A 55,567-nucleotide genomic window follows, 5' to 3' on the forward strand; every position below is an offset into this window, starting at 1 on the left:
CGACCACCGATTGCAGTTCCTCCAGCCCGTCCATTTCGGCAAGGATGGTGTTCACCACCCGCTCCGTCACCGCCGGTTCGCCCAGCCCGCCGCCACGCGCCGGGACGAGGCTGTCCAACTCGTCGATGAAGATGACCGTCGGCGCCACCTGGCGCGCGCGGGCGAACAGGCGGGCAATCTGCTGCTCGCTTTCGCCATACCATTTGGACAGGAGGTCGCTGGACTTGGTGGCGATGAAGTTCGCCTGCGCTTCCCGCGCCACCGCCTTTGCCAGCAGCGTCTTGCCGGTGCCGGGGGGGCCATAGAGCAGGAAGCCTTTGGCGGGACGGATGCCAATGCGGCGGAAGGCGTCGGGGTCCTTGAGCGGAAGCTCGACCCCTTCCTTGAGGCGCATCTGCGCTTCGTCCAGGCCGCCAATGTCGGACCAGCCGATATTGGGCGCCTGCACCATCACCTCGCGCATGGCGGACGGCTGAACGCGCTTGATGGCGGCCATGAAGTCATCGCGGGTGACCGACAGTTCCTCCAGCACATCCTGCGGAATGGTGCCTTCCTCAAGGTTGAGGCGCGGCATGAAGCGGCGCACCGCTTCGATCGCTGCCTCTCGGGTCAGCGCGGCAAGGTCAGCACCGACAAAGCCATAGGTCATGCGCGCCAGTTCGCCGAGATCGACTCCCTCGCCGAGCGGCATGCCACGGGTGTGGATGCCCATGATCTCGCGCCGTCCGCGCTCGTCGGGCACGCCGACGATGATCTCGCGATCGAAGCGGCCGGGACGCCGCAACGCCTCGTCGATCGCTTCGGGCCGGTTGGTGGCGGCGATCACGACCAGATTGGTGCGCGGTTCGAGACCGTCCATCAGGGTCAGCAGCTGGGCCACCAGCCGCTTCTCCGTCTCGCCAGTCACATTGCCGCGTTTGGGCGCGATCGAATCGATTTCGTCTATGAACAGGATGGATGGCGAGGACTTCGCCGCTGCCTCGAATATCTCGCGCAGCTGCTTTTCCGATTCGCCATAGGCCGATCCCATGATCTCCGGCCCATTGATCAGGAAGAACTCCGCCTCCGATTCATTGGCGACGGCGCGGGCGAGACGTGTCTTGCCCGTTCCGGGCGGGCCATGGAGCAGCACGCCCTTGGGCGGATCGACGCCCAGCCGCTCGAACAATTCGGGGTAGCGCAGCGGCAGCTCCACCATTTCGCGGAGCTGGTCGATCGCTTCGGCCATGCCGCCTACATCGTCATAGGTGACGTCGGCCCGCCGGGATTCCTTAGGCTCTTCATATTCGGCGCGCAGGTCGATCTCCGTATCGGCGTCGATCTGCACGAAGCCTTTGGGCGTGGTGGATACGACGACCAACCGGATTTCCTGCAAGGCATAGGCGGGCGCGGCCAGCATCTGGCGCAGCTGCGGCGGCATGTCGCTAGGCGGGACCTGTTGCTGTCCAGCCGTGGCGACGATGTCGCCAGCGGCAAGCGGGCGCTGGAAGAAGACGCGTTTCAGCGCCTCCGGATTGCCCTGAAGCCGCAGGTTGTTTTGTGCAGGCGCGAAGACGACACGCTGGGCGGGACGCGGCTCGATCTTGCTGATCTGGACGAAATCACCGGAGCCCACGCCTGCGTTCGCGCGCTGCAAACCGTCGAGCCGAAGGACGTCGAGCCCTTCATCCTCCTTATAGGGCCGCACGACGCGCGCGGGCGTTGAACGTTTTCCCGCGATCTCGATCACGTCACCTTCAGCAAGCTGAAGTTCCGCCATAACGGCGACCGGAATGCGCGCGAGCCCGCGCCCTGCGTCCTCAGGCCGTGCATTTGCTACCTGAATCCTGCGTTCCGGGCTTTCCTGTTCGGCCATTGCCATCCCCATTCTTGTCACTGCGTAACGAGATAGGAAACGTCGAAGCGCGAGGAAAGAGCCCCGCGATCATGATAACCCGGGATAAAAAAAGGGCCGACCCAAAGGCCAGCCCGGAAAGTTTTAGGAGAGGATGCCTGAAAGGCCTTTCCTATGTGCGTTGCAGCATGGTATTTTGCAATTGCGAAAAGGATCGAAGAGTTGCAAATTTTGCATCTTACCGGTTGACGCTTTTTCATGCTGGTGAAAAGAGGATGACTGAAACCGGGCTGCTGCCTGCCCACACCGCGACGATGACGCGTCGCAGCAGAGCGGTGGCTTGGCTATTAGATTGACTATGCGCAGACTGCCGCCCCTTACTGCCCTTGAGGCCTTTGTTCAGGTAGCCCGGCTTGGGTCGGTCAAGGCTGCGGCGGAAGAACTCGCCTTGTCCACGCCCGCGCTCAGCCGCCGCGTGCAGGCGCTGGAGCGGTTCATCGGCCGCCCCCTGTTCGATCGCAAGCATCAGGCGCTGGAGATCAACGCCGATGGGCAGAAGCTGCTCGACGACATCGCCCCCGCGCTGGATTCGCTGAGCCAGGCGCTGGAGAATATCCAGAGCGGCGGCAATCAGCTGCGCCTGCGCCTGGCCGTCATGCCGCTGTTCGCGACCCAGCGGCTGTTCCCCCATCTGGGCGCCTTGCGGCAGAAGCACCCCCAGTTGCATATCGATATCGAGACGACTCCCCATGCCGTCGCGCGTCTGGGCGAAGGGTTGGATGCGGCGATCGTGCTTGCCAAGGATATCGATCCGGCGCTTTATGCCCATGAGCTCGATCATGACGAAGTCTATCTGATCGGCCGCAAGGCGCTGCTCGACACCCCGCAAAAGATCGGATCTCCGGCGGATCTGGCGCAGCACACGATCCTGCTCCACCGTGACATGAACCTGTCCTTCGACGCATGGAAGGATGCGGTGGGCTTGCCCGACCTGCAGCCGCTGGCGATCGACAATTATGATTCGGGTCAGTTGATGCTGGAGGCCGCCGCGCAAGGGCTGGGCGTTGCCGTCATGCATGCGAGCCACTTCAAGGAAGCCGCTGACTCGCGTCTCGTGCGCCTGTTCCCGGAGACGCGGGTGGAAAGCCCCTATCGCTATTATTTCGTGTGCCGTCCGCGCGCCTTGCAGACCCGCGCCGTGCGCATTTTCCGCGATTGGCTGATCGCGGCGGATATCTGATTCCGCTCAATATCGGCGGCTGATCAGCGGCTTGGCGATTTTTGCCTGCCGCGCTCTTAACCCTGTCATGCCCGTGCCGTTATTAGCCGCATGACTGGGGCATCATCATCCGCAAATCCGCAGCACGGCCTGGCCGACCGCCTGACACGGTGGGCGCGTGGCCTGTCGGGCAAGCTTGAGGCAGAAGAGGAAGCGGACGAGGCGGAAAGCCAGCGCACCCGATCAGGCAGCACGGTGCATCGCGAGGTCAATCGTCGCCGCAAGCTGTATGACGAGATCGGCAATTTCCTCTTTGCGCATGACCTTGACCTGACGCCGCTCAATTTCGGGGTCGCGCATGATTATCTTACCGGATCGCAGATCGCCGTTGAAAAGGCGATCATGGCGGTGCTGGCGGAGCGCGGCAAGATCAGCAACAGCTGGGTCGAAGAGATCATCGCCGAACAGCGCGCCGACGAAGTGACGCCCGAAGCCCTTTCGACCATGTTGGCGAAGGTCGAAGAGAATCTCTCCGAATTTACCGGCCTGATGACCGAATCGCGCAACTCCGCCAAGGATTATGGCGCAGCGTTGCAGGAGGAGGTGAAGGGTCTGGCGGCACGGGCGGACAATGAACCGGTCCTGTCCCGCCTTGTGGCGCTCACCCGGTCGATGGTGGAAAAGACGCGGCAGGTCGAAGGGCAGCTGCGGCAGAACCAGAAGCAGAATCACGCGCTCCGCTCCAGCCTCGCCAATGCGCGGCGCGCGGCCGAACATGATCATCTGACCGGCCTTCCCAACCGGCGCGCGTTCGAAGGCAGGCTGCGCGAGGAAGTCGCCACGGCGCGGAAGGAAGGACAGCCACTCGCCGTTGCTTTCTGTGATATCGATCATTTCAAGCTGATCAACGACACCCATGGGCATGACACGGGCGACAGGGTGCTGAAATTCGTCGCCGGGCTACTGGCCAAGGCAAGCGACGACCAATGCCATGTGGCCCGTCACGGCGGCGAGGAATTCGTCATGCTGTTTCGCGGCAAGACGGCCGCGGAAGCGTGCGAGGCGGTGGACAGCGTCAGGCAGGATCTGGCGACCCGTAGCCTCGTCAACCGCACCAATGGCGAGCGGATGGAGCGGGTCAGCTTTTCGGCAGGCGTCGCCAATGTGCTCGCCCACGACGATCCGCGCACGGCGCTGAAGGCCGCTGACCGGGCGTTGTACCTGGCCAAGGAACATGGCCGCAACCGCGTTTATCTCGCGGTCGAGGGCGAGTGATTCTCCCTTAGAAGTCCGGCTTCTCATAATGGGGCGGCGGGGTGATCACCTCCATCCGCTCCGACAGCAGGGGCCGGAAGGACGGGCGCGACTTGAAGCCCGCATACCAGCGCTTGACCGTCTCATGCCCGGCCCAGTCGATGCCTCCCAGATAGTCGGCAACCGACAGGTGCGCGGCCGCCGTTATGTCGGCCAGGCTCATCGTGCCGCCCGCCATCCAACTGCGGTGATCGAGCAGATAGTCCATATAATCCATATGGACATTGGCCCGCTTCATGGCTTCGCGCAGCACCCGGGCGTCGGGCGGCGCGCGTTCGATCAGCCGCTTCTTCATCCGCTCGTGCAGTAGCGGGCCAACGACATCGCCGTAGAAATTCTGGTCGAAGAAGGCGACGAGCCGCCGCACCTCCGCCCTGCCCGCCGCCGTGCCAGAGATCAGCGGGAATTTCTCCACCGTCTCTTCGAAATATTCGCAGATCGCCTGGCTGTCGATCAGCGTCGATCCCTTTTCCTGGTCAACCATGACGGGCGTCGTGCCCGCCGGATTGAGATCAAGAAATTCGTCTCGCGCTTCCCAGGGCGATTCGCGCACCAGGTCATAGCCGATCCCCTTTTCGCCCAGCAGCAGGCGCACCTTGCGGGAGAAGGGACAAAGCGGGAATTGGAAGAGCTGCCACATGGCCTCCTGTTAAGCGGAGCCAAGCGCTGCGAAAAGCGGCAAATGGCTGACACCCGCTTAAATGGGGGACGATAGTCGCGGAAACTTTGGCGGCGGGGCCACAATCCGGGGCTTCCGATGATCGCCTCTACCCTCTAGAGGGTCAGGCAACGCATAGGAAAGGATGATCGATGTCTGACGATTTTTTCCCGGTCCCTTCGGAATGGGCCGCTTCGGCGCTGCTCGACCGGGATGGACGTGAGGCAGATTATCAGCGGTCGATCAATGAGCCGGAGGCCTATTGGCTGGAGCGTGCAAAGCGCCTCGACTGGCTGACTTTCCCCAGCAAGACGGACGAGAGCAGCTTCAACGAAGCGGATTTCGGCGTGAAATGGTTTGCCGACGGCGTGCTGAACGTCAGCGCCAACTGCATCGACCGGCATCTCGCCGAGCGTGGCGACCAGACCGCGATCATCTGGGAGCCGGACTCGCCGGACGGGGAGCCGCGCCGCTTCACCTACAAACAGGTTCATGAGGAAGTCTGCCGTTTCGCCAATGTCCTGAAAGCCGCAGGCACGAAGAAGGGCGACCGCGTCACCGTCTATCTGCCGATGATCCCGGAAGCGGCCTTCGCCCTCCTCGCCTGCGCGCGGATCGGCGCCATCCATTCGGTCGTCTTCGGCGGCTTCTCTCCCGAAGCGCTGGCGGGCCGGATCATCGACTGCGATTCCAACATCGTCATCACCGCCGACGAAGGCTGCCGCGCGGGCAAGAAGGTTCCGCTCAAGGCCAATGTCGATGCCGCGCTGAAAGACTGCCCGAGTGTCAGGAAGGTCGTCGTGGTGCAAGCGACCGGCGGCGCCATCGCCATGCAGGAGGGCCGCGACCTGTGGCTGCATGAGGAAGCGACAAAGGTCTCCGCCGACTGCGCGCCCGAGCCGATGAACGCGGAAGATCCGCTGTTCATCCTCTACACCTCCGGTTCGACGGGCAAGCCCAAGGGCGTGCTGCACACGACCGGCGGCTATCTGCTGTGGGCGAGCCTTACCCATGAGCTGTGTTTCGACTATCGCCCCGGCGATATCTACTGGTGCGCGGCGGACATCGGCTGGGTCACGGGGCACAGCTATATCGTCTATGGCCCGCTGGCGAATGGCGCTACGACGCTGATGTATGAGGGCGTTCCCAACTATCCCACCGCCAGCCGCATCTGGGAAGTGGTGGACCGGCATCAGGTGCAGACCATCTTCACCGCGCCCACGGCTCTGCGCGCGTTGATGAAGGAGGGGGACGCGTTCGTGCGCTCCACCAGCCGCAAGTCGCTGCGCCTGCTCGGCACCGTAGGCGAACCGATCAATCCCGAGGCGTGGCGCTGGTATCATCATGTCGTGGGTGAGGATCGCTGCCCGATCATCGATACCTGGTGGCAGACCGAAACGGGTGGCGCGATGATCGCGCCGATGCCGGGCGCCACTGACCTGAAGCCCGGCTCCGCGACATTGCCGATGCCGGGCGTGATCCCGCAGATCGTGGACAGCGAAGGCAAGGTGCTGGAAGGCGCGGCGGAGGGCAATCTGGTCATCGCCGGAAGCTGGCCGGGCCAGATGCGCACCGTCTGGGGCGACCATGAGCGCTTCTTCCAGACCTATTTCACGACCTTCCCCGGCAAATATACGACCGGCGATGGCGCCCGCCGCGATGCGGACGGCTATTATTGGATCACCGGCCGCGTCGATGACGTCATCAACGTGTCGGGCCACCGCATGGGCACCGCCGAGGTCGAAAGCGCGCTGGTGCTGCACGAAGCGGTCGCCGAAGCTGCCGTGGTCGGCTTCCCCCACGACATCAAGGGGCAGGGCATCTACGCCTATGTCACGCTGAACAGCGGCGAGGAACCGAGCGAGGACCTGCGCAAGACGCTGGTCGCCTGGGTCCGCACCGAGATCGGCCCGATCGCGACGCCCGACGTCATTCAGTTCGCTCCGGGCCTGCCCAAGACCCGGTCGGGCAAGATCATGCGCCGCATCCTGCGCAAGATCGCTGAAGGCGAAGTGTCGGCACAGGCGCTGGGCGACACCAGCACCCTTGCCGATCCCTCGGTGGTGGACAATCTGGTCGCCAATCGGCAAGGATGACGCCTGATCTGGATCAGGAGACGCCCTTGGAACGCTACAGCCTGGTTGCCCGTACGTTGCACTGGGTCATGGCGATCCTGATCCTCTTCAATCTATGGCTGGGATTGGGGCGCGAATCCCTACCGGGCGACTGGCAGGTGATGCCGGTGCATAAATCGGTGGGCCTGACGGTACTGGCGCTGGCGGTCCTTCGGCTGGTTTGGCGCCTGACCCATCGGCAGACGCCCCTGCCCGAGGGACTGCCCGCCTGGGAAAGGCTGGCCGCGAAGGTCACCCACTACAGCTTCTACGGCTTCATGTTGCTGGTGCCGCTGACCGGCTGGATCATGAGTTCGGCGGGCAAATATCCGCTGAACTGGTTCTTTCTGTTCGACGTGCCGAAGTTCGCGGTCACGAAGGATGATGCGATCGTCGGCTTTTCCGCCGAAGCGCATGAGATATTCGCCTTCGCCTGGATCGCCCTCCTCATCCTGCATGTCGCGGCGGCGCTGCGCCATCACTTCATCCTGAAGGATGACGTGCTGCGGCGGATGTTGGGGTAGAAACCCTCTGACCTCGTCACCCTAGTGGAAGCCGGGGTCTGTGCGAGATGCCAGCTTTCGCTGGCATGACGGAACAGCTTTAGACCATTTCCCCGATCAGCAGCTTGGGCAGTGCGCCGCTTTCACCTCTTGCCTCCGCCATGAAGCGGTTCTTGAGCATCGGCGTGCGCTGGACTGCGGCCAGGCCGAAACGGCGGATGGCCGAGGGAATGCGGCCGGGCACATCAAACAGCCGGACGAGTCCGTCCATGGCGACGCTGACCGACATCGCGTCCAGCCCCCGCCACCGCTGGTAGCGCGCCATCAACTGGGCGTCGCCGGGGTCTAGGCCAAGGCGCATGCCATCGACCAGCACCTCCACCAGCGCCGCGACGTCGCGAAACCCAAGGTTCAGGCCCTGCCCCGCGATCGGATGGATCGCATGGGCGCTGTCGCCGACCAGCGCCAGCCGCGTATCGGTGATCCGCGCGGCATGGTGGAAACCCAGCGGATAGCTGGAGCGCGGCCCGGCGAGTGAAATCTCGCCCAGGAAGCCGCCCATCCGCTTCTGCGCTTCGGCGAGCCATGCCCGCTCGGACAATTTCAGCATCACCGGCGCCTGCTCGGTCGGCACTGTCCAGACGATGGCCGATCGCGTCCCCGGCAGCATCGGCAGCAGCGCGAAGGGACCGCCGGGATAGAAAATCTCATAAGCCGTATTGGCGTGCGGCACCTCATGATCGATCGCCGTCACCATGGCGGTGTGCTTATATTGCCAGCGCGTGGTGCGGATGCCTGCAGCTTCGCGGGTTGGGCTGTTTCGCCCCTCGGCCGCCACCAGCAGAGCGCCATGCAGCATATGCCCACTGGCGAGCGTCAGGCTGACGCCATCGGCATTGCGGTCGACATGGATGGCGCGGTCCGGCTGGAAGCGGATCAGATTCTCCGCCTTCTCGGCCGCTTGGGATAAAGCGATGCGCAGGTCGCGATTGGGGAACATGATCCCCATGACACCATCGTCCGCGTCAGGCGCGAAATCGAGAGCTCCGGGCTCCAGCCCGTCGCTCACCCAAATGCGGTCGATGGGGCAGCCTTTCCCGTCCAGCAGATCAGCCACACCGATGGCGGACAGCATCGCATAGCTGGTCGAGGAAATGGCGGACACGCGCCCGTCGAACCCGACGGCGCTGGTCTCCACCGGATCGGCGGGATCGATGACGGCGCAGCGCACCCCATGACCGGAAAGCGCGATGCCCAGGGTCAGCCCGACAAGGCCCCCGCCCAAGATGACGACGTCAAAACGTTGCATATGAGCTATCTAGGCGCTCGGCCGGGGAATGGGAAGCGGCGCGAGCCGCCTATTCATCCGTGCTCCTGCGAAGGTAGGAGCCTAGGCGTTTATTTAAGCTGGGCTCCTGCCTCCGCAGGAGCACGGCAAAGAAAATTTTTCAAAGCTTGCGCACCCACCCAGCGGGGTCAGCCACCGTCCCGCGCTGAATGCCGGTCAGTTCGGAACGCAGTGCTTCGGTTACGATGCCGCCATTGCCATTGCCGATGGTGAAGTCGCCATCGACGCTCTTCACCGTGCCGATCGCAGTGACGACCGCCGCCGTGCCACAAGCGAACGCCTCGCGCAGCTTGCCGCTCGCCGCATCGTCGCGCCATTGCGCGAAGCTGTAGGGCTCCTCGCGAACCTCATGCCCCTTGGCGCGGGCCAGCGTAATGATGCTGTTGCGGGTGATGCCGGGCAGGATCGTACCCGACAGCGGCGGGGTAACGATCGACCCGTCGTCCATGACAAAGAATACGTTCATGCCGCCCAGTTCCTCGACCCACTTATGCTCTGCGGCGTCGAGGAAGACGACCTGATCGCAGCCATGCTTCGTCGCTTCCGACTGAGCCACCAGGCTCGCGGCATAATTGCCGCCGCACTTGGCAGCCCCCGTGCCGCCCTTCGCAGCGCGGGTATAATGTTCCGACACCCAGAGCGTGACCGCCTTCTTCCCACCCTTGAAATAGGCGCCAGCGGGCGAAGCGATGACGCAGAAGATATATTCCGCAGCCGGGCGCACGCCCAGAAAGCTTTCGCTCGCGAACATGAACGGGCGCAGATACAGGCTTCCTTCGCCGCTGGGGATCCAATCGGCGTCGATCTTCACCAGTTCTTCGACGGCCTCCAGGAAGATGTCTTCCGGCAGGACCGGCATGGCCATACGTTCCGCCGACTCGACGAAGCGGCGGGCATTTTCCTCCGGCCGGAACATGGCGATGCTGCCATCCTCAAGCCGATAAGCCTTCATCCCTTCGAAGATTTCCTGGGCATAATGCAGCACGGCGCAGGCAGGATCGAGCTGGAACGGCTCACGCGGGCCGATGGCATGGCTGTGCCACCCCTGCCCTTCCGTATAGCGGATCGTCACCATATGATCGGTGAACAGGCGCCCGAAGCCCGGGTCTTCCAGCGATACGGCGCGCTGGTCAGCCGATACAGCCTTGCTGCTCGGGTTGACGGTAAAGCGCGACTTCTGCTGGACGTCCATGATCTATGCTCCTTTGGTAGGACCGGCCGCCTATGTCACAAACGGCTGGCGGAAACAATGGGTCATCAATACTGACCAATTTGTTGCACTTTCGAAAGGGCCGCTGGCTGCCTGCTGGCATCTTGGCGCGGAGCGGCGGCGCGCTTATGCCGCAGCCATGCACTTTTTCTCGGACAATGCGACACCGGTTTGCCCGCAAGTGATGGCGGCCATGGCGGCGGCTGATGTCGCAGACCATGGCTATGATGGCGACGCCTGGAGCGCACGGCTGGATGGCGCATTTTCCGACCTGTTCGGCACCCCGGTTCGCGCGCTGTGGGTCGCGACCGGCACCGCGGCGAACAGCATCGGCCTTGCCTGCCTTTGCCCGCCCTATGGCGGTATCCTGGCCCATGAAGAATCGCATATCATGGTGGACGAATGTGGAGCGCCCGGCTTCTATACCCACGGCGCAAGCCTGATGAGCTTGCCCGGCGATGGCGCGAAGCTCTCCCCCGAAACGTTGATCGAGCGGCTGAAGACGATCCGCCCGGACGTGCACCAGATCCCCGCCCGCGCGATCAGCATCACTCAGGCGAGCGAATATGGCCGCATCTATACGCCGGAGGAGGTCGCGGCGATTGGCGAGGTGGCGCGGGATCACCGCCTCGGCCTGCACATGGACGGGGCGCGCTTCGCCAATGCTGTCGCGCATCTGGGTTGTCATCCCGGCGATAGCAGTTGGCGCGCCGGGGTCGATGTCCTGACCTTTGGTTGCGTCAAGAATGGCGGCATGGTGGGTGAAGCGCTGCTCTTCTTCGGCAGCCAAGCGGATGCGCGCATGGCCGAAGCGGTGCGCTGGCGCAAGCGCGGAGGACACCTGCTGTCCAAGGGGCGCTATCTTGCCGCGCAGATATTGGCGATGCTGGAGGATGACCTCTGGCTGCGCAATGCGCGGGCCGCCAATGCCGCAGCCGCCGCGTTGGCACAGGCCGTCCCGGATCGGCTGCTTCATCCCGTCGAGGCAAACGAGCTGTTCATCCGCCTCTCTTCTGCCGAAGCGGCAAGCCTGCGCGGGCAGGGCTTCGACTTTTACGACTGGGGAGAGGGGGCGGCGCGCCTCGTCACCAATTGGGCGCAGGATGCGGGCGCGGTCCAGCCGCTCGCCGACGCACTCAGGTCGCTTGCATGAGCGGATCGTCGGAGGCGAAGGGCGGCGTCATCCTGCCTTTCCTGCTTGTCACGCTGATCTGGAGTTCGACCTGGATCGTCATCCGCGATCAGCTGGGCGCGGTGCCGCCGAGCTGGTCGGTCTGCTACCGGTTCCTCCTGGGGGCGGCTGGCATGGCGCTGTTCGCGATGATCCGCCGTGTGCCGTTGCGGCTGCCGCCCGCCGGGATCGCCTTTGCGGGCGCTCTTGGCGTCGCGCAGTTCGTGCTCAACTTCAACTTCGTCTATCGGGCAGAACATTATCTGACCTCCGGCGTCGTCGCGACCGTCTACGCGCTGCTGCTGATCCCCAATAGTATCCTCGCCTGGATCGCGTTTCGCCAGCCGGTCAGCCGCGCCTTCGTCCTGGGGTCGCTGGTGGCGATCGCGGGCATCATGTTGCTGCTGCTGCGCGAATATCGCGCCGCGCCGGTGTCCGCCGAGGCAGTTCTGGTCGGCATCGCGCTCAGCGTCGCTGGCCTGCTCAGCGCGTCCAGCGCGAACGTCATGCAGGGGATGCAGATCGCCCGCCGCCTGCCGATGGCGGCTGTGCTCACCTGGGGCATGCTGATCGGCAGCGCAGTCGATGCGGCCTATGCATGGGTGACCGTGGGACCGCCTGTCATTGAGTGGCGCGCGGGCTATCTGTTCGGCATCGCCTGGCTGGGCATTGCGGGGTCAGTCGTGACCTTCCCACTCTATTTCCAGCTTATCCAGCGGGTGGGACCGGGACGGGCAGCCTATAGCAGCGTGCTTATTCCCGTGATCGCCATGCTGATTTCCACGGTTTTCGAGGATTATCGCTGGTCAACGCTAAGTGCGGCAGGCGCGGTGCTGGCGGTGGCTGGCATGGTGATCGCGCTACGGGCGAAAACGAACTAGTGGCGCAGTCCCGGCTCATAATGGCGTTTTGCCGCATTAACCCGATCGATCAGGCTGGCGAGTGACTGGGGCGCGGGGGGCGCTGCTTCGGGCATCGCCAAGCGGCTCATGCGCTGGCTGAGCGCGGCGAAGTTGCGGTCGATCCGTTCCATGGCGACAAGTCCCTGCAAAAGCTGTGGGACCTCCATGGGGCGCTTTGGTTAACGGGGCGTAAGCGATGCGACAGCCTGAGTCATTCCGCCGCGGCAAGGCAGGCGGCCAGGCCTTCGCGATAGGTGGGGTAGCGCGGTGCCCAGCCAAGAAGCCGCTTGGCCCGGCCGTTCGCCACCCGCCTGTTTTCCGCATAGAAGGACAGCGCCATGGGCGACAGTTGCGCCTCCTCCAATGACAATAGCGGCGGCAGCGGCGCGCCGAGCATGGCGCAGGCCGCCTCGATCAGCCGGTTCTGAGCGCAGGGCAGATCGTCGGAGAGGTTATAGATGCCGGGCGGGCCATCGAAGGACGCGATAATGCCGCTGACGATATCATCGACATGAGCGCGGCTGAAAATCTGATCGGGCAGGTCGATGCGATGCGCCTTGCCCTCGCGCACCCGCTCGATCGCCGACCGGCCCGGGCCGTAAATGCCGGGAAGGCGGAAACAGCGCATGTCTTCACGCAGCCCACGCCAGTCGCTGTCTGCCTGCACCCGGGCGGCACGGCGGCCGGAGCCGATGGGGCTGGCTTCGTCCACCCAGGCCCCCGCAGCATCGCCATAGACGCCGGTCGCGGAAAGATAGCCGCTCCATAGCGCCGGGGCGGCGGCGATCGCCGTGCCGTAACGGGCCAGGACCGGATCCGCCCCGCCCTCAGGCGGCACGGAGGAAAGGATGTGCGTCGCCTTGGCGATGCTGGCGCGCACGGCATCGCCGTCATCGAAAGCGATCGCCTCGGCATCGGCGGCGCGGCGGACCCCGGTAACCTCCCATCCCTCTCCGTGCAGGCGAGCGGCAAGCCGGGACGCGGTGTAGCCCATGCCGAGGATCAGCATATGAGGGATAGCAGCGACCCTCCCGAACTAGACGGTAAAGCTTTCGCCGCAGCCGCAGCTGCCCTTGGCATTGGGGTTGTTGAAGACGAACCCGGCGGTGAAGTCATCCTCCACCCAATCCATCGTCGATCCGACGAGATAGAGCACCGACGCGCCGTCGATATAGAAGACGCCGCCGGGCGTTTCGATCTTCTCGTCGAACTTCGCTTCCTCGGTCACATAGTCGACCGAATAAGCGAGGCCAGAGCAACCGCGGCGCGGCGTCGACAGCTTGACGCCGATCGCGCCTTCAGGAGCCTGACGCATCAGGTCGGCGATGCGCTGTTCCGCACTCGGCGTCAGGATGACGGCGGCAGGGCGGGCGCGGGTCTTAGTGGTCGTCTCGGTCATTTTGTTCCTCTTCTCCCCTCCCGCAGGCGGGAGGGGCCGGGGGTGGGTTCGTGCCGCGCAAAGCTCGCTCCGCTCGCGCCCACTCCTTGGCCCCCTCCCGCTTGCGGGAGGGAAATGGTTAGAGCATCCCCAGTTCCAGTTTCGCCTCGTCGCTCATTTTCTGCGGGTCCCATGGCGGGTCCCAGACGAGATTTACCTGCGCGTCTCCCACGCCCGGCACGGCACCGACGCGCAGTTCGACTTCGCCGGGCATCGATTCAGCGACCGGGCAATGCGGCGTGGTCAGCGTCATGGTCACGACCGCATGGCCGTCTTCCGTCACATCGACGCCATAGACGAGGCCGAGATCATAGATATTCACCGGAATTTCCGGGTCATATATCTCCTTGAGCGCGTCGATGATCGCTTCATACAGGTCGCCGCCCGGCTCGCCCTTCGGCGCTTCGCTCGGCTTGGCGTTCAGGAAGCCGTCCAGATAGTCGCGCTGGCGCGGAGCCGCCTCAGCCGCCGTCTCCTCCACGCGCGCCTTGGGCGGGGCGTCAACCGCCTCCACCTCTTCCACCCGGATCTGGCGTTCCCCGGAATTTACCTCAGTCATTGGCGAAGATCTTCCTCACTCGCTCTATGCCCTTGACCAGGGCATCGACATCGCCCTCGTCGCTATAGATGCCGAAACTGGCCCGCGCCGTCGCTTCTACGCCCAGATGCCGCATCAGCGGCTGCGCGCAATGATGCCCGGCGCGGATCGCGACACCCGTTTCGTCCAATATGGTGCCGACATCATGCGGATGCACCCCCTCGACTTCGAAGGAGAGGATGCCCGCACTGTCCTCCGGCCCGAAAACCCGCACGCTGTTGATGCTCTCCAGTGCGGCCCGCGCCTTGCCGACCAGCGCGCATTCATGCGCATGGATCGCGTCGAGGCCGATTGCCTGCACATAGTCGATCGCGGCGGACAGGCCGACGACGCCGGTGATATGCGGCGTCCCCGCCTCGAACCGGGTCGGCGCGGGTGCGTAGGTGGTTTTCTCGAACGTCACCTTGTCGATCATCGACCCGCCACCCTGATAGGGCGGCATGGCGTCCAGCAGTTCCTTGCGGCCCCACAGCACGCCGATCCCGGTCGGGCCGTAGAGCTTGTGCGCGGAAAAGACATAGAAGTCGCAATCGAGCGCCTGCACATCGACGGCAAGGCGCGGCACCGCCTGGCATCCGTCGATCAATATCTTCGCGCCCACGCTGTGGGAGATGTCTGCTGCGCGGCGCACATCAAGCACGCTGCCCAGCACATTCGACACATGGGCTAGCGCGACCAGCTTGTGCGCAGGCGTGATCATCGCGGCCATGGCTTCGAGGTCGATCCTGCCATCCGCAGTCAGTGGCACGACATCGATCGCCGCGCCGACACGTTCGGCGACGATCTGCCAAGGGACGATGTTGCTGTGATGCTCCAACATCGACAGCAGGATGCGGTCGCCCGCCTTCAACTGCGTGCCTGCCCAGCTATGTGCGACCAGGTTGATCCCCTCGGTCGCGCCGCGGACATAGACGATCTCGCTATCGGAAGCCGCGCCGATGAATTGCGCGACCTTGCGCCGCGCCGCTTCATAGGCGAGCGTCATGTTGGCGGAGCGTTCATAAACGCCGCGATGGACGGTCGCATAGTCGGGGCCGTAGGCGCGGGCAATCGCGTCGATAACGGCAGTGGGCTTTTGCGCGGTGGCGGCGCTGTCGAGATAGTGCCAGCTGCCGACGCCGGGGAAATCGTCCCTTAATTTCAGCAAACCGTTCGGGCTGAGCCTGTCGAAGCCTTCTCCTGTCTTTGAAGGGAGTTGAAGCCCTTCGACAGGCCCAAGGCGAACGGAGGACGGATCACCACTCATACCAAATCTTCCAGCTTGGCCAGCGCAGCCGCTTCCAGCCTGTCCTTGACTGCCTCATCAGCTACATCGTCGAACACCCCGGCAACGAATGCCTTCAGCAACAGCGTCTTGGCAGTCGCGGGATCCATCCCGCGCGACGCCATGTAGAACAGCGCCTGACGGTCCAGTTCACCCACGGTTGCGCCATGAGCGCATTTCACATCGTCGGCGTAGATTTCCAGCTCCGGCTTGGCATTGGCCGTGGCAGTGCGATCGAGCAACATGGCCTTCACCGACTGAAACGCATCCGTGCGCTGCGCATCGCGCGCGACATTGATCGACCCGAGATAGCTGCCCGTCGCCCGCTGGCCCAGGATGGAGCGGATCGTCTGCCCGCTAGTCGCGTCCGGCTCGGCATGGGTGACCGAGGTGATGATTTCCAGCACCTGATCCCCGCCGCCGATGATCGCGCCGTTGAGTTCGAAATGGCTCCCCTTGCCCAGCGTCACCTTAAACGTCACGCGGCCGAGCTTGCCGCCGATGTTCAGCACATGAAAGTCGCACCGCGCTCCGTCCGCGATCGTGATGACATAATCATGCACCGCCGCTGCGCCATCGCTGGCGTTCTGCAACAGATGATGGCGCGACGTTTCTCCGGCCGCGACGTCGATCCGCGTCGGCGCAGGCGTCGGCCAAATGGAGGCGACAGCCTCCAGATCGCTATAGCGCCATTCCTCTTGCTTGCGCGTGGGCAGGGCGAGTGCGGTCATGACCGAACCTCCTCCGCGCCTCCGCGCCTCCGCGTGAGCACAATCATTTCACGCTGAGAGGCGGAGCCACGGAGAGAAAGGGAAGTGCTTGCGGCGCTCATGCAGCGACCACCTCCGCATAGCCCTCGCGCTCTAGTTCCAGCGCGAGTTCGGGGCCGCCGGACTTCACGATCCGGCCGCCAGCCAGCACATGGACATAGTCCGGCTTCACATAGTCGAGCAGCCGCTGATAATGGGTGATGAGCAGCACCGCCTTGTCCGGCTTGCGCATGATCGCGTTGATCCCCGCCCCCACGATCTTGAGCGCGTCGATGTCCAGGCCGGAGTCGGTTTCGTCCAGGATCGCCATTTTCGGATCGAGAATGCCCATCTGCACCATTTCGGCGCGCTTCTTCTCGCCGCCGGAAAAGCCGACATTCACCGGGCGCTTCAGCATCTCCATGTCGAGCCCGAGCAGACCCGCCTTTTCCTTGGCGAGCTTGATGAACTCGCCCCCTGACAGCGGTTCCTGCCCGCGCGCCTTGCGCTGCGAATTCAGGCTCTCGCGCAGGAATTGCAGGTTGGACACGCCGGGTATCTCGACGGGGTACTGGAAACCGAGGAACAGGCCTGCTGCGGCGCGTTCATGCGGCTCCATGCTGAACAAGTTCACACCGTCCAACGAGGCAGCGCCGCCGGTCACTTCATAGCCCGGACGCCCGCCCAGCGTATAGGCCAGCGTCGATTTGCCCGCGCCGTTCGGCCCCATGATCGCATGGACCTCGCCCGCATTGATGGAAAGCGAGACCCCTTTCAGGATCGCCTTGCCGTCGATCTCGTTGGCCAGATTTTCGATCGTCAGCATGCGTTATCCCTTGTGCGCGCGCTGGAGCGTCCGCGCGGTCCAGAAGGCCATGTCCCGCACGTCGCCCGGCGCGGGAAACAGCGTGTCGATATGGCGCTTGATCGGCATATAGGGCCACCAGTCGGCCCCGGGTTCGGGTGAACCCTTTTCCAGCAGCCCGGTCACGAACTCCGTCACCGGCCCCATGCGGGCGAGGTTCGGCGCCTTCGCCTTGTGGAAAGCCTTGTCGCTCTTCAGCTTTTCGGTGAAGGCGACGTCGCCCTTCTCCAGCGCCGCACGGCATTCGGCCTCATAGGCGTCGAGATCGCCGAAATCCTTACGCGCGCGCGCTTCCAGTTCGCCTTCCTCCAGTTCATAGTCTTCGGTCAGGATGCGGATCGCAGCCGTCCATGACTGGCCATTGCCGACATCCTCCGCGAAATCGGCCAGGGCATCCTGAATATCGTCTTCGTCGCTCAAAGGTCTTGGTCCTCAACAAGGGAAAGCCCCTCCCCTTCAGGGGAGGGGTTGGGGTGGGGGCTGGCCCAACGATCCGGCGCTTGTTCAAGCGCGCGAAGGATGGTTTCGCAGACCCCATCGATATTGTGCATCACCTCCTGATTGGCGATGCGGATGATGCGGTAGCCCATCTCGCTCAGCACGGCGTCGCGCCGCTCGTCGGATCCCGCCGCATGCGTATCGCCGTCAACCTCGACGATCAGCGCCTTTTGCGGGCAAAGAAAGTCCGCGATGAACGGGCCGATCACGGATTGGCGACGGAATTTGTAACCGCCGAGTTGCGAGCGGGTAAGTTTCGTCCACAGGCGCTTCTCTGGCTCCGTTGGATCGCAGCGCATTTCGCGGGCGAAGCCTGCCAGTTCAGCGAGGCGTCCAGAGGATAGCCCCCACCCCCGGCCCCTCCCCTGAAGGGGAGGGGAGTTTGAGCGCTTCGCTTGGTCGAGAGGCGTCAAATCCCTCAACCGACCGAACCCTCCAGCGAAATCCCCAGCAGCTTCTGCGCCTCCACTGCGAACTCCATCGGCAGCTGTTGCAGCACCTCGCGGGCGAAGCCGTTGACGATCAGGCCGACCGCCGCCTCCTGATCCAGCCCGCGCTGCATCGCGTAGAACAGCTGATCATCGCTGATCTTGCTGGTCGTCGCTTCATGCTCGATCTGCGCGCTCGGGTTGCGCACCTCTATATAAGGCACGGTATGTGCGCCGCATTTGTCGCCGAGCAGCAGGCTGTCGCACTGGGTGAAGTTGCGCACGCCCTCCGCGCCCGGCGCTACGCGCACCAGCCCGCGATAGGTGTTGTTCGAACGCCCGGCGCTGATCCCCTTGGACACGATGGTCGAGCGGCTGCCCTTGCCATTGTGGATCATCTTCGTGCCGGTATCGGCCTGCTGCAGATTGTTGGTGAGCGCCACCGAGTAGAATTCGCCTACGCTGTTCTCGCCGTTCAGCACGCAGCTGGGATATTTCCAGGTGATGGCGGAGCCGGTCTCGACCTGCGTCCAGCTGACCTTGCTGTTCTTGCCCTGGCACAGCGCCCGCTTGGTGACGAAATTATAGATGCCGCCCTTGCCCTGCTCATCGCCGGGATACCAGTTCTGGACGGTGCTGTACTTGATCTCCGCATCATCCAGCGCGACCAGTTCCACGACCGCCGCGTGCAGCTGGTTCTCGTCGCGCATCGGCGCGGTGCAGCCTTCGAGATAGCTCACATAGCTGCCCTCGTCCGCGACGATCAGCGTGCGTTCGAACTGACCCGTATTCTCCGCATTGATGCGGAAATAGGTGGACAGCTCCATCGGGCAGCGCACGCCCTTGGGGATGTAGACGAAAGTGCCGTCGGAAAAGACAGCGCAATTCAATGTGGCGAAATAATTGTCATGCATCGGCACGACCTTGCCCAGCCACTTCTTCACTAGCTCGGGATATTCGCGCACCGCCTCGCTGATCGAGCGGAAGATGACGCCCGCTTCCTCCAGCTCCTTGCGGAAGGTGGTGGCGACGGAAACGCTGTCGAACACCGCATCCACCGCGACCTTGCGGCTGCTCTTGACGCCTGCCAGCACTTCCTGCTCGGCAATGGGGATGCCGAGCTTCTCATAGGTCGCGCGAATCTCGGGATCGAGTTCGTCGAGCGAGTCCAGCTCCGCCTTCTTCTTCGGCTCGGCGTAATAATAGGCGTCCTGATAGTCGATCGGCGGGATGTTGAGCTTGGCCCAGTCCGGCGCTTCCATCTTCTGCCACATGGCAAAGGCCTTCAGCCGCCAGTCGAGCAGCCATTCCGGCTCCTTCTTCTTGGCGGAAATGAAGCGGACCGTGTCCTCATTCAGCCCCTTGGGCGCGAAGTCCTGCTCGATGGCGGATGACCAGCCATGTTCGTAGGCCGAGGCGCGCTCGGCAGCCTCATGCGCTTCCAGGTTGCGAATAGTGGTCGTCTCTTCGGTCATGCCATTTCTCGTGTCAAACTGGCGATTGTCACCCCGGCCAGTGCCGACCGGATCGCATTGTTCGCGACATTCATGTGCGGGCGTACGCGGCAACCCTGTTCCAGCGTGCAGTCATGCGCGCCCTGTTCGGCGCAAGCAGTCATGGCGATGGGCCCTTCCACCGCCTCCACGACATCCACCAGCGTGATGGCCGCCGCAGGCCGCGCCAGCCGAACCCCGCCGCCGGTCCCGCGACTCGATTCGAGCAGCCCCGCAGCCGACAAGCGGCTCACCAGCTTCTGCGCTGTCGGCAGAGGAATGCCCGTTTCGCTGGCGAGCGTGGTCGCATTCATCTTGGCGCCACCGCAATGGCGGGCGGCGGCCGACATCAGCACCACGGCATAATCTGCGAAACTCGAAAGCCTCATCCTGGCCAAGCGTCCCGGTTGCGAACCATTCTCAAATCGGATCGAATCAATCCGATTGCGCATGTGGTCGCGCGGGCACACGGAATCAAGCCATTTCTATAGCGCCCTCTGCCTCAGCTGAAACGGTTCAGCACGGCCACGTCCCCGCCCAGCGAGCGGCGCAACAGGGTAAGCTGCGCGACTGCCGTCGGCTCGGTCTGCAACTGATGCGGGGTCAAGCCGATGAAATGCTTGATTTCCCGGATGAAATGCGACTGGTCGTAGAAGCGGCCATCCTCGCACAATTCCTGCCAGCTATGCTGGTCGAGCGCGATACGCGCACTGCATCGCAGCGCCCGGTATTTGCGCGCCAGCAGCTTGGGCGGGCAACCATAATAGCGGTTGGTCATCCGGGCGAGCTGGCGCGGAGACAATCCGGTTTGCTCCACCAGCGCTTCGATCCGGGGCGATCCTTCCCCCATCAGCCAGTTGTCCACGGCTTCCAGCAGCCGCCAGCTTGTTTCCGGCAAAGGCCGGACCCATTGCGCCAGCACCGACCAGCAGCAGGCGGCGATCGCTTCGGGATCGTGCATGCCCTTAAGCCGGGTCAGCAGCGCGGCCATGGCGCCGTTCTTCTCCGCGCTCATGTCACGCAGCCGGTCCGCGAGCAGGCTGGCATCGCCTCCGCCCAGGCTGACCCAGCCTGCGGGCAGGAGTGAGATGCCGACGACGCAGGCGGGGCCGTTCAGCTCGAACCGCGTCGCTCCCAAAGTGGGGCCGAGCAGGCAGATTTCCGGAGTCGCGGCCACCGTCCCGTCATGGAAATGATAATCGCCCGCCCCCGCGACCATGAAGCGCAATTGCGGAACATCCGCACGCGTCACGTCAAGATAGCGGTCGGCGCTTTCGGTAAAGATGTAGACGGAGCCGAAATAGGCATGCAGCGGGTCAGGCGGAGCGAAATAGCGGAGTTTGACCGGCCCCTGCGCCGCTTCCACAGTATAGGAAAGCGACGGATCGCCACCCTTTTCCACTCTCTGTGGCATCCCCCCGGATGCGCTGTCGCGATGCGGCCCCATAATCACCCCACAGCTGCACTATGAAGCTTCTTTGCTGCTGCGCAAGAGAGATACTGAGGCAACGAAGGTTTTTTCCGAACCGATTCGAAAAAAATGACCCGGCGCTTTTACACGCCGGGCCAGTAAAAGGTCTCGTTAGCCATATGGCCAAGAGCCTTCGGGTCGCAGCACGGTCATAAATCCGAATCGGATCGGCTTGATTGGATGAATCGGACATTAAGGGCGCGAAAATGCCACCAATATGAATGATTTGGCGGCTAATTTACCCTTCTCAGCCAACTGTTGCGCCATTGTCACAGCGACTCGACGGGGAAGATCGGCGATGGCATAGCGCGCCCATGTCCTACCGCCTCGTTCGCCCGCTCTTTTTCGCGCTTGATGCAGAGCGCGCGCATCATCTGTCTGTCGCGCTGCTGCGCATGATGCCGTTCGCCCCTCCCCCAGCGCCCGACGCTGCCCTGACCCAGACCGTGGCAGGCATCAGCTTCCCCAACCCGGTCGGGCTGGCGGCCGGCTATGACAAGGAAGGGCTGGTCGCGCACAAGATGCATGCGCTGGGCTTCGGCTTTGCGGAACTCGGGACGCTGACCCCCATGCCGCAGCCGGGCAATCCCCAGCCGCGCCTGTTCCGGTTGGTGGAAGATCGCGCCGTCATCAACCGCATGGGCTTCAACAATGGCGGCCTCGCTGCTGCGGCCGAGCGGGTGGCAAAGCGCCGCCGCCCGGCCGGTCAGGGTGCAGCGCCTGTGATCGGCATCAATATCGGCGCGAACAAGGACGCGGCCGATCGCATCGCGGACTATGTGACCGGCGTCACCTGCATGGCGCCGCTCGCCGACTATCTCACGGTCAACATTTCGTCGCCCAACACGCCGGGCCTGCGCGCGTTGCAGGACAGGGCGGCGCTGGACCAGCTGCTGGCGGCGGTAATGGCAGCGCGCGGCGCGGACAGCACCCCCATTTTCCTGAAGGTCGCCCCCGACCTAGAGCCAGCCGATGTCGAGGATATCGCCGCCGCCTGCCTTGACCATCAAGTCGATGCGCTGATCGTGTCCAACACCACCATTTCGCGCCCGCCGCTCCGCTCCGCCCATGCGGGGGAAAGCGGCGGATTGTCGGGCGCGCCTCTCACCAACCTGTCGCTTCAGCGGATCAGGGATTTTCGGCGGATATTGGGCAATCGCCTGCCCCTGATCGGCGTTGGCGGCATCGGCAATGCGGAACAGGCCTATGCCCGGCTTCGCGCGGGGGCGAGCCTGATCCAGCTGTACAGCGCGCTCGTCTATGAAGGGCCCTATCTCGCCAAACGCATCAATGCGGGACTGAAAAAGCTGATGGCGCGGGACGGCTTCACGCATATCAGCGATGTCGTCGGCATCGACAGCTGATCTTGACCTTTGATCTCAGGGGCTTGCGGCGGACCGGCTGGACGATAGTGTGCGGGGGATGACGCCTCGCCTCGCTGGCCTGCTGGCCCCCTTTGCCTTTGCTTTCCTCTACACTGCGCCGGCCGTGGCGCGCGAACCCGCTTCGCTCAATGCGACGGTTTCGGCTGCCGATCCACGCGCTGCGGCGGCGGGGCAGGAAATCCTTCGACAGGGCGGCAGCGCGACGGATGCCGCGATCGCCATGATGCTCGCGCTCAACGTCGTCGAACCGCACAATAGCGGCGTCGGCGGCGGCGGCTTCCTGGTGCATCATGATGGCGAGACGGGAGTGCTCGAATCGATCGACGGGCGCGAAACCGCGCCTGCGGCGGCGCGGCCGGATCGCTTCATCGGGGCGGATGGCCAGCCGCTCGATTTCCGCTCCGCCTGGCCCGGCGGCTATTCGGTGGGCGTGCCGGGGAATGTGCGGCTCGCCTGGGAAGCGCATCGCAAATGGGGCAAGCTCTCCTGGGCAAGCCTGTTTGCGCCCGCAATCCGCCTTGCCGAAGAAGGGTTCGAAGTGCGCCAGCGTCTCGACACCGCGATGAAGGCCGTGGCGCCGATCTGGGTCGATTTCCCGGAAATACAGAAATTCTTCTGGGTGGATGGCGCCCCTGCCCCGATCGGCACGACGCTCAGGAACCCGCCACTTGCCGCCCTCTTCCGGCGCATCGCGACAGAAGGGCCTGACGCCTTCTACAAGGGGGAAACCGCGCGGGCGATCGCCGCCACTGTCACCAGCGCCCCCAAAAATCCCGTGCCGATGACGGAGGCCGACATTGGCGCCTATCAGGTGAAGGCGCGCAAGCCCGTCTGCGGCCCTTATCGCGGCTACAGCATTTGCGGCATGGGGCCGGCCTCTGCGGGCGGCATCACCGTGCTGCAGATATTGGGCATGGTCGAACGCTTTCCGCTCAAGCAATGGGGTAAGGATGATCCGCGTTCCTGGCATGTCATCGGTGAAGCCATGCGCCTGGCTTATGCCGATCGGGACAAGTGGCTCGGCGATCCGGAATATGTGTCCGTGCCGATCGCCGGGCTGATCGATCCCGATTATCTCAGGAAGCGGTCGGCGCTCATTGCGCTTGGCCGGTCGCTCAACGACTATCGCCCCGGCACGCCGCCCGGCGCTGAAGCCCGCACCGCCGCCGCGCCGCAGCCGGAAAGCGGCACCAGCCATTTCGTCGCCATCGACCGCGACGGCGACATCGCCGCCTGGACGTCCACCATCGAAAGCTTCTTTGGCAGCCAGTTGATTGCCAACGGCGTCATCCTCAACAATGAACTGACCGACTTTAGCTTCACACCCGAGAAAAATGGCGCGCCGGTCGCCAACCGGGTGGAACCGGGCAAACGGCCCCTGTCCTCCATGTCCCCCACCATCGTTTATGACGGCAAGGGAACGCCTGTCTTCACGATCGGCGCGGCTGGCGGGCGGACGATCATCATGCAGGTGACAAAGGCGATCATCGCGCATTTCGACTGGGGCCTGTCAGCACAGGACTCGATCGCGCTAGGGCTGGAGTTCTTCGACGCCAAAGGCCTTGTGCTGGAGAAGGGGACGGCGCTGGAGGCAATGAAGGCGCCGCTGGAGGCCTGGGGCCACACGGTCACTATCGCACCGCTTGGCCTCAAGGCGAATGCGGCGGAACGCGGAACTGACGGGCGGTGGCAGGGCGCGGCTGACCCCAGGAGCCCCGGCGTGTCGCTCCAGGAATAGCCTTGTCTCCCGCTCAGTGAACAGCCCGCCCCCCACTCGTCATCCCAGCGACCCGAAGGGCGGCGTTAGCCAACGCTGGGATCTCGTGCGGTTACACGCAACGGCCTGAGATCCCAGCTTGCGCTGGGATGACGGGTTGTGGGACGGAAACATCACCCCTTCAAATCCAGCCCGGCGACGTTGAACTCAAACGGAAAGCTCTTGTCCTTGGGGCCGACCACCAGATTGACCTTCAGCAGCTTGGTCCCCTTGATCGCCTGATCCGCCTTGGCTGCGGGCAGCACCTCTATGCCGTCCTTATTCTCCGTCATCCGCCCGCGCCATTCGTGGCTCTTGCCGTCGTCGGTCACGGCGGTCACGCGGCAGTCGGACAGGTCGCAGCTGAAGGGCGCGCCCACCAGCTTCACCGTCACCTGCGCGCCGCCTTCCGCCATCGGCTGGACCAGCAGCACCGAGAAAGTGTCTTGCGCCGTCATGGTCTGCACGCTGTTGGCGCTGCCGATATAAGCGACCTTGGGCTTGCCCGCCTGCCCGCCTTCATATTTCCATTGCTGACCGATCTGCTCGCGCTGCGTCGGCCCTTCTTTCTCACCGCCAGAGCAGCCCGCCAGCATGCCGATAGCCGCCAGCATCCACAGGCTTCGCATCGCGCATCTCCTCATCATCCGTTTCGATCACGGAAGGAGAACGCCGGGACGTCAGCAGGTTTCCTTATGTCAGCTGTAGCGTTCCGCCGTCTGCCGGATCAGCGCGATCATGTTGGGGATGCCCTGTGTCCGGTTGGAGCTGAGCTGATTCTTGAGGTCGAAGGGCGCCAGATCGCCTTCGATCTCGGCCGCCGCTATTTCCGCTGGCAGCTGGTCCTGCACCGTCAGCAGGACAAGCGCGATGATCCCCTTCGTGATCGCGGCATTGCTGTCGGCGAGGAAATGGAGGCGGCCATCATCGCGCACGGTGGGATAGACCCACACCGCCGCCGAACAGCCCCGCACCAGCGTCGCATCGGTCTTGAGCGCATCGGGCATCGGTTCCAGCGCGCGGCCAAGGTCGATCAGCAGCCGATAGCGGTCATCGGCATCAAGAAATTCATATTCTTCCTGAAGATCGGCAAGGGCGGGCGCTTTGGTCATAGCCCGCATATAGGCAGAAAAGCGGCCCGCGAAAGCCGCTTTTCCTCACGTCATGGATCAACGCCCGCCGCGATCGCCTCCAGCTTGCGGATGCGCTCCTTGAGGTCAGCCATCTCGATCCGCGTGCTTCCCATGGCCGTAACGCCTTCCACGGGACGGCCAAGCTCCGCGCGCTTGAGCGCCAGCCACCCGTCCCATCCGCGCAGCGCCGCCCCCGCGACGATCAGCAGCCCAAGCAGGCTTCCCATTACCATGGTCAGCGTGAAAGCCATGTCCTGCATATGACCCTCCGACGCTCCGTTCAGCGCAGGCTTTCGATCTCGTCCGCAAGCCTTTTGTTGCGGCTGGTGTAGAAAGTCTCGATGTCGGCCAGCCGCCGGTCGATGTCGCGGAACTTCGACCGCACATCGCGCGCCGACCGCGCCGGATTGGTGCGCACGCCCTGCCAGAATTTCTCATCGTCCCGATCGGCATAAAGGCCAAGCGGCTTGTTCTCGCCAAAATAGGCGACGGCGAAATAGGCGATCAGCGACCAGGGGAAGGCCCCCATCAGCGTCACCAATACCGCGCCGACGCGCACCCACGTCACGTCGATGCCGGTATAATCGGCGATGCCCGCGCACACGCCCATCCATTTGCCATTCTGCTTGTCGAGGTAGAATTTGGTGCGGCGCGCAGCCATGTCAGTTCCTCCTGTCGAGGTTCGGGCGATCGAAATCATAGCTATCGTCGGGCGCGGGGCGCGCCGGACGGAAATCGGGATTGTCGGCGGCGACGATCCGCTCGACCGTCTGCAACCGGTCCTCCAGCCGCCGGGCGAGCAGGTGCAGCTCATCGAGCAGCCGCTCATCCTCGTCGGTGATCTTGGGCGCCTGCTTCCACTTGGTCGTATAGTGCAGGATCAGCCAGGGCATGCCGATAAACAGCATGCCGCAGATCATGATCGGCAGAAACACATCCTCCATGCGTCACACTCCCTGTTCGTCTGGCGGGTTCAGGCGGGCCGGTTCATGCTGGCCTTGAGCGCCGCGAGTTCGGCGTCGACCTTGTCGGCGGATTGCAATTCGGCAATCTCCTCCTCCAGCGTCTTGGGCTGCTGGCCAAGGTTGAAGGCATCCGCCCGCCCTTCTGCCAGGTCCGCCCGCCGTTCGAGCATGTCGAAACGGGCAAAGGCCTCGTTCACCTTTTCACCGGCATAGGCTTCGCGCATCCGCAACCGGTTCTGCGCGCTTTCCATGCGGCTGACCAGGCTGTTCTGCCGGTTGCGCGCCTCGCTCAGCTTGGCCTGAAGCTTGGCGATATCCTCTTCGGACGCTTTAAGCGCCTCATCCAGCAGCTCGATTTCCGCCTCAAGCTTTTCCGCCATGTCCGCCGCCTTCTGCTTTTCGACCAGCGCGGCCTTGGCCAGGTCCTCGCGATCCTTGCTCAAGGCCAGTTGCGCCTTTTCGGTCCAGCTGTCCTGCAGGCCCTGAAGCTTGCCGATATGACGGCTCATCTCCTTCTGATCAGCGATGGTTCGGGCGGCAGAAGCGCGCACCTCGACCAGCGTCTCCTCCATTTCCAGAATGATCATGCGGATCATCTTGGCTGGGTCCTCCGCCCGATCGAGCAGGTCGGTGACATTGGCGGCGATGATGTCGCGCGTGCGAGAAAAAATACCCATCGGAACAGCGATCCTTCGTTCAAGCGACTTTGCCCTTCCTTTGCAGGAGCCGTGCCAGATCGATCCCGCCGCCTTTTTCGGGCATTCCAGAATCATCACGGCGAAAATCATTGCCAAATTATGGTAATTTTCACCATATGTTGGTCATGGAGCGCAACACGCAATTCGTTGGCCAGTCCCTCGCCTTCCTCGATGCAGTCGAGCAAGCAGGCCGCGCTGCCGAACTCAACCGCCCCGTGCTGGTCGTCGGCGAACGCGGCACCGGCAAAGAACTGGTTGCCGAGCGGCTCCACCGCCTCTCACCCCGTTGGGGCGAGCCGCTGATCGTGATGAATTGCGCCGCGCTGCCGGAAACATTGATCGAAGCGGAGCTGTTCGGCCATGAACAGGGCGCGTTCACAGGCGCCACCCGATCACGCGCGGGCCGGTTCGAGGAGGCCGATGGCGGCACGCTGTTCCTCGATGAACTGGCGACCCTATCCATGGCGGCGCAGGAACGGCTGCTGCGCGTCATCGAATATGGCGAAGTCACCCGCATCGGCGCGTCGCGGCCGATGACGGTGGATGTCCGGATCATCGCCGCCACCAACGAAGACCTGCCCGGACTGGCGGAGGCAGGCCGCTTCCGCCCCGATCTGCTGGACCGGCTGAGCTTCGAGGTCATCACCCTCCCGCCGCTCCGCGCCCGCGACGGCGACGTGGGCGTGCTCGCCAATCATTTCGGCAGGCGCATGGCGGCTGAACTGGGATGGCCGCAATGGCCCGGCTTCTCCACGGACTGCCTGGGCGCGCTGGAAGCGCATGCATGGCCCGGCAATGTCCGCGAGTTGCGCAATGTCGTGGAGCGCGCCGTATACCGCTGGAACGAGCCAAGTCGCGCCGTCGCGCAGATCGTCTTCGATCCCTTCGCCTCACCCTGGCAGCCGCAACGGCCAGCAAAAGCGGGCAAGGAACCCCAACCCGCCCCCGTGCCCAGCCTCGCCCCCGTCAGCAATCTGCGCGCCGCCGTGGACGCACATGAAGCCGCCATCGTGCAAGCGGCGCTGGAGCGCCACCGCTACAACCAGCGCGCCACTGCCAAGGCGCTTGGCCTAAGCTATGACCAGCTGCGCCACTGCATGCGGAAGCATCGCCTGGGGGCAGACTGAAACCCCCTTGCCACCCTTCCCGCCTCAGCGCGTCGGCACAGGCTCCGCCCCGGAATAGTCGTAAAAGCCCTTGCCGGTCTTCCGCCCCAGCCAGCCCGCCTCGACATATTTGACCAGCAGCGGCGCGGGACGATATTTGGAATCGCCAGTGGTTGACCGCAGCACGTTCAGCACCTCAAGGCAGGTGTCGAGCCCGACAAAGTCCGCCAGCGTCAGCGGCCCCATGGGATGGTTGAGCCCCAGCCGCACGCCCATATCGATGTCGCGAATGTTCGCGACCCCCTCGCCCAGGGCGAAGATCGCTTCATTGATCATCGGCAACAGGATGCGGTTGACCACGAAACCGGGGGAGTCGAACGCCTGCACGACATTCTTGCCGAGGCGGGCGGCAAAGGCCTCCACGATGGCCACCGTTTCATCCGAGGTGGCAAGGCCACGGATCAGTTCGATCAGCGCCATGACCTGGACGGGGTTGAAGAAGTGGATGCCGACGAACAGCGCCGGATCGGGAACCACCTGCGCCAGCCGGGTGATGGGGATGGAGGATGTATTGCTCGCCAGGATCGTGCCGGGCGTGATCACCGCGCCGACATTGGTAAAGATCGTGCGCTTGATCTCTTCCCGCTCGGTCGCCGCCTCGATCACCAGCTGCGCACCGGCGAGGGGGGCAAGATCGCCGCTCGGGCGGATGCGGGCGAAGGCGGCTTCGGACTCTTCCGGGGTCAGCTTGCCCTTCTCCGCGGCCCGGCCGAGCTGCTTGGAAATGCCCTGAAGTCCCTTTTGCGCGCGCGCCAGATCGACGTCGCACAGGATCACGTCATAGCCAGCCTGCGCGCTGACCTGCGCTATCCCCGCGCCCATCTGACCAGCGCCGATGACGCCAACGGTCTGAATGTCGGTCATGCCAAAATGTCCTTGCATAAATCAATTTGCCGCCCACTAGCGCCATGGCAAGCAGGGGGCCAGCGCTTTTGAACATCATCACAACAGGCGCCGTGTTAATCAGGGCTTAGCGTGATCCCTTTGTGGGATGGATTGCCCCGGCTGCCCGGCAGGACGCGCACGCTTCTTTCATTTCCGCCTTTGCCTGCCGCCTGCTTGATGGTTAAAAGGCCGCGCATGTCCGTTACAGCGCCCATGCCCGAGCCGGCGGCCGGAAGGTTCATCGCCGCCGTGCATCATTTTCCCGTGCGCGTCTATTTTGAGGATACGGACCTGTCCGGCGTCGTCTACCACGCCAATTATCTTCGCTACATGGAACGCGCGCGATCCGACATGCTGCGGGTCGCGGGAATCAATCAGCGCGCCGCGCAGGAAGATGGAACCGGCGTTTATGCCGTGACCAGCCTGCACATCGATTACAAGCGCCCGGCCCGGCTCGACGATGATCTGATGGTGGAAAGCCGCGTAACCGCAATCCGCCCTGTCGCCTGCACCATTCATCAAAGAGTCAGGCGCGGCGATGAAATACTGACGGACGGCGAAGTCTCGGTCGCCTTCCTTAACGATCAGGGTCGCCCGACGCGGCAACCAAAGCCCTGGACCGACATTTTCAGCCGTTTGATGAGAGGGGAAGACATCAACTCATGAGCCTTTCGATGCCTGACGTTGGCGCAGCGGTGGGCGCTGCCACCCAAGCCGCGACCATTTCGCCGCTGGCCCTGTTCCTTCAGGCGGACATCGTCGTGAAGCTGGTGATGCTGGGGCTGTTGCTCGCCAGCATCTGGACCTGGGCGATGATCATCGGCTTCAGCTTCACGCTGCGCAAGGCGAGCCGCCAGAGCAGCGCCTTCGAAGCCGACTTCTGGAAAGCGGAGGATATCGACCGTTTCTACGAAGCACGCGGGAAGGCCGATTTTCCTGCTGCCAAGGTGATGGCGGCGGGCGTCACCGAATGGCGCCGGTCGACCGCGCAAAAGGTAATAGACCGCGACGGCACGCGCGACCGGCTGGCGACGTCCATGTCCAGCATGATCGCGGCCGAGGTCGATCGCCTGTCCGACCGGCTCAACATCCTGGCAACGATCGGCTCGGTCGCGCCCTTCGTCGGCCTGTTCGGCACCGTCTGGGGCATCATGCGCGCCTTCACCGCCATCGCAAAGGAACAGAATAGTTCGCTTGCCGTGGTCGCGCCCGGCATCGCCGAAGCGCTGTTCGCCACCGCCATCGGCCTGTTCGCGGCGATCCCGGCCGTCATCGCCTACAATCGCTTCAGCCATGGCATCAACCGCATGGAGTCCAAGCTGACCCGCTTTGCCGACGGCTTTTATTCGACGCTGAGCCGGGAGCTGGAGGCGCAGCGGTGATGGCGCCCCTCACCGCCATCCCACCCCTTTTCGTCATCCCGGCGACCCGAAGGGCGGCGTTAGCCAACGCTGGGATCTCGTGCCTCACGACCGGCCCTATCCAGCCTGAGATGCCAGCTTTCGCTGGCATGACGGGGAAAAAATAATGGCAATGTCCGGCCCCCCATCCCATCGCCGTGGCCGTGGCCGCGCGCCGATGGCGGACATCAACGTCACGCCCTTGGTGGACGTCATGCTGGTGCTGCTCATCATCTTCATGGTGACTGCCCCGCTGCTCGTCACAGGCGTGCCGGTGAACTTGCCCGAAACCCGCGCCAAGGGCCTTGATCAGGACGACAAGCCAGCTGTGGTCTCGATCGATCGCGACGGCGGCCTCTATATTGACGAGACGCAGATCAGCGATGCTGAATTGCCCGACCGTCTGGCGGAGATCGTTTCCGCCAATGCGGGCAAGGCCGAGCCGCCTCAGATATTCCTGCGCGCCGACACCGGGCTCGACTATGGCCGGGTGATGCGCGTGATGGGCGAACTCAACCGCGCCGGTCTGAACAAGGTCGCGCTGGTCAGCACCGGCGGCGACGAAGCCGCTGCCAGCGGCGGTTCTGAATAGGGCCATAGGGACTTAACGGATGGAACGCGCGGAGAAGATCGGCCTTGGCGTCGCGACGGCGGGACATGTCCTGCTGTTCGGCCTGCTGTCCGCCGGATTTCTGGCCACGCCCAATCCGCTCAAGCTGAACTCCCCGCCGATGGACGTCAGCCTGGTGGATGAAGCGGCGCTCCAATCGACCGCGCCGCAAATCTCGACCCAGCCGCCCCCGCCCAGCGTCGCGCCGGAAGAGGGACCGACCGAGGACGCGGCCCCTGCGCCCGTTCCAGAGCCCGCGCCTGTTCCCGAGCCGGAGCCTTCGCCCGCGCCGCCGCCGCCAAAGCCTGCTCCACCCAAGAAGGTGGAGAAGCCTGCTCCCGCCAAGCCCGAACCCGCTCCGGCGAAGAAGGACGTGGCCAAGGCCAAGCCAAAGCCCAAGCCCGCGCCCGAAAAGCCAGCGGCCAAGTCCACGCCAGCCAAGGCGAAGCCCGCCGCCGCCGCTAAACCCGCTCCAGCCAAGTCAGCGCAAAAGCCTGCTGCCAAGGCGAAACCTGATGCCCCGGCCCGCGCATCCGGTCAGGGCAAGGCGGAAAAGCCCAAGGGTTCGCTGCTCGGCAAGGATTTCCTGAAGGGCATCGACACCGAAGCCGACGCGCCGCGCAAGGCCGCGCCGCCGCCCGCCGCCGCGATGGGCCCCGCGCAAAAGGCCGCGCTCGACCGTTTGATCGGGGACCAGATCTACCGGCACCTGAAGCTCCCTTCCGGCGCGGATGTCGAGCAGCTGGTGGCATTCCTGGAGGTGAAGATCGACCGCAACGGCCGGGTGATCGGCAGGCCCGAAGTCATCGACGTGCAGGGCCAGACCGCCAGCAACAAGCCACAGGTCTCCATCTACAAGGAACGCGCCGTGCAGGCGGTTATGCAGGCTTCCCCTTTCCAGGGGCTGCCGGACGAATATTATGAACAATGGAAATGGCTCAAACCGTTGAGAGTCTACGCAAGGAAAGCGCGATGAGAAGCTTTGGAATACCCGCACTGCTCGCCCTTTGCGCAGCCTTTGCCAGCCCTGCGATGGCACAGCTGTCGGTCGATGTGACGGGCGAGATCGACAGCAACCTCAAGATCGTCGTGCCCGCCCTGCCGCCGCAGGCCGAAGTGTCGACGCCCGCTGGCTCATCGTCCGAACTTGGCCGCAAGATCGCCGAAGTGATCGCCACGGACCTCAAGGGATCGGGCCTGTTCGATCCATCCGGCCCGGCCGGCATTCCCGCCATCGGCTTCCCGGAAGTCACCAATCCCGCCTATGACAAATGGGGCGCTTACCAGGCGCTGGTGCAGGGCTTCGTCCGCACCACTGGCGGGGAAGCCGACATCACGGTCGGCTGCTATCTCTATGACGTCGCGTTGAAGCAGGAACTGACCCGCCAGGGCTATGTCGTGGCTCCGCGCGACTGGCGGCGGGCTGCGCATAAATGCGCCGACGCCATCTATGCCCGCCTGTCGGGCGAAAGCCCCTTCTTCGACAGCCGCATAGCCTATATCGCGGAAAGCGGCCCCAAGGGGAACCGCACCAAGCGCCTCGCCATCATGGATAGCGATGGCGCCAACCACCGCTTCATCACCAACGGCCAGTCGATCGCGCTCACCCCGCGCTTCTCGCCCGACTACAAGTCGATCGTCTATGTAAGCTATATCGGCAGCCGGGTGCGCATTTATGTCTATGACATCGGCACCGGTCGTCAGCGGCTCGTCACCGAAAGCAACAATGCGACCTTCGCGCCGCGCTGGTCGCCCGACGGCCGCAACATCCTCTTTTCGATGGCGGTCGCGGGCAATACCGACATCTACCGCGTCTCGGCGCAGGGCGGCCAACCCGTCCGCCTCACCACCGCGCCGGGCATCGACGTCGGCGGCAGCTATTCGCCCGACGGCACCCGCATCGTGTTCGAAAGCGACCGTTCGGGCAGCCAGCAAATCTATGTCATGAACGCCGATGGTTCGGGCCAGCGGCGCATCAGCCATGGCGGCGGCCGCTATGCGACGCCCGAATGGAGCCCGCGCGGCGACCTCATCGCCTTCACCAAGATCAGCGGCGACTTCAAGATCGCCGTCATGACGCCGGACGGCGGCAATGAACGCATCCTCACCAATGGCTGGCAGGATGAGCAGCCGACCTGGTCGCCCAACGGCCGCGTCCTGCAATATTTCCGCACCACCGCCGGGCGCGAAGGCACCAGCCAGGTCTGGCAAGTCGACCTGACCGGCGTCAACGAACGCCGCATCCCCACGCCGCTGAGCGGTTCAGACCCCGCCTGGGGTCCGCTGCTCCCCTGACACGGAACAACATCGTCGCGCAGACGTAACGACCCTATGCTCTTCAAGGAGACCCCTGATGAAACTCAACCGCCCCCTCCTCATCGCCGTCTCGGTCCTGGCGCTCGCCGCCTGTGGCAAGAAAGCACCCAAGGATTTGCCGCCCCCGCCGGCGACTGACAGCAGCGCACAGACCGGGACCGGCACGGGCACCGGCACGGGCGCCCCGGTCAAGGGCAGCCAGGAAGATTTCGTCGCCTCCGTCTCGTCCGACCGCATCTTCTTCGACACCGATCAATATGATGTCGACGCGCAGGACCAGCAGACGCTGCAAAGCCAGGCCGCCTGGCTCCAGCAGAACCCCAATGTCCGCGTCACGATCGAAGGCCATGCCGACGAGCGCGGCACGCGCGACTATAATATCGCGCTGGGTGACCGCCGCGCCAATGCCGCGAAAAACTATCTCGCCTCGCTCGGCATCGACCCCAGCCGCATCAACACCGTGAGCTATGGCAAGGAACGCCCCGCAGCGCTCGGTTCGGACGAATCCGCCTGGGCACAGAACCGCCGCGCGGTGACGGTCACTGTCCAATATTGAGGCCATCGGTCCCTCAACAGCTACGGGAAAGCCCGCCGGTCACAGCATCGGCGGGCTTTTTCATGCCCCCTCAGCTCCAGCCGCCACCCAGCGCCAGAAACACCGCCACCTGATCCTGCACCAGCTGCACCCGCGCCGCAGCAGCCGCCGCTTCCGCGCTCGCCAGGCTCCGCTGCGCGTCGAGCAGCGACAGGAAGTCCCCGCGCCCGAAGCGGAACAGCTTGCCCGCCTGCCCCGCCGACACCGCCGCGCTCGTCCGTGCCCGTTCCAGCGCCGCCGCCCGCTGCGCATCCCGCCGATAGGTTTCCATCGCCGTTTCCGCCTGCCGCAGCGCCTCCAGAACAACCGCGTCGAAGGAGGCGATGCTGCCCTGCACCCGCGCATCGGCCTGCGCGATCCTGGCCCGCACCACTGGACGGTTGGGGAAGCTCCAGCTGAGGATCGGCCCCAGGCTGATCCCCAGCGCGGTGCCGGACCCCAAAGTTTCCAGCGGCCCCGACAGGCCGACCGACCCACCAATCCGCACCTGCGGATAAAGGTCGGCCATCGCGACCCCCAACCGAGCCGTGTCGCCCGCGATCGTCCGCTCCGCCTGCCTGATGTCGGGCCGCCGCCGGATCAGCCCCGCACCATCGCCCACCGGCAAAGCGCCGCCCAGCGCAGGCAGGACAGCGCAGCCTTCCACCTCACGCGGGTAGTGGGCAGGCGCGCGCCCCAGCAATGCTGCCAGCAGATAAAGCCCCACCTGCCGCTGCGCTTCGAAAGCGGGCAGGTTCGCCGCGCTTGCTTCCACCGCCGCCTGCGCGCGGCTGACGTCGAACGCCGTTCCTCGTCCACCCCGGAACAGCCGCCCCGTCGCGTCCAGCGTCTGCCGCTGCAGGCCGACCACCCGCCGGTTGACGGCCAGCGAATAATTGGCCGCGCACACCTGCGCATAGGCCCGCGCCGTCGCCGCAGCGACGCTCACCCGCAAATAGTCGCGCGCCGCCACCACCGCCTCCAGGTCAGCCGTGCTCGCTTCGATCGCCCGCCTGATCCGCCCGTTGAGGTCGAGCGGATAGGACGCGCTCAGCCCCAGGTCATAGCCCACGACGCCCGGCAGGCTTTCGGCCGTTCCCGAAGGCCGCGCCAGCGTCGCGCCGCCGCTCAACGCCGTGCTGACCGACCGCCCGGCTTCCGCCTCGCGCAACACGGCATGGGCTGCATTCACATTCGCTTCGGCCCGGTGAAGGTCGGCATTGGCGATCAGCGCCTGCTCGACCAGACCATCCAGCTGCGGATCATTGTAAAGCCGCCACCAGTGATCGGGCAGATCGGCATTGCTGAACACGGTCCCTTGCGCGGACTGGAAGCTCCCTTGCGCCGCTGGAGCCGTGGCGACGGCATGTTCGGGCGGGCGATAATCGGGGCCAGCGGTCGAACAAGCGGTGAGCGCCAAAGCCGCCCCGAGTGGCCAGACACCCCCTCTCCCCCGTTCGCCCTGAGCTTGTCGACGGGTCTTCCTTCCCGTCAGATAAAAGAAGCGCTTCGACATTCGCACGAGATGAGCGGCTCGTTCAAAAAGCCCGAACGCAGGTGAGTATGAATTACTGATATCGCCCTCACGCATGGCGGCAGCTCCCCGCCCGATCCTTCTCCACGGGTTCCACCGTCACCGTCGCCGTACGCCCAGCGATCAGGCGCACGCTGGCCGGCACCTTGTTGAGCTTCACCCGTACCGGAATGCGCTGTGCCAACCGCACCCAGGAAAAGGTCGGCTGCACCGTCGGCAGCAAATTGCCCGAATCACTGCGCGTCGTGTCGTTGATGCCATAGGCGATGCTCTCCACCCGCCCATGCAGGTCCGCCGCTTCCCCCATCAGCCGCACTGTCACCGGCGCGCCGACGCACACCAGCGGCAGCTTGGTCTCCTCGAAATAGCCCTCCACCCGCAAACTGTCGCGATCCACCAGCGCCATGGCCTGCTTGCCCGCCGCCACATAGTCGCCGACATGCAGGTCGAGGTTGGTCACAACGCCGTTTACCGATGCCGTCACCTGAGTGCGTTTCAGATTGAGCGCGGCGGCATCGCGGCTGCTCATTGCCTGCGCAAGCGCCGCGTCAGCCGTGGCAACCCGCGCGACATTCTGCTCATGCGCCTCCGCCGCCACCAGATCGCCCAGCGCCAGATCGCGCTTCGCCTCCCGCCGCGCCTGGCCCAGTGTCGCCCTTGCGCTCGCTACCTGCGCGTCGGCCTGTTGCAGCGCGAGTGCATAGCGGGGCCGGTCGATGACGAACAGCAGATCGCCCGCCTTCACTTCCTGATTGTCCCGCACCGCGACGGACGTGACCAGCCCGCCAATGTCCGGCGTCACCCGCACCACATCGGCGCGCACGCGCCCGTCGCGCGTCCACGGGCTTCGCTCATAATGGTTCCACATGGCGATGGCGGCGATGACAGCCAGTGCGACGAGGATGATGGTGGCGGCGCTGCGCGCCAGCCCGCTGGAAAGACGGTTCATGGACGAATCCCAAGGAAGGGGAGAAGGAGGCTGAGGCCGCCCAGCACCAGGACGAAGATGCTGAGGTCGACGATCGCCCGATAGGCAAGGAAACGGTAGAGCCCGAAGGCGCCTATCAGCCGCGTGACACCCCAGCTGATGACCAGCGCCATCACGCCCAGCAGCAGCAGGGTCGGCATGAACACCCCACCCAGGGCGATCTCGCCGGTCATGCCGCCATCCTCCGATAGGGTGGCCCTGCTGGAAACAGGTTCCGCCTCAGGCTGACGAGCGCCAGCACGCCTTGCCTGCGCACCGCCGCGCTCTCATTGTCCGACAGCGCGTCCACGGCATGGTCAATCCCGGTCAGCAGCGCCGGTTCCGCAGGCTGTGGCGCGTCCGGGTCCAGCCCGCGATAATGGCGGGCGACGCCCGACAGCACCTCCGCCAGCGGCTGCCCCTCTTGCGCCGGCAATGTCAGCCGCAACTGCCGCAATTCGCCGATGGCGACGCCGGTGCGCAGATCGCGCAGCGCATGGAACAGCAGGTCGCCTCCGTCCCGCCGCGCGGTCGCCAGCCGTGGCGCCAGCAGAGCGATGCGGTCGAGCATCCGGTTTATCCAGCCGCGCACATCGGGCGTGGTCATCATCGTGCTGCGCGTGGCCAGGTCGGCCCATGTGGCGCGGATCGTTCGCCGGATGGCATTTTCGACCCCCGCCGACTGCAACAGCCCGGCCATGATGATCGCGAACCAGACCCCTACCAGCTGCGCGATCGTGCCATTCAGGAACGCCGCGAACTCGCCGACATAGCGATCGGCGATCAGCGCGGGACTCCCGAGCCCGAGCAGCACCGGCAGGGCGATACCGGAAAAGCGCGGCGATCCCAGCATTGCGCCCAGCGCCAGCAGCATCGGCGCGAAGGCGGCGGCCAGCATCGGAAAGCCGTCCAGCCGGGGCAGGATCGCATAGCCATAGACCGCCGCCAGTGCAGAGGCGATCAGGGTGCCCATCATGAAACCCTTGATCGGCGCAGCGGGATTGTCCGACCCGGCGAACAGCGCCAGGAAAACGCCCGCCAGCATGACCGCCGTGCTGCCGTCGGTCCAGCCGCTGCCGATCCACAGCGCGCAGCCGGTGATGATGGTGACGAAGGCACCGAACGCGCCTCGCGCGGCACCGGCAACGTCCCTGTGCAGCTCACGACTGCGCCTTCCCTCCAGCAGTTCGGCCACGCGGGGCGTCACCGGTTCCCGGCTGTGGATGGCCATCTGTTCATACAGGTCCCGGCAGTCGCGATGCGCGGCGATCAGCGTGGCGAGCCGCGCGAACAGGCTCATCCGCATCATCTCGCCCCAATCCATGTCGCGCCGGGCCGCCGGTTCCATCGCGGCGCAACGGTCGATCAGCGCCTGCGCCGCCGCGCTGCGCTCCGCCCGGTCCTCCCCCGGCGCGGCGAGCCAATCCCGCACATCGGCGATCAGCGCCTGCGTTTCGGGCGGCACCACGCCGCCGCTCGCGCTTTTCAGTGCCGCCAGCCTGTCCTCGACCGCCGCGCCAAGGGGCAGCAATTGGGCCAGTTCATCCTGCAGGGCGCGCACTGTCCGCACGCGCGGCGCAAGGCGGGACGTGTCGAACGGCAAGTGGATCGACAGCTGGTGCAGTTCGCTGATGTCCTGCGCCAGCCTGCGCCGCTCATCCTCCAGCCCCTCGACGGGATGGATGGCGATGGCGTCATGTGACCATCGCTCGGCATCGGCCAGCATCGCCTTCACCCGCGCGAGCAGCACGTTGCTGACCGATCCGGGAAATATGACGCTATGCACCAGGCTCGCGCTGGCGATGCCGATCATGATCTCCTGCACGCGCAGGCTCGCCACGGTGAAGATCGTGTCCGGCGCATCGACGCTGGGAAAGACGATGAGGCAGGCGGTATAGCCCGCCAGAACGAACATATAGGCGCGTGGGGTGCGGTCGAGCAGCGACACGAACACGCAGAGCGCCAGCCACGACGCCATCGCCAGCGACAACAGTTCCGGCGCGTTGACGAGCGGCGGCACGATCGCGACGGCGAACGCGCCGCCGGCCATGGTGCCGATCACCCGGAACAATCCCTTCGACACCACGGCGCCCGCCATGGGCTGGGCCACGATATAGGATGTCAGGAACGCCCAATAGGGCCGCTCCAGCCCGATGCTGAGCGCAACGAACAGCGCCAGCATGCTGGCCGCGAAACATTTCAGGGAAAAAAGCGCCGCGGGCCAGCCGAAGCGTGCGCTCATGCCTGTTGGCGGCGCTCGGCGATGCGGCGGCCGAGCAGCTCCATGAGGTTTACGGTGATCTCGATCGCGGCGTCCGGCACGCCGTCGAGCAGTTCGCGGCGCAGATTGTCGAGCCGTTCTTCGATCCGGCCCGCCAGTTCCTTGCCGGTAGGAGTGAGGGCAATGCGGTTCGATCGCTTGTCGTCGGGGTTGGGAACCCGCTCCACCAAAGCCATCGCCTCCAACTGATCCAGCGTACGCACCAGCGATGGTTGAGTGATCCCCAGCTGTTCAGCCAGGTCGGCCTGCCGCGCCTCCGGCTCCATCCTGGACAGATGCACCAGGCACCAGCCCGCGCTGTTGGATACGCGAAACTCCGCCAGCGCCTCATCCGCCAACATGCGCCAGTTACGCGCCACCTGCGGCATCTTGTGCGCCAGCGCCCGCTTCATTTCCGATCTCGACATGGCGCTTAGATAGCTAACTAACACCCCTGTTCAAGTCTGCACCCCGTTAATCCGCCACTTCATTAATGCATTTAAATTCCGGGAGCTTCAAAACTCCCGGAATCCGTGGCTCAAACCCGCCGCGTCCCGGAAAAACCAGCCGCCCCGAACGCACCCAACTGCATCGTCCCGTTGATGCTGTCTCCGCTGACTTCCGCCTCACAATCCATCGTGATCGGCATCGGCATGGTCATGTTCATCTTCCAGCTGAGCTTGTTCCCCTGAACCTTGCCCTCGGCAACATCCAGCGATCCCATCATGCCCGCGAAGGTCCCGTGAAAGCTGTCGCCCGAGCTGATGACGGTCAGCACGCCCTTCTGCTCACCCAGCGGCGTTTTCGCCACGCAATCATAAGCTCCATCGACACCTGCCATCTTCATTCTCCTTATCAACCCTCAATCCGCGAGCGTGCCCGTCTCGACCGGCAGCCCGACAGCGTCAAGCTGCGGCCGCACCAGTTTCGCGTCACCAACCACCACCCAGATCAGCCGATCAGGATCGATCGCCTCACGCGCCGCCTTGTCCAGGTCAACGGGCGTCATCGCCCGATAGATCCCCGGCAGCTTTTCATAAAAATCATCAGGCCGCCCCAGCAGCCAATTGCGCATCATCGCCCCCAGCAGGTCGGATGAGGTTTCAAAGCTGCCCGGCAGAGACAGTATCTGGCTGTTGATCGTCTGGTTCCGTTCGGCGGCCGTCGTGCCCTTGCTCGTCAGAAATTCGGCGATGTCCTTGCGCGCGGCAATGATCGAATCGCCAGTCTTGTCGGTTTGCACCGGCGCATAGACGAGCAGCGGGATCGTTTCCTTGACCCCCGGCATGCTGGTGCCGGCGGAATAGGCCCACCCCTTGGTTTCGCGCAGATCCATGATCAGACGGGATGTCGAACTGCCGCCAAGCACCTCATTGGCGGTCAGCAGGGTCAGCGGATTGTCGGTCCCGCGCTTGCCCGTGAGCAGTCCGGCCAGGATCAGAGACTGGGGGCTTTGCGGCTTGTCGACCAAGATGATCCGTGCTGGCCGCATCATCCTGTCCATGCGAAACAGCTTGCTGCCTCTCTCTCCCTGCGGAGATTTCCAGTCGCCGAAGCGCTTCTCCAGCAGCGGCAGGATCTCGGCCAATGTCGTGTCGCCTGTTACGAAAATGGTCGCATTGTCGGGCCGTAGCCATTTGCCGTGGAAGGCGGCCAAGTCCGCCCGCGTCACCGCCTTGACGCCGCTTTCCGTCCCCGATCCCGTGAACGGGATGCCATAGGGGTGCGCCTGCCCATAGAGGAGCGGCGGCAGCAGGCGCTGCGCGATCGGCATGGGCTCGGTCTTTTCAGCAGCGATCCGCGTCAGCACTTGACCGCGCAGACGCTCCACCTCTTTCGGATCGAAAGCGGGATTGCGGATCACGTCCGCCAGCAGTTCGAGCGACGCGTCCAGATTTGGCTTCAACGCATAGAGGCCGACATTGGTCGTATCCATGCCGTTGCCCGCGCTTATCGATGCGCCCAGCCTCTCCTGCTCCTCGGCGATCTGGATCGAGTTACGGCTCCTGGTCCCCTCGTCGAGCAAGGCAGTCACCAATCCGGCCGTGCCTAGCTTTGCCTTGTCATCGGCGGCATTACCCGCGTCGAACGCAACCGATACTCGGACCACCGGCACGGTCGCCCGGCGCGCGAACAGGATGGGAATCCCATTCTTCAAGGTGGCATGCTCCACCTCTGGAAACTCCAGGTCCTTGACTGGCTCAATGGCAGGTTCAGGGACCTTGGTTGGCGGCGGCGTGCCAGCGGAGGGGGCGGGCTTCTTCGGGTCCCGGAAGAAGGCAGGGCGATGGGTCGCGTTGCCCGCAAGCGCATTATCTTCAGCCGAGCGCTCACCCGGCGCGACGGTCAGGCGGAACACTGGCCGCCCCAGCCATTTCCGGGCAGCCGCACCGACGGACTGTGGTGTTGCCGCAGCATAGAGCACAAGGTCCTTCTTATATTTCCCCGGATCGCCGGAATAAACGGCGCCTTCCGCCAGGGTCACAGCCTTGCCGCTGAACCCGCCGACTTTCTCAAGACCGCCGATCGTGCCGGAAAGCTGACGGGTGGCCGCGCGTTGCACCTCATCGGCGGTCGGCCCCTTGGCAAGATAGTCAGCCAGCAACTGGTCGAGCCGCCTTCCCACGGCCGCAGCATCCTGCCCCGGTTTCACATCGACAGTAATTTCGGCGATGCTCAGCTTTTCAAAAGGCTGGATGCTTGCGCTCACGCCTACGGCGACTTTTTCGCCGCGGACCAGGATATTGTCGAGCCGCGATGATTTGAGCCCGCCAAACACCGCCATCGCGAGATCCAGCTGTGGCAGGTCGGCGGAATTGACGCCGGGCACGATCCAGTTGCGATAGAGCCGGGTCGCCGCGACATTGTCGTGCATCAGCTTTTCAGCGTCTCGCGGCAAGGTTGGGACGGTCGCATCCACATCCTTTGGAACCGGGCCGGATGGAATGGCTCCAAACCATTTTTCCACCTTTGCCTTCGCCGTCGCCACATCGATGTCGCCAGCAAGCACAAGAACGGCGTTGTTGGGCCCATAATGGGTCTTGAACCAGTTCTGCACGTCCGCCAGGCTGGCCGCGTTCAGGTCAGCCATCGAACCGATGGTCGAGTGACGATAGGGATGGCCTACCGGCAACATGGCGGCAAGCTGCGCATATTCGACAAGGCCGTAGGGCTGGTTTTCGCCCATGCGCTTTTCATTCTGAACGACGCCGCGCTGCGTATCCAACTTCGCCTGCGTTACCGCGCCGAGCAGATGGCCCATGCGGTCGGCTTCAAGAAACAGCGCGCGGTCGAGCGCACCGGTCGGGACCGTTTCGAAATAATTGGTGCGGTCGAACCAGGTCGTCCCGTTCCAATCGGTCGCGCCGATATCCTCCAGGCGCCCGAAGAAAGGGCCGTCCGCATTTTCCGAGCCGTAGAACATCAGATGTTCGAACAAATGGGCAAAGCCGGTCTTGCCTGCCGGTTCAAAGCGCGAACCCACATGATACCAGACCGACACTGCGACGACGGGCGCTTTCCGGTCGGTATGAACGATCACGCGAAGGCCATTCTTTAGCGTGAACTGCTCATAGGGAATATTCACGGCTGCGACCAAGCTGGAAAGCGCCGCGGGTGCCGCTGCATTCGTTTTCGCCGGAGCAGCCGACATGGCCGGAACCGGAACTGCCATGGCCGTAACAGCCAAGGAGCAAAGGCCGAGCGTCAACGGACGGGGGAAGAATCTCATGAAGCGCCCTCATCAAGGTCGGGGTCATAGCCGCAGAACCGGCCAGTGATTGCAGCAACATAGCGGCGAAGGTCGACGGCGCAACAGGCATCGCCTACCTGCGGATGGCGGCCCGCATTGGAGCAAACGGGTTCGTGGTGGATTTTTGACCGATGGCAACGATATTTGCGTAGCGCCTCTTGTGTTGCTTTTATGCAACATTACATCGTGGCAAGTTTCACGAAGGGCTTCTTATGAACCTCGATAAATTCACTGATCGCGCCAAGGGATTCCTCCAGTCGGCGCAGACCGTCGCGATCCGTATGAGCCATCAGCGGATAAGTCCCGAGCATCTGCTCAAGGCGTTGTTGGAAGACAATCAGGGCATGGCGTCCGGCCTTATCAAGGCGGCGGGCGGCGACCCGGCGGTCGCATTACGCGAAACCGATGCGGCTTTGGCCAAGGTGCCTGCCGTTTCGGGCAGCGGGGCGCAGCAGACGCCGGGGCTCGACAATGATGCCGTTCGGGTGCTGGACAGCGCGGAGCAGGTGGCGGCGAAGGCTGGCGACAGCTTTGTGACAGTCGAACGGCTGTTGCTGGCGCTGACGCTGGCAACCACGAGCATGGCGGGCAAGGCGCTGGCCGCAGCGGGCGTGAAGGCGGAGGCACTGAACGCGGCGATCAACAATCTGCGCGGTGGGCGCACCGCCGATACTGCTGGCGCGGAAGATCGTTACGACGCGCTCAAGAAATTCGCGCGTGACCTGACCGAGGCGGCGCGGGAGGGCAAGCTCGATCCCGTGATCGGCAGGGACGAGGAAATCCGGCGGACGATCCAGATCCTAGCGCGGCGGACCAAGAATAATCCTGTGCTGATCGGCGACCCTGGCGTCGGCAAGACCGCGATCGCCGAAGGCCTCGCGCTGCGCATCGCCAATGGGGACGTACCCGACACTCTGAAAGACCGTACGCTGATGGCGCTCGACATGGGGTCGCTGATCGCGGGCGCCAAATATCGCGGCGAATTTGAAGAACGCCTCAAGGGTGTCCTTGACGAGGTGAAAGCTGGCGAAGGCCAGATCGTCCTGTTCATCGATGAGATGCACACGCTTATCGGCGCGGGCAAGTCTGAGGGCGCGATGGACGCGGGCAACCTCTTGAAGCCTGCCCTCGCGCGTGGCGAGTTGCACTGCATTGGCGCGACGACGCTCGATGAATATCGCAAATATGTCGAGAAGGACCCTGCGCTCCAGCGGCGGTTCCAGCCCGTGTTCGTGGGCGAACCAACGGTGGAGGACACCATCTCCATCCTGCGCGGGCTCAAGGAGAAATACGAGCTGCACCATGGCGTGCGGATAACTGATGGCGCGATCGTGTCAGCGGCAACGCTCAGCAACCGCTACATCACCGACCGTTTCCTGCCGGACAAGGCCATCGACCTTATGGACGAGGCGGCTTCGCGGCTCCGGATGGAAGTGGAGAGCAAGCCCGAGGAGATTGAGACGCTCGACCGGCGGATCATCCAGCTCAAGATCGAGCGCGAGGCTCTGCGCAAAGAGACTGACAAGGCGTCGAAAGATCGGTTGGAGGCGCTTGAGGAAGACTTGGCCAATCTGGAGGAGCAATCCGCCACGCTGACGCAACGCTGGCAGGCGGAGAAGGACAAGATCGCAGGCGAAAGCAAGCTGAAGGAACAGCTCGAAGCCGCGCGCGTCGAGCTGGAGCAGGCGCAGCGAGCCGGCGACCTCACCAAGGCGGGCGAACTTGCCTATGGCCGCATCCCTGAACTGGAGCGCAAGATCGCCGAAGTAGAGGGCGCGACCGAAGACGCGATGCTGCGCGAGGAAGTGACGAGCGAGGATATCGCCTCCGTCGTGTCACGCTGGACCGGCATTCCCGTCGACAAGATGATGGAGGGTGAGCGCGAGAAGCTGCTGGCCATGGAGGAGGAACTTGGAAAGCGCGTGATCGGGCAGGCCGATGCGGTGAAGGCCGTGTCAACCGCAGTGCGACGTTCGCGCGCGGGCTTGCAGGACCCGAACCGGCCGCTTGGGTCGTTCCTGTTCCTAGGGCCGACCGGCGTCGGCAAGACCGAGCTTACCAAGGCGCTCGCCGGATTCCTGTTCGACGACGATAGCGCGATGGTGCGGATCGACATGAGCGAGTTCATGGAGAAACATTCGGTCGCGCGGCTGATCGGCGCGCCTCCGGGCTATGTCGGCTATGAGGAGGGCGGCGTGCTCACCGAAGCGGTGCGGCGGCGGCCCTATCAGGTCGTGCTGTTCGATGAGGTCGAGAAGGCGCATGGCGACGTGTTCAATGTGTTGCTGCAGGTGCTGGACGACGGCCGCCTAACCGATGGGCAGGGCCGGACGGTGGACTTCACCAACACGATCATCGTGCTGACGTCGAACCTAGGTAGCCAGTTCATCGCGGGCCTTGCCGATGATGAACCGGTGGAGAAGGTCGAGGATCAGGTGATGGACATCGTCCGCGCGCATTTCCGGCCTGAGTTCCTCAACCGCCTCGACGAAGTGATCCTGTTCCATCGGCTGGGTGCAACGCACATGGCGCCGATCGTCGACATCCAGGTGGCGCGGATCGGCAAGCTGTTGAAGGACCGCAAGGTGACGCTGGACCTGACGGACGGCGCGCGAGCGTGGCTGGGGCGGGTCGGTTATGATCCGGTCTATGGCGCGCGGCCATTGAAGCGGGCGGTGCAGCGGTATCTGCAAGATCCGCTGGCGGACCTGATTCTGCGGGGCGAAGTGCCGGATGGATCACGAGTGCGCGTGGATGAAGGCGATGGAGCGCTGAAACTCAGCCTCGCATGAAAAAGGGGCGCCGGAGTGGCGCCCCTTTCTTCCTGAATATCCGCTTGCCTAGAAGTTGGCGCGGACGCCCAGCCGGTAAGCGCGGCCATAAATGCCCGTTCCACCCTGAACCGGGTTGTAGTTGTTCGCGCCATAGGTGACCGGATCGATAGGCGGCAGGTCGTCAAAGACATTGAGCACGTTCAGGTAGAGCGTGAAATTGTCATTGAGCTTGTAGCTGGTGGTGAGGTCGACAGTGACGTAGTCGTCAACGTTGCACTTCACGAAGCGGGGCGAGAGCAAGCCGCAACCGCCCGATGCACCGGGCCCTTCGACGTCTTCTGCCGAAAGGTTATATCCACCGAAGAATTCGGCAGTGGCAGATAGGGTCCACCTCTTCCATTCTAGCGTGTTGGTCCAGCTGCCGTGCCATTCGGGCGTGCCGGAACCCGCCGTCAGGCTGTAATTTCCGATCGTGCCTTCATAGCTTTCGCGGCTACCGTCTGCGAAGGTCGTGTCCAGATTGATGATGTAAGTTGCTTCCACTGAGCTGGTGAAACGCACATCGCCAAAATCGAACCTGCCAGTAGCGGCGAAGTCCAGGCCTTCGGACCGGATCGTCGTGGCGTTGATCAGCGGTGCCTGAACATAGGCGACACGGGGCAGAACGCCGGGATTCTGCGGATCAGGGGAGTCCTGAATGATGTTATACCCCGCCGGGATCGCTTGGCCCGAGTAGTAGGCCGCCAAAGCCGGGCCGAATGGGGCCGGAATGATCGCGCCCTTCTTCTTGATGTTATAATAGTCGACGCTGAGGCGGATGTTGCGGGTTGGCTCGAAGATCACGCCCGCTGTCCAACTGGTCGACTTTTCTGGTTTGAGGTCAGGGCTGGCCAATTGCGTCTGACCATAGCTGCTGGAGCTGAGATAGGTCGGGCAGCTGGTAAAAGTGTCCCGGGTACAACCAAATTGAGCCAGATAGGATTCGGGGAAGGTCGATGCAGTGTTGTTGACGAAGCCCGTTGTTGGCAGCGCATTCGCTTCTGCAAAGCTCGGAATGCGGAAGCCACGCGACCAGGTGCCGCGGAGCGTGAGCGCATCGATCGGCTTGTAGCGGAACCCAATCTTCGGCGAGAAAGCATCTTGACCGCTGTTATAATTGTCATAACGACCGGAAGCATTGACTTCGAAACCTTCGAACGCAGGCACGTTCAGTTCGAAGAAGCCCGACCGCACCACGCGTTCACCCTTTGTGCCGAAGGCATTGAGAACAAAATAGCGGTTTGTCGGACCTGCAAAGTCGGGGTTGGCGCTGGGGGCGTCGATCGCTTCCAGACGGATTTGACCACCAAAGCCAAGCTGCACTGGGCCTGCGGGTAGTTCAAACAGTGTGCCGTTAAAGCTGACCTGTGCGGCGTAAAGCTCCGACTTGGACTTGGTAATGTTGTCTGGCGCCAGATAATCGAGCACTGACTGGCTGTTCGACAGCGGATTGACGAAATTATAGCTGCCGTCGGCGACAACGTTCAGCAGATTTTGGATGTAAACGTAGCCTTTCGACGTGCGGGTGAGATCGGTGACCATGCCCACGACATCCGCCGCAAAGTTCCAGTTGTCGGTCACGGGTCCGGAAATCGAGAAGGCACCGCGATAAGTGCGGCTGAGCGTCTCATTATACTCGGTCAGGTTCGGAATGCGTCCGAGAATTCGTGCCTGCAATCCCTGTGCCGCAAAGGGGTTGTTGGGGTTAAGCGTGCCGTTGGTCGCATCGCAAGTCGCTTGCGGGAGACCATTGACCAAGGGGCAGACAAAGACCGGCAGCGCCAAGGCAAAGGAGCCAGGTGCGTTGGGGGGTCCGCTGTTGTACGTGCTGAATCGGGGGAAGGCGATGCCGGCGGGCCCATTGGCCCGGATGGTCGCCGGTTCGCCGGTATAGCTGACCTTGCTCTGCAGATAGTTGGCGGTGAAGGACGCTTCAATATCGTCCGTGACCGCGACAGTCGCCTTCAACGCACCGCCGAAGCGTTCGATACGTGGCGAAATGACGCCATATTGACGAACCAAATCACCTTGGCAGACGGTGGTCGGCGCAAAGGCATTCTGCTCCGTGTCCGCAAGTTCGGCCGCAGTGAGCGTGTAAGGCGTCTCCCCGGCAATACAGCCGGCGGCAGGATTGAGGAATTGATATCGGCCAAGCGGGTCATCGAGCGCGCTGTTGGAGTTGGTGGGCGCAACGAAGAAGGTCGTGGCAAACGAACGGCGGTCGCTCGACGAGGTCGCGTCTGCCCAGCCCACATAACCAGTGCTGGACGGGTTGATCGAACCGCCATTCGGGCCAACCTGCGGTCCGCAGACGCCGTCGCGGCAGATACCGGACAGATCCTGTGAATTATACGGATATGGTCGGTCACGATTATAAAGAGCGTTCTGGCGATACCAGAAGCCACTGGCGCAGATGTTGTAGCCATCACGGCCGAGGTCGCCGGTGCCCGCCGTCAGGCTGATGCGATAGTTTTCACCATCGCCGCGCTCGGTGAGGCCGCCTTCGATTCGGCCGCCGATGCCCTTGAACTGCTTTTTCGTAATGACGTTGATCACGCCCGCAATGGCGTCCGCGCCGTAGGTCGATGATGCGCCATCGCGCAGCACTTCGACACGGTCGACGATGTCGTCTGGAATAGTGTTGAGATCGACGAAGTTTCGCGTCGCGTCATCCGCGAGCGGATAATAAGCGGCGCGTTGACCATCGAACAGCACAAGCGTGGAACTGGTGGTCAGGCCGCGCAACGACACGGCAGATGCGCCGGCGGCGAAAGCGCCGTTGGCCGAAAAACTGTTCGTGAGCGCCGCGCCGTTGTTGGACGAAATGCGCTGAAGCGCTTCCTGGGTCGTCTGAATGCCGCGCTGTTCGAGCGACTCAGAGGTGAGAACGGAAACAGGCGAGGGCGTGTTGTTGACGTCCTGCCGCAAAATGGAACCAGTGACGACGATCGTAGCCTCCGGTTCTTCAGCCACCGTACCGGCCGGAGTATCCTGCGCAAAGGCAGGGGCGGCGAGCGCCGCAAAGCCCGCGCCCGCGCATGCGAGCGCCTGCAGCGCCGCGCTATTGCGCAGCCACGCATTGTTCGAGAGTTTCTTCACAATCCAGTCCCTTGCTCTGGAGCGACGCAAGCGAACCTGCGTCCTTTGTTTGACGCATGAAGAGGGGCATTGGAGCCCGACAGCAAACCCCTCTTCATCCGTGCTGTGCGACAGTCTGCGCAGTCGTTTTATGCGTGTAAAGCAATGCTACAGACACACAGGCACTTTGCTGTTGCACTGTCGTAAATTTGCCACATCTTAGCAAAAGGCTACTTTGCAGCTGTTCAACAACATTGTTGGCCAAGGGAGCAGTTCGGTAGAACTTTGATGCTCCACGGGTGCGGCTAGTGGCGCTAAGTTGCGCGATTGCATCGCCCATTCCTGCTAAGGCATAGGGCCTGCGAGAAGAAGCGGGTCGATCCGCGCCTCGTTCCACCGCATACCCCAATGAAGGTGGGGGCCCGTCGCGCGGCCGGTTGCGCCCACGGCGCCGATGCGCTGACCTTGGCGGACGCTTTGCCCAAGCTTCACATCGATGCGGGACAGATGAAGGAAAGCGCTGCTGAGACCATGACCATGGTCGATCATCAGCAGATTGCCCTCAAGCGTGAATGGCCGGTCAGCGGCCAGAACCACGACGCCGTCGGCAGGAGCAAGGACTGGATCTCCGGTCGACCCCGCGACATCGATGCCGCCATGATAGGCGCCCGGCACGCCTTGGTAAACGCGCTGCGATCCGAACAATCCGGAAATACGGCCGACCCGGGGCCACAGGAAGCGCTGGCGCCAACCAGTCGCGCCTGTGTCCACGCTGCGCGCTGCGGCGATCCGGGCCAGTTCGGGCCGGCGAAGCGCAAGATAGGCTTCATTATCCCGCACAGGGCGAAGTGCCGTGTTGACCCGCTCTATCCGCCAAGCACGAGGGGCGACGTTGATGATCTGGCTAAGCATATGGCCATTGGCGAGGCGCGCGGTCAGGCGCGCCTGCGGCTTGGCGTCACGGTCGAAAGCGATGAGAAAGCGTCCGTCCCGATCGAACCGGACTGGCTGATCATCAAGGCGCAGTTCCGCTGTCGCGGCCGGCGCTGTGCCGATGAGGACGCCGCCTTGTTGTGCTTCACCATCAAGGATGATGCCGGTAATGAAGTTGGAGGTTGGATCTTTTGCCGCCCCCACACTGCCTATCATCAACAGGAGCGCGACCGCCCAACGCCTCATCGCAGGCCGCGCGCCTTCAGTTCAGCCTGCGCCGAGGCTTCCGCGCTAGCATAAGGCTCCTGCCGGGCGATGCTCCAATAGCGCAGATCGTCGAGGGGGATTTTTTGCCCAGTGACCGCGCACACGACATGATCGCCCGCCTGCAGCACACGGAAGCTGTAGGCCATATAGTGGAGACGGGCCGGACGATCGCGATTGGACATCAGCATGAGATCAAACGGCCTTCTTCTTGGTCATGCAAATCAGGAGAACAAATCCTGTTGGCGATTTTCCCCTCTCTCCTGCGCTTTGCGAGAAGAGCGTGATGAAGGGGATATAGCTTGCGGCGGTGCCATCTCAAGGGTTGGCGATGTAGATCTTGGTCCTACGTCTGCGCCGACTGCTCCGTCGCTGAAATGGAGCAACACGGCCCCCGCAGCTTGAGCTTCCGCGACCGATCTGACGAGTCGGCCTTCCGCCATCACCCGAGCAAAACCACGCGCAAGCGGCAAGTCAGGGTTGACCGAAACGAACAGGCGGGAAAGCCTGTCAAAGGCAGTGGCGCGGTCACGAAAAACGCGCGACAGATAGTCCGGGCGGAGCCGTTGACGATCAAGCCGCTCTTTAGCGCGGGCCAGATGCTGGTGCAGGAGAGCCGGTCGCAGAGCGCCACCCGCTTGATTGAGATGTGCCCGCGCGTCCGACACGCGATAACGCAGGCAGTTGCCAAGGTCGCCGGACAATTGGTCGAGCCGCTGACGTTGCGGAGCCAGCAGCATGTCTGGCGTCGGCATGAGCCGGGCCTGCATCTCCAGCCGTTCGCGGGCTTGCGCAGCACCGCGCCGCACGGCCCTGTCCATGCGCAGCCCTTGCTCAGTCAGCATCGCCATCAGATCGGCGCGAACAGGCACCGCCATCTCCGCAGCGGCGGTCGGAGTGGGCGCGCGCATGTCGGCGGCATAGTCGCAAAGCGTCGTGTCCGTTTCGTGGCCAACGGCGGAGATGACCGGGATCGAACAATCGGCCACCGCCCGCACGACGATTTCCTCGTTGAAGCTCCACAAATCCTCGATGGAGCCGCCGCCACGCGCAACGATCACCAGGTCGGGGCGCGGCAGGGGGCCTCCGGGCTGCATTGCCGAAAAGCCGCGAACCGCACGGGCGACCTGGTCGGCTGCGCCCTGCCCTTGCACCAGAACTGGCCAGAGCAACACATTGGTGGGGCAACGATCTTCCAGCCTGTGGAGGATGTCCCGGATCACCGCGCCGGTTGGCGAGGTGACGACGCCGATGGTGCGAGGCATGAACGGGATCGCCCGCTTGGCGGAGCGGTCGAACAACCCCTCGGCGGCGAGCTTTGCCTTCAGCTTTTCGAGCAGCGCCATCAGCGCGCCTTCGCCCGCCAGTTCCATGCGGTCGATCACGATCTGATATTTGGAGCGGCCCGGATAGGTGGTTAGCTTGCCGGTGGCGATCACCTCGACGCCGTCCTGAGGCGCGAACGGCAACCGTTGCGCTCCGCCCTTCCACATCACTCCATCTATGACCGCATTGTCGTCCTTCAGGCACAGATACAGATGGCCCGATGCAGCGCGCTTGAACCCCGAAATCTCGCCACGCAGACGAACATGACCAAAGCGGTCCTCGACCGTGCGCTTCAGCACGGCGGACAATTCGCTCACCGAAAGCGGCGGCGCGTTGTCCCCCGCCCTTTCCTCCGCTAACAGGCGGCCCGACACATCGAAACCAGCTTCATATTCCGGGGACATGGGCGAAATGAACATCCTTTTGTTGGGCAGCGGCGGCCGCGAACATGCTCTGGCCTGGAAGCTGGCACAATCGCCTAGCCTCACGACCCTTTATGCCGCACCGGGCAACCCCGGCATAGCCCAGCATGCGACGTTGGTCGATCTGGATGTCACCGATCATCGCGCGGTGGTCGATTTCTGCCTGCGCCACTCCATCGGACTGGTGGTGATCGGGCCGGAAGCGCCGCTGGTCGACGGCCTTGCCGATAATCTTCGGGTGAAGGGATATCCGGTATTCGGGCCGGGCAAGAAGGCGGCGCAGCTGGAGGGGTCCAAGGGTTTCACGAAGGATCTGTGCAAGCGCGCCGGCATCCCCACCGCTGCCTATGAGCGCGTCCACAGCAAGGACGGCGCGATTGCAGCGCTGGCCGATTTCGGGCTGCCCGTCGTCATCAAGGCAGATGGCCTGGCAGCGGGCAAGGGCGTCATCATCGCCGAAACGCACAGCCAGGCCGTCGAGGCGATAGAGGATATGTTCTCTGGCGCATTTGGCGCAGCGGGCGCGGAAGTTGTGCTGGAAGAATTCATGATCGGTGAAGAGGCGAGCTTCTTCGCGCTCACCGACGGCAGCGCGATCCTGCCATTCGGTTCCGCCCAGGACCATAAGCGCGTCGGCGATGGCGACACCGGTCCCAATACCGGCGGTATGGGCGCCTACAGCCCAGCGCGGGTGCTGACGCCCGAACTGGAAGCCGAAGTCGTAGAGAAGATCATCCGGCCGACGGTGGAAACGCTGGCGGCTGAAGGGACGCCCTATTCCGGCGTTCTCTATGCCGGGCTCATGCTGACGGACGAGGGCCCCAAGCTCATCGAATATAATGCGCGCTTCGGGGACCCGGAATGCCAGGTTCTGATGATGCGCTTTGACGGCGATCTGGTGGACCTGTTGCTTGCCGTTGCTCAGGGACGGCTCGCGGAGCAGGGCCCGGTGAAGCTGGCTGACCGGACGGCTTTGACCGTAGTGATGGCAGCAAATGGTTATCCCGGCACGCCTGAAAAGGGCGGGGCGATTGCCGGCATCGATGCGGCAGAAGCAGGCGGCGCGCTGGTCTTCCATGCTGGCACCGCAGCAAAGGATGGCACGCTGGTCGCCAATGGCGGACGCGTGCTGAACGTCACCGCCAGCGGCCACAGCGTCAGTGAAGCCCAGGCTGCCGCTTATCGCGCAGTAGATGCGATCGAATTCCCGACGGGCTTCTGCCGCCGGGACATCGGATGGCGCGAAGTTGAACGCGAGGGGCAGTGAGAGACCTGCAACACGGCCTCTTGCTCATTCCCGTCGAGCGCCACTAGATAAAGGCTGAAAGCTGGAGGGAGCGCGATGCAGGAATTCTTCATGGACTATGGCCTTTGGCTGCTGATCGGATTGCTCGTCCTGATCGGCGTCATATTCCTGCTCGCGGGGCGCAAGGCCTCGGTTGACTCGCCTGCCGCCGAACGGCCCGCCGTGGTCGAGAAGGAAGCGGCGCCGATAGCTGCGGCCATTCCAGAGCCGGTAACGCCCGCTCCCCCGATTATTGCGGCCGAGCCCCAGCCGTTAGTCGCACCAGTGGCACCCCCGCCAATCGCGTCTCAGGCCACCGCCCCCGCGCAAGGCGGTCAGGACAATCTGTTGAGAATGAAGGGCGTCGGACCAAAGCTCAACCAGCTGCTTATCGAACTGGGTGTCACCCGCTATGAGCAGATCGCCAATTGGACCGACGCTGACTTAACGGCGATCGACGCGAAACTCGGCAACTTCAAAGGGCGTCCGGTCCGCGATCAGTGGATCGATCAGGCGAGATATCTCGCTGCGGGAGATTTCGCCGGTTTCGAAGCCAAGTATGGCAAGCTCTAAGCCGAGAGCGCTGCGGCTGACGTCAGCCCAATTCTTCCAACAACCGGCACAGGCCGCGCGCTAAGCCCGCCCCAGCAACTCACGCGCGCGGGGGGCGAGGCGGTTGGTGGCGGCTTCGTGGATGCCTGGGGCCGTGCAAAGCAGACCGAAGGCGGTGGGTTCGGGGCGATTAAAGGACAGGGGATCGCCGAGCGCGTCGGTGACTATTGCGCCCGCTTCCTGTGCGATCAGGGCGGCTGCGGCGACGTCCCATTCATTGCCCCAACGGACAGTGGCGACGATATCGGCTTCGTCAGCGGCGACCATCGCCATCCGCAGGGCGATGCTGTTGGGTTTGTGGACGGCGCGAAGATCGCTGTCGTGACGGGGCAGATGGTCGGCGGGCACGCGGGCGCCCGGCAGGATCATGCGCGAACCGGCGGTGAGGGTTCGGCCGTTTCGAGTAGCGCCCTCCCCTACCTTGGCAATCCACAACTCATTGCGCGCGGGCGCAGCGAGTATTCCTATGCTTACCGCCCCATGTTCGACCAGTGCGACCGAAACCGCCCATCCAGGACGCCCACGCAAATAGTCGCGGGTGCCATCGATTGGATCGACGACCCAGACGCGGGCAAGGTCCAGCCGGTGAACGGTATCGGCGGTTTCTTCGGACAACCATCCGGCCGCAGGATCGATGAGGCTGAGGCTCTGGCGGAGCATGACGTCGATTTCGAGGTCCGCTTCGCACACGGGATGGCCCGGGACTTTTTCCCATTGGCGCACCTGGGTCTGCCCGCCCGCCCAGAGGGTAAGCGCCCGGTCAGCCGCATCCGATACCGCGCCGACGAGCGCACGCAGATCGATCTCAGCCCCCGGCAACGGTCATCCCGTCGATGCGGATAGTTGGCACGTTCATGCCATAGCGAAATACAAGGTCGTTTGCAGGAACAAGGACGCGGAACATGTCCTTGAGATTGCTGGCGATGGTGATTTCGGACACCGGCCGGGTGATTTCGCCATCCTCGATCAGGAAACCGGCCGCGCCGCGGCTATAATCCCCCGTGACGCCGTTGACGCCCATGCCGATCAATTCTGTGACATAGATGCCGCGCTTGATGTCCGCCATGAGCTCGGCTGGCGAGACGCTGCCCGGCTCCATATGGACGTTGGTGACACCAGCGCCAGGCGCGCCGCTGCCGCCCCGGCTCGCATGACCCGTGGGTTCTAGGCCGAGCTGGCGGGCGGAGGCGCTGTCCATCAGCCAGCCGGTCAGCACGCCCTTGTCAATCAAGGCGCTGCGAGCGACGGGAAGCCCTTCCCCGTCAAAAGGACGCGAACGCAGGCCGCGCGGGCGCAGCGGATCGTCGATGATGGTGATGGCCCTGTCGAACAGTGTTTCTCCGAGGGAGTCGAGGAGGAAGCTCGACCGCCGCGCAATGGCAGCGCCGACCATCCCGCCGATCAAGTGGCCGAGCAGGCCGGAGCCAATGCGCGGATCGAAGAGAACGGGCAGGACGCCGCTTTCAATCTTGGCGGGATTGAGGCGAGCAACCGCCCGCTCCCCGGCGCGCTGGCCGATCGCCATGGGATCATCAAGGTCGTCCAGGTAGCGCGCACTGTGACTGGCATGGTCACGCTGCATATCCGCGCCCGTGCCTGCGAGGACGCTGGCCCAGGTCGAATGGCTGGTGCCCGCATAAGCGCCGGCAAAGCCGTGGCTGGTTGCGAGCGCAACCTGGCTTCGGCCGTTCGATGCCCCGCCGCCCTCACTGTTCGTGACGCCCGACACGCCGCGAGCGGCTTCTTCCGCCTCAAGAGCGCGGGCGCGCAGCAGCGCAGGTTCCGGGTCGCTCGGGTCGGCTATATCGAGTTCCGGCAAGCTGCCGCGTAACAGCCGATCTTCGGGCGCGAGTCCCGCATAGGGGTCCTCCGGTGCCTCCCGCGCCATGGCGATGCAGCGGTCGACCAGCGTAGCAAGGGTGGCTGGATTCATGTCCGAAGCAGCGATGCTGGCGGAGCGCTGGCCGACGAAAAGGCGCAGGCCGATTTCCTCACCTTCGGACCGCTCGACATCCTCCAGCGCGCCAAGGCGTACGGCTACAGTGGTGGAGGCATTGCAGGCATAGATGGCATCTGCCGCATCAGCCCCTGCCCTGCGTGCCGCCGTCACCAGATCCTGCGCGCGCGACTGGGCTTCTTCGAGGCTGAGCATATGTGCGGGGCGTTCCTGATAAGGGGTCGGGCTTTGGCCTTACGCGCTTGGGCCGGGCGGGGCAACCTGCGCATCAGCCCAATGCTTAAGCAGATGATGCGCGACCGCCATGGGCGGCGGCGCGGTGAAGGGTGCGTCGGCCTTACCCGCCAGAGCCGCGTGAACACCCCCCGCATCGCACCAGAAGGCATGCTGGATTTCAGTC

The 55,567-nt window shown here is 63.9% G+C and carries 55 protein-coding genes (2 of these 55 cut by a window edge); 18 read left to right on the forward strand and 37 right to left on the reverse strand.

What is annotated here, in order from left to right; all coding sequences use genetic code 11:
• Positions 1-1,855, reverse strand: the 5' portion of a protein-coding gene (locus tag SPHS8_RS09820) for a CDC48 family AAA ATPase (RefSeq protein ID WP_201515325.1). 440 nt of this gene lie to the left of the window's left edge; only the first 1,855 of its 2,295 coding nucleotides appear in the window; the start codon lies at positions 1,853-1,855; the stop codon falls past the left edge of the window.
• Positions 1,856-2,192: 337 nt separating this feature from the next.
• Between SPHS8_RS09820 and SPHS8_RS09825 the strand changes: the two genes are divergently transcribed.
• Both SPHS8_RS09825 and SPHS8_RS09830 read left to right on the forward strand, forming a co-directional pair.
• Positions 2,193-3,074, forward strand: a complete 882-nt coding sequence (locus SPHS8_RS09825; RefSeq protein ID WP_201515326.1) for a LysR substrate-binding domain-containing protein — start codon at positions 2,193-2,195, stop codon at positions 3,072-3,074.
• A gap of 90 nt (positions 3,075-3,164) precedes the next feature.
• Entirely contained in the window at positions 3,165-4,328 is a 1,164-nt protein-coding gene (locus SPHS8_RS09830) for a GGDEF domain-containing protein (RefSeq protein WP_201515327.1), read from the forward strand.
• 7 nt (positions 4,329-4,335) lie between these two features.
• Here SPHS8_RS09830 and SPHS8_RS09835 read toward each other — a convergent pair whose 3' ends face one another.
• Positions 4,336-5,007: a glutathione S-transferase family protein gene (locus SPHS8_RS09835; protein WP_097090664.1), complete on the reverse strand. Its 672-nt coding sequence runs from the start codon at positions 5,005-5,007 to the stop codon at positions 4,336-4,338.
• A 170-nt stretch (positions 5,008-5,177) separates the two neighbouring features.
• Here SPHS8_RS09835 and acs point away from each other — a divergent pair, with 170 nt between their 5' ends.
• On the forward strand, positions 5,178-7,121 hold the full coding sequence (acs, locus tag SPHS8_RS09840) for an acetate--CoA ligase (protein ID WP_201515328.1): 1,944 nt from the start codon (positions 5,178-5,180) through the stop codon (positions 7,119-7,121).
• A 26-nt stretch (positions 7,122-7,147) separates the two neighbouring features.
• Positions 7,148-7,663, forward strand: a complete 516-nt coding sequence (locus SPHS8_RS09845; RefSeq protein ID WP_201515508.1) for a cytochrome b — start codon at positions 7,148-7,150, stop codon at positions 7,661-7,663.
• A 79-nt stretch (positions 7,664-7,742) separates the two neighbouring features.
• Here SPHS8_RS09845 and SPHS8_RS09850 read toward each other — a convergent pair whose 3' ends face one another.
• Both SPHS8_RS09850 and SPHS8_RS09855 read right to left on the reverse strand, forming a co-directional pair.
• Positions 7,743-8,951, reverse strand: a complete 1,209-nt coding sequence (locus tag SPHS8_RS09850; protein ID WP_201515329.1) for an FAD-dependent monooxygenase — start codon at positions 8,949-8,951, stop codon at positions 7,743-7,745.
• 139 nt (positions 8,952-9,090) lie between these two features.
• On the reverse strand, positions 9,091-10,182 hold the full coding sequence (locus SPHS8_RS09855) for a branched-chain amino acid aminotransferase (protein WP_201515330.1): 1,092 nt from the start codon (positions 10,180-10,182) through the stop codon (positions 9,091-9,093).
• A 157-nt stretch (positions 10,183-10,339) separates the two neighbouring features.
• Between SPHS8_RS09855 and SPHS8_RS09860 the strand changes: the two genes are divergently transcribed.
• Together SPHS8_RS09860 and SPHS8_RS09865 are read left to right on the forward strand one after the other, a co-directional pair.
• Positions 10,340-11,353, forward strand: coding sequence for a threonine aldolase family protein (locus SPHS8_RS09860; protein WP_201515509.1), 1,014 nt, complete (start codon positions 10,340-10,342; stop codon positions 11,351-11,353).
• On the forward strand, positions 11,350-12,252 hold the full coding sequence (locus SPHS8_RS09865) for a DMT family transporter (RefSeq protein ID WP_201515331.1): 903 nt from the start codon (positions 11,350-11,352) through the stop codon (positions 12,250-12,252). The genes SPHS8_RS09860 and SPHS8_RS09865 overlap by 4 nt, the downstream gene beginning before the upstream one ends.
• Here the strand turns inward: SPHS8_RS09865 and SPHS8_RS09870 are convergent.
• From SPHS8_RS09870 to SPHS8_RS09925, 12 genes are all read right to left on the reverse strand, one after another.
• Positions 12,249-12,404 carry a hypothetical protein gene (locus tag SPHS8_RS09870; RefSeq protein WP_201515332.1) on the reverse strand — a complete coding sequence of 52 codons (156 nt, stop codon included), beginning with the start codon at positions 12,402-12,404 and terminating at the stop codon, positions 12,249-12,251. The genes SPHS8_RS09865 and SPHS8_RS09870 overlap by 4 nt on opposite strands.
• 80 nt (positions 12,405-12,484) lie before the next feature.
• Entirely contained in the window at positions 12,485-13,291 is an 807-nt protein-coding gene (locus SPHS8_RS09875; RefSeq protein ID WP_201515510.1) for an SDR family NAD(P)-dependent oxidoreductase, read from the reverse strand.
• An 18-nt stretch (positions 13,292-13,309) separates the two neighbouring features.
• A complete protein-coding gene (locus tag SPHS8_RS09880; RefSeq protein ID WP_201515333.1) occupies positions 13,310-13,672 on the reverse strand; it encodes a HesB/IscA family protein in 363 nt (120 codons plus the stop codon).
• A 118-nt stretch (positions 13,673-13,790) separates the two neighbouring features.
• Positions 13,791-14,270, reverse strand: a complete 480-nt coding sequence (locus tag SPHS8_RS09885; protein WP_201515334.1) for an SUF system Fe-S cluster assembly protein — start codon at positions 14,268-14,270, stop codon at positions 13,791-13,793.
• Positions 14,263-15,555 (reverse strand): aminotransferase class V-fold PLP-dependent enzyme, encoded by a 1,293-nt coding sequence (locus SPHS8_RS09890; RefSeq protein ID WP_236575068.1) that lies wholly within the window; start codon positions 15,553-15,555, stop codon positions 14,263-14,265. The genes SPHS8_RS09885 and SPHS8_RS09890 overlap by 8 nt, the downstream gene beginning before the upstream one ends.
• Positions 15,552-16,304: a SufD family Fe-S cluster assembly protein gene (locus SPHS8_RS09895; protein ID WP_201515335.1), complete on the reverse strand. Its 753-nt coding sequence runs from the start codon at positions 16,302-16,304 to the stop codon at positions 15,552-15,554. The genes SPHS8_RS09890 and SPHS8_RS09895 overlap by 4 nt, the downstream gene beginning before the upstream one ends.
• A 97-nt stretch (positions 16,305-16,401) precedes the next feature.
• On the reverse strand, positions 16,402-17,148 hold the full coding sequence (gene sufC / locus SPHS8_RS09900; protein ID WP_201515336.1) for a Fe-S cluster assembly ATPase SufC: 747 nt from the start codon (positions 17,146-17,148) through the stop codon (positions 16,402-16,404).
• A 3-nt stretch (positions 17,149-17,151) separates the two neighbouring features.
• Complete coding sequence (locus tag SPHS8_RS09905) at positions 17,152-17,607, reverse strand: hypothetical protein (RefSeq protein WP_201515337.1); 456 nt, start codon at positions 17,605-17,607, stop codon at positions 17,152-17,154.
• Positions 17,604-18,005: an endonuclease domain-containing protein gene (locus tag SPHS8_RS09910; protein ID WP_268933202.1), complete on the reverse strand. Its 402-nt coding sequence runs from the start codon at positions 18,003-18,005 to the stop codon at positions 17,604-17,606. The genes SPHS8_RS09905 and SPHS8_RS09910 overlap by 4 nt, the downstream gene beginning before the upstream one ends.
• Before the next feature lie 98 nt (positions 18,006-18,103).
• Complete coding sequence (gene sufB, locus SPHS8_RS09915) at positions 18,104-19,588, reverse strand: Fe-S cluster assembly protein SufB (RefSeq protein WP_097090652.1); 1,485 nt, start codon at positions 19,586-19,588, stop codon at positions 18,104-18,106.
• A complete protein-coding gene (locus tag SPHS8_RS09920; RefSeq protein ID WP_201515339.1) occupies positions 19,585-19,995 on the reverse strand; it encodes an RrF2 family transcriptional regulator in 411 nt (136 codons plus the stop codon). The genes sufB and SPHS8_RS09920 overlap by 4 nt, the downstream gene beginning before the upstream one ends.
• A 113-nt stretch (positions 19,996-20,108) precedes the next feature.
• Positions 20,109-21,053: a helix-turn-helix domain-containing protein gene (locus SPHS8_RS09925; RefSeq protein ID WP_380800753.1), complete on the reverse strand. Its 945-nt coding sequence runs from the start codon at positions 21,051-21,053 to the stop codon at positions 20,109-20,111.
• Positions 21,054-21,391: 338 nt separating this feature from the next.
• Here SPHS8_RS09925 and SPHS8_RS09930 point away from each other — a divergent pair, with 338 nt between their 5' ends.
• Positions 21,392-22,441, forward strand: coding sequence for a quinone-dependent dihydroorotate dehydrogenase (locus SPHS8_RS09930; RefSeq protein WP_201515340.1), 1,050 nt, complete (start codon positions 21,392-21,394; stop codon positions 22,439-22,441).
• A 58-nt stretch (positions 22,442-22,499) separates the two neighbouring features.
• Positions 22,500-24,200 (forward strand): gamma-glutamyltransferase, encoded by a 1,701-nt coding sequence (gene ggt / locus SPHS8_RS09935; protein WP_201515341.1) that lies wholly within the window; start codon positions 22,500-22,502, stop codon positions 24,198-24,200.
• 152 nt (positions 24,201-24,352) lie between these two features.
• Here the strand turns inward: ggt and SPHS8_RS09940 are convergent, their stop codons facing one another.
• The 6 genes from SPHS8_RS09940 to pspA all read right to left on the reverse strand — a co-directional run bounded on the left by SPHS8_RS09940 (position 24,353) and on the right by pspA (position 26,993).
• Positions 24,353-24,847, reverse strand: a complete 495-nt coding sequence (locus tag SPHS8_RS09940; RefSeq protein ID WP_201515342.1) for a hypothetical protein — start codon at positions 24,845-24,847, stop codon at positions 24,353-24,355.
• Positions 24,848-24,916: 69 nt separating this feature from the next.
• The gene (locus SPHS8_RS09945) at positions 24,917-25,330 is read right to left on the reverse strand and encodes a SufE family protein (RefSeq protein ID WP_097090648.1); all 414 of its coding nucleotides are present in this window, start codon (positions 25,328-25,330) and stop codon (positions 24,917-24,919) included.
• A gap of 50 nt (positions 25,331-25,380) precedes the next feature.
• Positions 25,381-25,611 (reverse strand): hypothetical protein, encoded by a 231-nt coding sequence (locus SPHS8_RS09950; protein ID WP_201515343.1) that lies wholly within the window; start codon positions 25,609-25,611, stop codon positions 25,381-25,383.
• A gap of 20 nt (positions 25,612-25,631) precedes the next feature.
• Positions 25,632-26,012, reverse strand: a complete 381-nt coding sequence (gene pspC, locus SPHS8_RS09955) for an envelope stress response membrane protein PspC (RefSeq protein ID WP_097090646.1) — start codon at positions 26,010-26,012, stop codon at positions 25,632-25,634.
• A 1-nt stretch (position 26,013) separates the two neighbouring features.
• Positions 26,014-26,295, reverse strand: coding sequence for an envelope stress response membrane protein PspB (gene pspB, locus SPHS8_RS09960; RefSeq protein ID WP_201515344.1), 282 nt, complete (start codon positions 26,293-26,295; stop codon positions 26,014-26,016).
• Between the two features lie 29 nt (positions 26,296-26,324).
• Positions 26,325-26,993 (reverse strand): phage shock protein PspA, encoded by a 669-nt coding sequence (gene pspA, locus SPHS8_RS09965; protein WP_201515345.1) that lies wholly within the window; start codon positions 26,991-26,993, stop codon positions 26,325-26,327.
• 146 nt (positions 26,994-27,139) lie between these two features.
• Here pspA and pspF point away from each other — a divergent pair, with 146 nt between their 5' ends.
• Complete coding sequence (gene pspF / locus SPHS8_RS09970) at positions 27,140-28,141, forward strand: phage shock protein operon transcriptional activator (protein ID WP_201515512.1); 1,002 nt, start codon at positions 27,140-27,142, stop codon at positions 28,139-28,141.
• 24 nt (positions 28,142-28,165) lie between these two features.
• Here the strand turns inward: pspF and SPHS8_RS09975 are convergent, their stop codons facing one another.
• The gene (locus SPHS8_RS09975; RefSeq protein WP_201515346.1) at positions 28,166-29,044 is read right to left on the reverse strand and encodes a 3-hydroxyacyl-CoA dehydrogenase NAD-binding domain-containing protein; all 879 of its coding nucleotides are present in this window, start codon (positions 29,042-29,044) and stop codon (positions 28,166-28,168) included.
• A 216-nt stretch (positions 29,045-29,260) separates the two neighbouring features.
• Between SPHS8_RS09975 and ybgC the strand changes: the two genes are divergently transcribed.
• From ybgC to pal, 6 genes are all read left to right on the forward strand, one after another.
• Entirely contained in the window at positions 29,261-29,731 is a 471-nt protein-coding gene (gene ybgC, locus SPHS8_RS09980) for a tol-pal system-associated acyl-CoA thioesterase (protein ID WP_097090642.1), read from the forward strand.
• Positions 29,728-30,447: a protein TolQ gene (tolQ, locus tag SPHS8_RS09985; RefSeq protein ID WP_201515347.1), complete on the forward strand. Its 720-nt coding sequence runs from the start codon at positions 29,728-29,730 to the stop codon at positions 30,445-30,447. The genes ybgC and tolQ overlap by 4 nt, the downstream gene beginning before the upstream one ends.
• Positions 30,448-30,592: 145 nt before the next feature.
• Positions 30,593-31,057: a protein TolR gene (tolR, locus tag SPHS8_RS09990; protein WP_201515348.1), complete on the forward strand. Its 465-nt coding sequence runs from the start codon at positions 30,593-30,595 to the stop codon at positions 31,055-31,057.
• Positions 31,058-31,076: 19 nt separating this feature from the next.
• Positions 31,077-32,051: a cell envelope biogenesis protein TolA gene (locus SPHS8_RS09995; protein WP_201515349.1), complete on the forward strand. Its 975-nt coding sequence runs from the start codon at positions 31,077-31,079 to the stop codon at positions 32,049-32,051.
• A complete protein-coding gene (gene tolB, locus SPHS8_RS10000) occupies positions 32,048-33,370 on the forward strand; it encodes a Tol-Pal system beta propeller repeat protein TolB (protein ID WP_201515350.1) in 1,323 nt (440 codons plus the stop codon). Before SPHS8_RS09995 ends, tolB begins: the two co-directional genes overlap by 4 nt.
• A 58-nt stretch (positions 33,371-33,428) precedes the next feature.
• Positions 33,429-33,947 carry a peptidoglycan-associated lipoprotein Pal gene (pal, locus tag SPHS8_RS10005; RefSeq protein WP_201515351.1) on the forward strand — a complete coding sequence of 173 codons (519 nt, stop codon included), beginning with the start codon at positions 33,429-33,431 and terminating at the stop codon, positions 33,945-33,947.
• 70 nt (positions 33,948-34,017) lie between these two features.
• Here pal and SPHS8_RS10010 read toward each other — a convergent pair whose 3' ends face one another.
• From SPHS8_RS10010 to SPHS8_RS10040, 7 genes are all read right to left on the reverse strand, one after another.
• Positions 34,018-35,481 carry an efflux transporter outer membrane subunit gene (locus tag SPHS8_RS10010; RefSeq protein WP_201515513.1) on the reverse strand — a complete coding sequence of 488 codons (1,464 nt, stop codon included), beginning with the start codon at positions 35,479-35,481 and terminating at the stop codon, positions 34,018-34,020.
• A gap of 67 nt (positions 35,482-35,548) precedes the next feature.
• Positions 35,549-36,448, reverse strand: coding sequence for an efflux RND transporter periplasmic adaptor subunit (locus tag SPHS8_RS10015; RefSeq protein ID WP_201515352.1), 900 nt, complete (start codon positions 36,446-36,448; stop codon positions 35,549-35,551).
• A complete protein-coding gene (locus SPHS8_RS10020; protein ID WP_097090634.1) occupies positions 36,445-36,660 on the reverse strand; it encodes a DUF1656 domain-containing protein in 216 nt (71 codons plus the stop codon). The genes SPHS8_RS10015 and SPHS8_RS10020 overlap by 4 nt, the downstream gene beginning before the upstream one ends.
• Positions 36,657-38,708 (reverse strand): FUSC family protein, encoded by a 2,052-nt coding sequence (locus SPHS8_RS10025; RefSeq protein WP_201515353.1) that lies wholly within the window; start codon positions 38,706-38,708, stop codon positions 36,657-36,659. Before SPHS8_RS10025 ends, SPHS8_RS10020 begins: the two co-directional genes overlap by 4 nt.
• The gene (locus tag SPHS8_RS10030) at positions 38,705-39,154 is read right to left on the reverse strand and encodes a MarR family transcriptional regulator (protein ID WP_201515354.1); all 450 of its coding nucleotides are present in this window, start codon (positions 39,152-39,154) and stop codon (positions 38,705-38,707) included. The genes SPHS8_RS10025 and SPHS8_RS10030 overlap by 4 nt, the downstream gene beginning before the upstream one ends.
• 110 nt (positions 39,155-39,264) lie before the next feature.
• On the reverse strand, positions 39,265-39,567 hold the full coding sequence (locus SPHS8_RS10035; protein ID WP_097092627.1) for a hypothetical protein: 303 nt from the start codon (positions 39,565-39,567) through the stop codon (positions 39,265-39,267).
• Positions 39,568-39,588: 21 nt separating this feature from the next.
• Complete coding sequence (locus SPHS8_RS10040) at positions 39,589-42,399, reverse strand: M16 family metallopeptidase (protein ID WP_236575070.1); 2,811 nt, start codon at positions 42,397-42,399, stop codon at positions 39,589-39,591.
• Between the two features lie 290 nt (positions 42,400-42,689).
• Here SPHS8_RS10040 and clpB point away from each other — a divergent pair, with 290 nt between their 5' ends.
• Positions 42,690-45,269: an ATP-dependent chaperone ClpB gene (clpB, locus tag SPHS8_RS10045; protein WP_201515356.1), complete on the forward strand. Its 2,580-nt coding sequence runs from the start codon at positions 42,690-42,692 to the stop codon at positions 45,267-45,269.
• A 48-nt stretch (positions 45,270-45,317) separates the two neighbouring features.
• Here clpB and SPHS8_RS10050 read toward each other — a convergent pair whose 3' ends face one another.
• The 4 genes from SPHS8_RS10050 to xseA form a co-directional block, all read right to left on the reverse strand.
• Positions 45,318-48,389, reverse strand: a complete 3,072-nt coding sequence (locus SPHS8_RS10050; RefSeq protein WP_236575071.1) for a TonB-dependent receptor plug domain-containing protein — start codon at positions 48,387-48,389, stop codon at positions 45,318-45,320.
• A 324-nt stretch (positions 48,390-48,713) separates the two neighbouring features.
• Positions 48,714-49,547, reverse strand: coding sequence for a M23 family metallopeptidase (locus SPHS8_RS10055; protein WP_201515357.1), 834 nt, complete (start codon positions 49,545-49,547; stop codon positions 48,714-48,716).
• Positions 49,544-49,756 carry a DUF2093 domain-containing protein gene (locus SPHS8_RS10060; RefSeq protein ID WP_097090628.1) on the reverse strand — a complete coding sequence of 71 codons (213 nt, stop codon included), beginning with the start codon at positions 49,754-49,756 and terminating at the stop codon, positions 49,544-49,546. Before SPHS8_RS10060 ends, SPHS8_RS10055 begins: the two co-directional genes overlap by 4 nt.
• A gap of 33 nt (positions 49,757-49,789) precedes the next feature.
• Positions 49,790-51,295, reverse strand: coding sequence for an exodeoxyribonuclease VII large subunit (gene xseA, locus SPHS8_RS10065; RefSeq protein WP_201515358.1), 1,506 nt, complete (start codon positions 51,293-51,295; stop codon positions 49,790-49,792).
• Positions 51,296-51,302: 7 nt separating this feature from the next.
• Between xseA and purD the strand changes: the two genes are divergently transcribed.
• Complete coding sequence (gene purD / locus SPHS8_RS10070) at positions 51,303-52,580, forward strand: phosphoribosylamine--glycine ligase (protein WP_201515359.1); 1,278 nt, start codon at positions 51,303-51,305, stop codon at positions 52,578-52,580.
• 75 nt (positions 52,581-52,655) lie between these two features.
• Positions 52,656-53,171, forward strand: a complete 516-nt coding sequence (locus tag SPHS8_RS10075) for a hypothetical protein (RefSeq protein WP_201515360.1) — start codon at positions 52,656-52,658, stop codon at positions 53,169-53,171.
• A gap of 60 nt (positions 53,172-53,231) precedes the next feature.
• On the opposite strand, the gene SPHS8_RS10080 is transcribed toward SPHS8_RS10075, so the two are convergent.
• The 3 genes in view from SPHS8_RS10080 to nudC are tightly spaced (at most 39 nt apart) and all read right to left on the reverse strand, a layout consistent with a single transcriptional unit that may run on beyond the window.
• Complete coding sequence (locus tag SPHS8_RS10080) at positions 53,232-54,029, reverse strand: inositol monophosphatase family protein (RefSeq protein ID WP_201515361.1); 798 nt, start codon at positions 54,027-54,029, stop codon at positions 53,232-53,234.
• The gene (locus tag SPHS8_RS10085) at positions 54,016-55,362 is read right to left on the reverse strand and encodes a TldD/PmbA family protein (RefSeq protein WP_201515362.1); all 1,347 of its coding nucleotides are present in this window, start codon (positions 55,360-55,362) and stop codon (positions 54,016-54,018) included. The genes SPHS8_RS10080 and SPHS8_RS10085 overlap by 14 nt, the downstream gene beginning before the upstream one ends.
• Positions 55,363-55,401: 39 nt before the next feature.
• Positions 55,402-55,567, reverse strand: partial view of an NAD(+) diphosphatase gene (gene nudC / locus SPHS8_RS10090; RefSeq protein WP_201515363.1) — the 3' end only. It continues 737 nt past the right edge of the window; the window shows 166 of its 903 coding nt (coding positions 738-903); its start codon lies beyond the right edge, outside the window — the gene reads right to left on this strand; the stop codon is at positions 55,402-55,404.

The organism is Sphingobium sp. S6 (genome assembly GCF_905120495.1).
Lineage (GTDB): Bacteria > Pseudomonadota > Alphaproteobacteria > Sphingomonadales > Sphingomonadaceae > Sphingobium > Sphingobium agri.

Excerpts from the sequence above, each read along its gene's own strand:
- SPHS8_RS09975 (WP_201515346.1), bottom strand. The coding sequence starts at position 29,044 with ATGACCGACATTCAGACCGTTGGCGTCATCGGCGCTGGTCAGATGGGC.
- pspC (WP_097090646.1), bottom strand. The coding sequence starts at position 26,012 with ATGGCTGCGCGCCGCACCAAATTCTACCTCGACAAGCAGAATGGCAAA.
- purD (WP_201515359.1), top strand. The coding sequence starts at position 51,303 with ATGAACATCCTTTTGTTGGGCAGCGGCGGCCGCGAACATGCTCTGGCC.
- SPHS8_RS09950 (WP_201515343.1), bottom strand. The coding sequence starts at position 25,611 with ATGCAGGACATGGCTTTCACGCTGACCATGGTAATGGGAAGCCTGCTT.
- SPHS8_RS10015 (WP_201515352.1), bottom strand. The coding sequence starts at position 36,448 with ATGAACCGTCTTTCCAGCGGGCTGGCGCGCAGCGCCGCCACCATCATC.
- SPHS8_RS09995 (WP_201515349.1), top strand. The coding sequence starts at position 31,077 with ATGGAACGCGCGGAGAAGATCGGCCTTGGCGTCGCGACGGCGGGACAT.
- sufB (WP_097090652.1), bottom strand. The coding sequence starts at position 19,588 with ATGACCGAAGAGACGACCACTATTCGCAACCTGGAAGCGCATGAGGCT.
- SPHS8_RS09825 (WP_201515326.1), top strand. The coding sequence starts at position 2,193 with ATGCGCAGACTGCCGCCCCTTACTGCCCTTGAGGCCTTTGTTCAGGTA.
- SPHS8_RS09865 (WP_201515331.1), top strand. The coding sequence starts at position 11,350 with ATGAGCGGATCGTCGGAGGCGAAGGGCGGCGTCATCCTGCCTTTCCTG.
- ybgC (WP_097090642.1), top strand. The coding sequence starts at position 29,261 with ATGTCCGTTACAGCGCCCATGCCCGAGCCGGCGGCCGGAAGGTTCATC.
- acs (WP_201515328.1), top strand. The coding sequence starts at position 5,178 with ATGTCTGACGATTTTTTCCCGGTCCCTTCGGAATGGGCCGCTTCGGCG.
- SPHS8_RS10075 (WP_201515360.1), top strand. The coding sequence starts at position 52,656 with ATGCAGGAATTCTTCATGGACTATGGCCTTTGGCTGCTGATCGGATTG.
- SPHS8_RS10035 (WP_097092627.1), bottom strand. The coding sequence starts at position 39,567 with ATGGCAGGTGTCGATGGAGCTTATGATTGCGTGGCGAAAACGCCGCTG.
- SPHS8_RS09885 (WP_201515334.1), bottom strand. The coding sequence starts at position 14,270 with ATGACTGAGGTAAATTCCGGGGAACGCCAGATCCGGGTGGAAGAGGTG.
- sufC (WP_201515336.1), bottom strand. The coding sequence starts at position 17,148 with ATGCTGACGATCGAAAATCTGGCCAACGAGATCGACGGCAAGGCGATC.
- ggt (WP_201515341.1), top strand. The coding sequence starts at position 22,500 with ATGACGCCTCGCCTCGCTGGCCTGCTGGCCCCCTTTGCCTTTGCTTTC.
- SPHS8_RS09930 (WP_201515340.1), top strand. The coding sequence starts at position 21,392 with ATGTCCTACCGCCTCGTTCGCCCGCTCTTTTTCGCGCTTGATGCAGAG.
- SPHS8_RS10085 (WP_201515362.1), bottom strand. The coding sequence starts at position 55,362 with ATGCTCAGCCTCGAAGAAGCCCAGTCGCGCGCGCAGGATCTGGTGACG.
- SPHS8_RS10060 (WP_097090628.1), bottom strand. The coding sequence starts at position 49,756 with ATGCTGATGTCCAATCGCGATCGTCCGGCCCGTCTCCACTATATGGCC.
- SPHS8_RS10020 (WP_097090634.1), bottom strand. The coding sequence starts at position 36,660 with ATGACCGGCGAGATCGCCCTGGGTGGGGTGTTCATGCCGACCCTGCTG.
- SPHS8_RS10040 (WP_236575070.1), bottom strand. The coding sequence starts at position 42,399 with ATGGCAGTTCCGGTTCCGGCCATGTCGGCTGCTCCGGCGAAAACGAAT.
- SPHS8_RS09925 (WP_380800753.1), bottom strand. The coding sequence starts at position 21,053 with ATGGGGCCGCATCGCGACAGCGCATCCGGGGGGATGCCACAGAGAGTG.
- pspF (WP_201515512.1), top strand. The coding sequence starts at position 27,140 with ATGGAGCGCAACACGCAATTCGTTGGCCAGTCCCTCGCCTTCCTCGAT.
- SPHS8_RS09880 (WP_201515333.1), bottom strand. The coding sequence starts at position 13,672 with ATGACCGAGACGACCACTAAGACCCGCGCCCGCCCTGCCGCCGTCATC.
- SPHS8_RS09850 (WP_201515329.1), bottom strand. The coding sequence starts at position 8,951 with ATGCAACGTTTTGACGTCGTCATCTTGGGCGGGGGCCTTGTCGGGCTG.
- SPHS8_RS09890 (WP_236575068.1), bottom strand. The coding sequence starts at position 15,555 with ATGAGTGGTGATCCGTCCTCCGTTCGCCTTGGGCCTGTCGAAGGGCTT.
- xseA (WP_201515358.1), bottom strand. The coding sequence starts at position 51,295 with ATGTCCCCGGAATATGAAGCTGGTTTCGATGTGTCGGGCCGCCTGTTA.
- SPHS8_RS10025 (WP_201515353.1), bottom strand. The coding sequence starts at position 38,708 with ATGAGCGCACGCTTCGGCTGGCCCGCGGCGCTTTTTTCCCTGAAATGT.
- SPHS8_RS10030 (WP_201515354.1), bottom strand. The coding sequence starts at position 39,154 with ATGTCGAGATCGGAAATGAAGCGGGCGCTGGCGCACAAGATGCCGCAG.
- tolB (WP_201515350.1), top strand. The coding sequence starts at position 32,048 with ATGAGAAGCTTTGGAATACCCGCACTGCTCGCCCTTTGCGCAGCCTTT.
- pspA (WP_201515345.1), bottom strand. The coding sequence starts at position 26,993 with ATGGGTATTTTTTCTCGCACGCGCGACATCATCGCCGCCAATGTCACC.
- tolR (WP_201515348.1), top strand. The coding sequence starts at position 30,593 with ATGGCAATGTCCGGCCCCCCATCCCATCGCCGTGGCCGTGGCCGCGCG.
- SPHS8_RS09860 (WP_201515509.1), top strand. The coding sequence starts at position 10,340 with ATGCACTTTTTCTCGGACAATGCGACACCGGTTTGCCCGCAAGTGATG.
- pal (WP_201515351.1), top strand. The coding sequence starts at position 33,429 with ATGAAACTCAACCGCCCCCTCCTCATCGCCGTCTCGGTCCTGGCGCTC.
- SPHS8_RS09945 (WP_097090648.1), bottom strand. The coding sequence starts at position 25,330 with ATGACCAAAGCGCCCGCCCTTGCCGATCTTCAGGAAGAATATGAATTT.
- clpB (WP_201515356.1), top strand. The coding sequence starts at position 42,690 with ATGAACCTCGATAAATTCACTGATCGCGCCAAGGGATTCCTCCAGTCG.
- SPHS8_RS09920 (WP_201515339.1), bottom strand. The coding sequence starts at position 19,995 with ATGAGGCTTTCGAGTTTCGCAGATTATGCCGTGGTGCTGATGTCGGCC.
- SPHS8_RS09830 (WP_201515327.1), top strand. The coding sequence starts at position 3,165 with ATGACTGGGGCATCATCATCCGCAAATCCGCAGCACGGCCTGGCCGAC.
- SPHS8_RS09835 (WP_097090664.1), bottom strand. The coding sequence starts at position 5,007 with ATGTGGCAGCTCTTCCAATTCCCGCTTTGTCCCTTCTCCCGCAAGGTG.
- pspB (WP_201515344.1), bottom strand. The coding sequence starts at position 26,295 with ATGGAGGATGTGTTTCTGCCGATCATGATCTGCGGCATGCTGTTTATC.
- SPHS8_RS09855 (WP_201515330.1), bottom strand. The coding sequence starts at position 10,182 with ATGGACGTCCAGCAGAAGTCGCGCTTTACCGTCAACCCGAGCAGCAAG.
- tolQ (WP_201515347.1), top strand. The coding sequence starts at position 29,728 with ATGAGCCTTTCGATGCCTGACGTTGGCGCAGCGGTGGGCGCTGCCACC.
- SPHS8_RS09870 (WP_201515332.1), bottom strand. The coding sequence starts at position 12,404 with ATGGAACGGATCGACCGCAACTTCGCCGCGCTCAGCCAGCGCATGAGC.
- SPHS8_RS09940 (WP_201515342.1), bottom strand. The coding sequence starts at position 24,847 with ATGCGAAGCCTGTGGATGCTGGCGGCTATCGGCATGCTGGCGGGCTGC.
- SPHS8_RS10010 (WP_201515513.1), bottom strand. The coding sequence starts at position 35,481 with ATGTCGAAGCGCTTCTTTTATCTGACGGGAAGGAAGACCCGTCGACAA.
- SPHS8_RS09895 (WP_201515335.1), bottom strand. The coding sequence starts at position 16,304 with ATGACCGCACTCGCCCTGCCCACGCGCAAGCAAGAGGAATGGCGCTAT.
- SPHS8_RS10055 (WP_201515357.1), bottom strand. The coding sequence starts at position 49,547 with ATGAGGCGTTGGGCGGTCGCGCTCCTGTTGATGATAGGCAGTGTGGGG.